Origin of the sequence: Guyparkeria sp. SB14A (assembly GCF_005096345.1) — a bacterium.
Taxonomy (GTDB): Bacteria; Pseudomonadota; Gammaproteobacteria; order Halothiobacillales; family Halothiobacillaceae; genus Guyparkeria; species Guyparkeria hydrothermalis.
This window is the reverse complement of the sequence record NZ_SWAW01000019.1, coordinates 1-41,481: the sequence shown is the minus strand read 5'-3', so window position 1 is coordinate 41,481 and position 41,481 is coordinate 1. Positions and strand designations below refer to the sequence as shown.

The window sequence follows — 41,481 nt, the reverse complement described above, 5'->3', positions numbered from 1 at the left end:
CCCTGCCCCGGCGGGTTGCCGGCCCCCTATCGCCACAACCCCGGCCGTCCGATACCCAACCCGCGCGCGGTCGCGTCGGCCTGTTCGTCGGCTGCACGGGTGCGGCGATGAACGCGAACGCCGTCGCCGCCGCCCGCACCGCGATCGCTGCCTTCGGTTACGAGGTGGTCGAGCCGGCCGGCCAGGGCTGCTGCGGGGCGATGCATGCCCACGGCGGTGAGCCGGCGGAGGCGAGACGCCGCCGCGAGGGGAACGCCGCCGTCTTCCAGACCGCGGGCGTCGAGGCGATCGTTGTCGTGGGTACGGCCTGCGCCGCCGAGCTGGGTCCGCTGACGGATTCGCACGAGATCACGGTGCGCGAGATCACCGACTGGCTGCTCGCGCGCGATCGAACCGAATGGCCGGACGTCGCGCGTCTCGATTACCGCGTCGCCGTGCACACGCCCTGCAGCCAGCGCAATCACCTGCGGCAACCCGAGGCGACCCGCCAGCTGCTCGCCGCCATTCCGGGCCTGGAACTGCTGGAGATCGACGGCAACGCGCGTTGCTGCGGTGCCGCCGGCATGCAGGTACTGCTCTACCCGGATCAGGCCGAACAGCTGCGCGAACCGAAGCTCGACTCGATCGAGCGCCTGGCGCCCGACGTGGTGGTCAGCGCCAACGTCGGCTGCGCCAGCCACCTGGCGGCGGGCGCGAAGCTCACGGTCAGGCAACCCGTGGAACTGCTGGCCGAGTCGATCGCCGCCGCCAGCCGCTGATTAATACCTAATCAACCGGAAGGCACGTCCGCGTCGGCCAGGTTCCGGCCGTAGAAGATCTCGAACATCTCCTTCTTCAGCGCCTTCTCGATGCGGTTGCAGACCTGCGGGCTGTAGTCGTCGGTGCCGTGACCGAACAGGTAGTTGTCCAGATCGAAGTCCTTCAGGAGCATCTTGGTGTGGAAGATGTTCTCCTGGTAGACGTTGACGTCGATCAGCTGGTAGCGCTCGCGGGTGTCCTCGGCGAGGTAGTTCTGGATCGAGTTGATCTCGTGATCGATGAAGTGCTTCTTGCCGTGCACGTCGCGGGTAAAGCCGCGCACGCGGTAGTCGAGCGTGACGATGTCCGAGTCGAAACTGTGGATCAGGTAATTCAGCGCGCGTAGCGGCGAGATCCGCCCACAGGTGGACACGTCGATATCGACCCGGAAGGTGGAGATGCCGTTTTCCGGGTGACTCTCCGGGTAGGTGTGGACCGTGATGTGGCTCTTGTCCAGATGCGCGACCACCGAGTCGCGCTCGAGCTCGCCGTCGCCCGGCAGCGGACCCGGCTCCTCGTGGTAGTCGATGCCCTCGGCGATCACCGGCTCCTCGGAAATGAGGATGGTGACCGAGGCGCCCTGCGGCTCGTAGTCCTGGCGGGCGACATTGAGGATGTTCGCCCCGATCATCTCGGTGACATCGGTGAGGATCTGGGTCAGCCGGTCGGCGTCGTAGACCTCGTCGATGTAGGCGATGTACTCGTTGACCTGTGCCCGGGTCTTGGCATAACAGATGTCGAAGATCGACATGCTCAGCGTCTTGCTGAGGTTGTTGAACCCGTGCAAGGTGACCGACGGCTCACCCATGACTACCCCCTGAAACAAAGCGCCCGACCTGCCGGCCGGGCGTATCGATGCGTCGAACGAAAACGACGCGCTGTAATTGCCGCAAAGTGTAAACCGGCGCCGGGAATCGTGTCACCAACCGCGCACGCCATCGGCCGTTGGCCGAGGCACTGCTGTCGCACCATTGCCACGACCGGGCCCACCACCGCGACACATTGATGGGGCGGGTGCCCCGGAGATCCGCTGTGCCCGCTACTCGGGCTCGCGAACCTCGAAATCGTGCGTCAGCTCGACCGAGTCGCGCAGCATCGCCGACACCGAGCAATACTTCTCCGCCGACAGGTCCACCGCGCGCTCGACCTTCTTCGGGTCCAGCCCGCGGCCGACCACCACGTAATGGGTGTGGATGGTGGTGAACACCTTGGGCGCCTTCACGTCCGCCCGCTCGGCGGACAGTTCGATCCAGCAGTCCTCGACCGGCTGGCGCTGCTTGCCCAGGATCATCATCACGTCGATGGCGGTGCAGCCACCCAGGCCCATCAGCACCATCTCCATCGGACGCGGCCCGGCATTGCGACCGCCGATTTCCGGCGCGCCGTCCATGACGATGGCGTGCCCGCTGTCGGCCTCGGCCATGAACGCCATGCCGTCGACCCATTTCACTCGTGCCTTCATCACGACTACCTTACGACTGGTTGAGTTCGAACAGTTCCGCCAGCGCCTCGCCCGGGTCCTCGGCGCGCATGAACGCCTCGCCCACCAGGAAGGCATGCACGTCGTGTTCGCGCATGCGGCGCACGTCCTCGACGCCGAGGATGCCGCTCTCGGTGACCACGATCCGGTCGTCCGGAATGTCGTGCAGCAATTCCAGCGTGACGTCGAGACTGACATCGAAGCTGCGGAGATCACGGTTGTTGATGCCGATCAGGCGGGTATCCAGTTGGAGCGCCCGCAGCAGCTCGTCGTGGTCGTGGACCTCGACCAGCACGTCCATGCCCCAGTGGCGGGCGCGGTCGTGCAAGGTGCGCATCGTCTCGTCGTCGAGCGCGGCGGCAATCAGCAGCACGCAGTCGGCGCCCATCGCGCGCGCCTCGTCGACCTGGTAGGGGTCGATCAGGAAGTCCTTGCGCAGCACCGGCAAGCGGCAAGCGGCGCGGGCGGCCTTGAGGTACTCGGCATCGCCCTGGAAGAAGTCGCGGTCGGTCAGCACCGACAGGCAGGCCGCCCCGCCCTTCTGGTAGCTCTTGGCGATGGCGACCGGGTCGAACGGCTCGCGCAGCACGCCGCGGCTGGGCGAGGCCTTCTTGATCTCGGCGATCACCGCCGGGCGCTTGTCGGCCACGCGCGTCTCGATGGCGCGCTCGAAGCCGCGCGGACGATCGGCGGCCAGCGCCTGGTCCTCCATCACGGACGGCGGGGTCACCTGCCGGGCGGCGGCGACCTCGAGGCGCTTGCGCGCGATGATCTTCTTCAGGATATCGGGGGTATCAGTCACGGCAGTCACGACCGGGAAGTGTAATGGGTGGGTGGACCGGGGACGCATCCATCCCCGGCCGGACAATTCGGGCCGGTATCAGGCCTGGCAGGCGCGGGTCATGGCGACCAGCTGCTCGAGCTTGTCCAGCGCGCGCCCTTCGGCCAGCAGGCGCTGGGCGGTGGCCACGCCGGCGACCAGGTCCTCGGCCAGGTCCGCGGCATAGATGGCCGCCCCGGCATTCAGCGCGATCATGTCGGCGACCGGGCCGGGCTCGCCGCCCAGGGCGGCGCGCACGCAGGCCACGCTCTGCTCGGGGCCATCGACGATCAGCCGATCAAGCGGCTGGCGCGTGATGCCGAAGTCCTCGGGCTCGACGCGGAAGCGGCGCACCGTATTGTCTTTCAGCTCGGCCACCTCGGTCGCCTCGGCCAGCGAGATCTCGTCGAGACCGTCGTGGCTGTGCACCACCAGCACGTGACGCGCGCCCAGGCGCTGCATCACCTCGGCCAGCGGCTCGAGCCAGTCGCTACTGTAGACGCCCAGCAGCATCGCCGGCGCACCGGCCGGGTTGGTAAGCGGCCCGAGGACATTGAACAAAGTGCGCACCCCCAGCTCCTTGCGCGGCACGGCGGCGTGGCGCATCGAGCCGTGGTGACGAGGGGCGAACATGAAGCCGATTCCCAGCTCGCGCACGCAGCGGGCGACGCAATCGCTGTCGACCTCCAGGTTCACGCCCGCCGTCTCGAGCATGTCGGCACTGCCCGAACGGCTCGTGACCGAGCGGTTGCCGTGCTTGGCCACGTGCCCGCCGGCCGCGGCGACCACGAAGCTCGAGGCGGTCGAGACATTGAACAGCGCGGAGCCGTCGCCACCGGTACCGACGATGTCGACCAGGTGCGGCACGTCCACCTGCACGCCCACCGCCAGCTCGCGCATTACCTCGGCGGCAGCCGTGATCTCGTCGATGGTCTCGCCCTTCATGCGCAGCGCGACCATCAGGCCGGCGACCTGCACCGGCGTGGCCTCGCCGGCCATGATCTGGTGCATGACCGCGTACATCTGTTCGCGGCTCAGGTCATGACGGTCGACGGTGCGGGCAATGGCTTCGCGAATGTCCATGGGGTGTTCGGGGTTCCGGCGTGGGTCAGGCGGGGAACGGTAGCACGGGTGGGGGATGGTGCGCAGCACAAGGCGGCGGGTTCGACGGATGCCGCCATGTCATGCTGCTGGGGGCCGAACCACGAAAAGCATGCAATTACACCCTAGACCAATGCTTCGCATCACCGGCAAAAGAAAACAGTAGCGAGGAACGAGCGCCGCTTTTTGTTGTTCGATTGCATGCGATTGTTAGGCATTTTTTGGTGAAACACCTTCAACCACTTCGACACCTAGCATGTTCCGCAGGGGAATAAGTGACTGAGGCAGTTTTGATTCCAAGACGAGTAATGCTAGTGCGTTTTGTGGGCGCGACTCCGTAAGCAATACAGCCTCCATGACCGCCCGGTATTTAACGCATTGGAAAAGACCTCGGACAATATCATCCTCGGCCGACACAGAGGATTTGACCTCTGCTGCCACCCAGATTTTGTTCCCGCTGAACGAGACGTCCAGACTGTCCCCGGACGGCAATAGATATTCGGTGGCGCCTCTCGGTGTATTCGCGCCAAGACCGACAACTCTTGGGTTTTGAGCGACATACTCTTTGAGAGCCTTGTGTTCTTGGCTCTCGCCGCCACCGAAACCGCCTCTGGCTTTGTTCACGAACGCCGTGAAATCGAACGTTGTTGGTTCAAGACCAAGAGCTTCAAGCACTTCATGCCATCGGGGGTACGAAAACACGTGCTGAAGCTCTGCTTCAACAATTGCTCTCTTCTGCCGAAGCGGAAGCGTTGCAAAATCCGCTTTCTTCACGAGAAACCAACCGATGCCTTCACCAGGCAACCCCGTGCTCTTGTTAACAACGAGACATTGAATTGGTGGGACCTTAGATTTCCATGCCTTTGAAAGGCGTTCCAGAGACTGCCCAATACTCCCAAGGACGTAGTTCAGGTTGCGCGGGTTGGACATACCCAACTCTTCGGCCAGATCGGAGTAGAAAAGCGGGGCGCTCGCTTCCGCTTGGCGCACAAGCAACGGGAGCGCAGCGCGAGCTCTCACCTGATATGCCTTGTCGCCCGAAATTGGTTCTGAAACTGTGGCAGTACTCATGATGGCCCCTGTTGGCTAACGCCCAAATATAAAGGTCAGCACCGTTTTCAAGACATCGGAAAAAATAGAAGAGGGTCAGAACCCTTTCCTCGTCTTTCAACCGGCGCGCTTTAGATCCTGCATGCCGCGGCTGTCCGTTTCGCCCGCCAATAAAAGTTAGCCAACCTTAGCGGACTCCACGCCCGGCGGGCGAGCCCCTTTTCTTGCTTGTCCAAGAAAAGGGGCGAAAAGAAGGACACCCTGCGCCCTGGTCCTGTGGACCCGGGAGCCTCGGGCCGAGGCTCCCGGCCTCACGAACGAAGGCCGGCTGATCGGGGCCGGTTCGACGCGACCTCCTGTCGCGGCGAACCTCGAAGCGACGTCCGTGTCGCTTCGCCCCGGCCGTCCTTCCCTCGTGAGGCAGGACGCCAAGGGGGCGCCCCTTCGATCTGTCTTGGCAAGAAGCAGCGAACTGGCCTCATTCCTTGCTACTGGCTGCCAGTTATCGACGAAGCCACCTGATCGTCAGCGGGCATCCTCTCTGGCAACCGCCTTGCCCGTGCAGAGCCACCGCCCATCGGTATACTATGGCCGCTTTGCGTTCGGCCCGTTTAGCCCGGATAGTTCATGAATCCGCGTGATGATCGCGCAGAATGTTGATCGCACACGGGTTTTTCTGACGGAGCGCCGTATCAGGGAATACGGTCGACGGAAGAAAAATCCGTGTGCGGTCAACAGGCTAGCGAGGGCGCGTGGACTTCATGAACTATCCGGGCGCGTGACCGCGTCCAGACACGATCTACACAAGAATTCTCATGAGTCAGCCTTCCATCGAAACGCGCTTCGACCTGTCGACCTTCCAGGGCCTGATCCTGGCCTTGCAGAGCTTCTGGGCCGAGCAGGGTTGCGCGGTCCTCCAGCCGTTGGATATCGAGGTGGGCGCCGGCACGTTCCACCCGGCCACCTTCCTGCACTCGATCGGCCCGGAGCCGTGGCGCGCGGCCTACGTGCAGCCGTCGCGCCGGCCGACCGACGGCCGCTACGGCGACAACCCCAACCGCCTGCAGCACTACTACCAGTTCCAGGTGCTGTTGAAGCCCTCGCCGGACAATATCCAGGACCTGTACCTGGAGTCGCTGACCCGGCTGGGCTTCGATCCGCTGACCCACGACATCCGCTTTGTCGAGGACAACTGGGAGTCGCCGACGCTGGGCGCCTGGGGCCTGGGCTGGGAGGTCTGGCTCAACGGCATGGAGGTGACCCAGTTCACCTACTTCCAGCAGGTCGGCGGGCTCAACTGCGATCCGGTCTCGGGCGAGATCACCTACGGTCTCGAGCGCCTGGCGATGTACCTGCAAGGGGTCGAGAACGTCTACGACCTGGTCTGGTCGCGCTCGGATGCCGGGGTGATTACCTACGGCGACGTCTACCACCAGAACGAGGTGGAGCAGTCGACCTACAACTTCGAGCAGGCCGACACCGCGTTCCTGTTCCAGCACTTCGACCACGCGGAAGGCGAGTGCCTGCGCCTGGTGAAGGCCGACCTGCCGTTGCCGGCCTACGAGCAGGTGCTCAAGGCCTCGCACGCCTTCAACCTGCTCGACGCGCGCCGCGCCATCTCTGTGACCGAGCGCCAGCGTTACATCCTGCGCGTGCGCACCATGGCCCGCGCCGTGGCCGAACGCTACTTTGCCGCCCGCGAGGCGCTGGGCTTCCCCATGGCGAACCCGACACAGGGCTGATCACGCACCGGGCGCACCCGGCCCATCGGGCCATGCCACGACGACCAAGCATTGCCAACAGGTACGGACTTTCATGACTGACACGGCGGACTTTCTTTTCGAACTGGGCACCGAGGAACTCCCGCCCAAGGCCCTGACCACCCTGCGCGACGCGCTCGAAGACGAGATCCGCGCCGGGCTGGACGAGGCGGGGCTGGCCCACGGCAAGCTCACGGCCTACGCCGCGCCGCGTCGACTGGCCCTGTTGGTCGACGACCTGGCCCGCGCCACCGAGCCCAAGCCGGTCGAGCGCCGCGGCCCGGCGGTCAAGGCCGCCTACGATGCCGACGGCAACCCGACCAAGGCCCTGACCGGCTTCGCCACCGGCTGCGGCGTGTCGCCCGACCAGCTCGAGACCATGACGACCGACAAGGGCGAGTGGCTGGTCCACCGCTACACCGAGCCGGGCCAGAGCGCCGCCGACCTGCTGCCCGCCATCGTCGAGCGCGCACTGGACAAGCTGCCCACCCCGAAGCGCATGCGCTGGGGCAGCTCGCGCGCCGAGTTCATCCGCCCGGTCCACTGGGTGCTCGCCCTGCACGGCGACCAGGTGGTCGACATGACCCTGTTCGGTCACGCCGCCGGCAACCAGACCTTTGGCCACCGCTTCCACCACCCGGAGGCGCTGACCGTTAGTGCCCCGGCCGACTACGCCGCCACCCTGCAGAAGCAGGGTTTCGTGCTGGCCGACTTCGCCGAGCGCCGGGCGCACATCGAGTCGCAAGTGAAGGCCAAGGCCGACGAGATCGGCGGGCGCGCCCATATCGATACCGACCTGCTCGACGAGGTGACCGCCCTGGTCGAGTGGCCGGTGGCCGTCGCCGGCGAGTTCGAGGCGCGTTTCCTCGACGTGCCGCACGAGGCACTGATGTACACCATGCAGGACGACCAGAAGTACTTCCCCGTCCTGGATGCGCACGGCGCGCTGATGCCGTGGTTCATCACCGTGGTGAACATCGAGAGCCGCGACATCGAGGCGGTGCGCCACGGCAACGAGCGTGTCATCCGCCCGCGCTTTTCCGATGCGATGTTCTTCTGGGAAGGCGATCTCAAGACCCCGCTGGAATCACACCTCGAGTCGCTCAAGCACCTGGTGTTCCAGAAGCGCCTGGGCAGCGTGTTCGACAAGGTGCTTCGCATCGAGCAACTGGCCGAGGCCATCGCCCGGCAGATCGAGGCCGACCCGCAGGCCGCCCGCCGGGCGGCGCGATTGAGCAAGTGCGACCTGCAGACCCAGATGGTAGGCGAGTTTGCCGGCCTGCAGGGCACCATCGGCCGCTACCTGGCGACGCACGAGGGCATGGACGAAGATGTCGCCATCGCCCTGGACGATCACTATCGCCCGCGCCGCGCCGGCGACGACCTGCCGCGTGGCGGGGTGGCCCAGGCCGTGGCCCTGGCCGATCGGCTCGACACGCTGATGGGCATCTTCGCCATCGGCCAGGCGCCCACCGGCGCCAAGGACCCGTTCGCCCTGCGTCGCGCGGCGCTGGGCGTGCTGCGCATCCTGGTCGAGCAGGAACTGGACCTCGACCTGGTCGAGCTGCTCGAGATGGCGGCCGCCGGTATCGCCGACAAGGTGCCGGAGGCCAATGATCACGTCATGGGCGTGTTCGAGTTCATCACCGAGCGCCAGCATCGTTACAGCCTCGATCGCGGCATCCGCAGCGACGTTTTCCAGGCCGTCTCGATGACCGGCACCCGCCGGCCGCTGGACTTCGAGCAGCGCATGCGGGCGGTCAACGCCTTTATCGAGCTGCCGGAGGCCGAGGCACTGGCCGCGGCCAACAAGCGCATCGGCAACATCCTCAAGAAGCATGACGGCCCGGTCCCGGAGTCGGTCATTGATGCCCGACTGGTCGAACCGGCCGAGCAGCGCCTGTGGGAGGCGGTCGACGCGATCGGCCCGCGCCTGGAGGGCCTGCTGGCCGAGGGCGACTACACCGAGGCCCTGACCGCGCTGGCCGCCCTGCGCGAGCCGGTGGACGCGTTCTTCGACTCGGTGATGGTGATGGCCGACGACACGGCCCTGCGCGACAACCGCTTGGCACTGCTGGCGCGGATCAACGCGCTATTCCTCGCCATTGCCGACGTCTCCCAGTTGCAGGCGTAAGGCGGCAATGCTCACCTGGCTACGGACGGCCCTGTTTGCCCTGGCAGCGACCCTCTCGCTGCTCGCGCATACGCCGATCCTGCTCGCCGGGCGCTTTCTGCCGTTCGAGCGACGCTATCGCCTGCTGTTCTCCTTCGGCCGCTCGATCCTGTGGCTGGCGCGCGTGATCACCGGCATTCGCCACGAAGTCGAGGGGCTCGAGCACCTCGATCCGACGGGGGGCAACCTGGTGCTGGCCAAGCACCAATCCACCTGGGAGACGATGTTCCTGCCCAGCACGCTGCGCTTTCCCGCCTTCGTGCTCAAGCGGGAACTGCTGCGCATCCCGGTGTTCGGCCAGGGGCTCAAGGCGATCGAGCCGATCGCGATCGACCGGGCGGCCGGGCGCAAGGCGCTGGCCGAGATCCTGCGTCAGGGGTCGGCGGCCCTTGCCGACGGCCGCGACGTGGTGATCTTTCCCGAGGGCACCCGCCGGCTCCCCGGCACGCCACCCAACTACCGCATCGGCGGGGCCATGCTCGCCGAGCGCAGCGGCGCCCGGGTAATCCCCATGGCCGTCGATTCCGGCTGCCTGTGGCCCAAGAAGGGCTTTCGCATGCGCCCGGGCACCATCCATGTCGTGTTCGGCCCGCCGATCGAGACCGAGGGCCGGACGGCCAACGAGATCAACGACGCCACCCAGGAGTGGATCGAGGCAACACAGGAGGCTCTCTACAACCGCCATGGCTGCCCCAACCACGTATCAGGCACTTCTTGACGACGCCCTCGCCCGCATCCAGCAAGGCGAGACCCCCGAAAACGCGCTGACCGCGCGGCTGGCCGAGGCCGGCTCGCTCGAGGTTGCCGATCAGCGCGGCATCGGTGGCGGCTGCATCGCCGATGCCACCCAGCTCGAGACCGATAGCGGCCCGCTGTTCCTCAAGACCCACCCGGACCGCAACGACGGCATGTTTCCCGCCGAAGGGCGCGGGCTCGAGGCACTGGGCACGCGCATCCGCACCCCGCAGGTGGCCGCCGCGGGCAGCGTCGACGGCACGGCCTACCTGCTGCTCGAATGGCTCGACCTGGCCCCGGTGAACGACGCCGCCCTGGGCGAGGCGATGGCCGAGCTGCACGCCGAGCCGCAATCGGGCTTCGGCTGGCCGGAGGACAACTTCATCGGCGCAATGCCCCAGCTGGGTGGCGAGGACGACGACTGGGCGCGCTTCTACGGGCAACGCCGCCTCGCCCCGCAGCTCGACTGGGCCGCCGAACGCGGCCTGTCGGGGCGCAGCATCGACGCGGGCCGCGAACTGATCGACGCCCTGCCCGCCTTCTTCAGCGACTACCGGCCCTACCCCGCGCTGATCCACGGCGACATGTGGGGCGCGAACCACGGCGCGCTCACCGACGGCACCCCGGTGCTGTTCGACCCGGCCACCTACCGCGCCGACCGCGAGGCCGAAATCGCCATGACCGAGCTGTTCGGCGGGTTCGCCCCCGGCTTCTACCAGGCCTACCAGGCCCACTTGCCGCTGGATGCCGGCTACCGCACGCGCAAGACGCTCTACAACCTCTACCACGTCCTCAACCACTTCAACCTGTTCGGTGGTGGCTATGGCAGTCGCGCCGACGGCATGATCCGGCAACTCCTGGCGGAATTGCGCTGAAGGGCATTGGGGTTCGGCGCCAGACCTGCAAGAATACCCCCACCATCACCACCGGCATTCCGACCCGTCATGGACGACCTGCATCCGTCGCTGTTCCAGGCCCTGCCCGATGCCGTCTACGTGATCGACCCGGCCACCTCCCGGATCGTCGACTGCAATCGCGCCGCCCACGAGGACCTGTTGCTCGCGCGCGATGACGTGCTCGAGCACTCGGTGCTCTCCCTGCAGACGCGCGTGCATGGCATGCCGGCCTGGTCGGCGATCGCCGAGGTGATCCGTCGGAACTCGCCCTACCGATTCATCGGCGGGCACCGGCGCGCGGACGGCAGCGAACTGCCGGTCGAGGTGGTCACGTCGGTGGCCACCCTCAACGGCGAGGAACGCTTCATCTCCGTCGCCCGGGACATCAGCCGCCGCCCCGGTGTCGCGGCACCGCCGGACGAGCGCGCGACCGGCTGGCAGATCCTGCACGACCTCGCCGACGGCGTCTGGGACTGGTACCCGGCACAGGAGCGACTGGTCTTCAGTCCCCGATTGCATAGCCTGCTGGGCTACGGGCCGGAGGAGATGCCCGAGGTGATCGAGACCTGGAAGGACAACGTCCACCCCGACGACCTGCCCGTGGTGATCACCACGTTGCAGGATCATCTGGCCGGCGAGCGCCACCAGTTCGAGGCGGTCTACCGGCTGCGCAACCGCAACGGCCACTACCTCTGGGTGCACGACCGGGGCTCGGTGGTCGACTGGGACGACGAGGGCCGGCCGCTGCGGGTCACTGGGCTGGTCCACGACGTCACGGATGCCAAGGCGGTCGAGGCCCGGCTGCAACGGGAAGCCGACCGCGACATGCTCACGGGGCTGCTCAACCGACGCAAGGGCATGGGCCGGCTGGAGGAACTGCTCGCCCGGGCGCAACGCTCGGGTCGCCGGCTCGCGCTGATCGCCCTGGACGTGGACCACTTCAAGCCGGTCAACGATCGCTACGGCCACCTGGTGGGCGACTCCGTGCTCGAAGCGCTGGGAAGGCTCATCGCCCAGCACGCCCCGCCGGATGCGGTCGCCATGCGTTGGGGTGGCGAGGAGTTCCTGATCGGCCTGCCGCTCGACGACGGCGCCTCGGGTTGCCGCCTCGCCACCACGCTGCTCACGGCGATCGAGGCGCGTGACTGGCCGGAACCGCTGCAGGACGAGACCATCACCGCCAGCGCTGGCGTGACCCGCAGCGACCCGAGAATCGAGTCGATCAACGACCTGATCGCGGCGGCCGACCGGGCGCTGTACCTGGCCAAGCGGGAGGGCCGCAATCGCGTCGCCCAGAGCGAATATCACCCACCCTGCCACGCCGAACGGCAGCCGGAGGCAACGCCATGACACAACCGAACGCCCTGGTCACCGGCAACAGCAGCGGACTCGGCCTCGGGCTGAGCCACGCCCTGCTCGAGCGCGACTACCGCGTCCACGGCTGCAGTCGCCGCGGCTGCGCCGCACTGGCCGACCGGGTGGTCGACGTGCCCTGCGATCTGTCCGATCTCGACGCGATCGGACCGGCGCTCGACCAGCTGCTCGCCGGGGTCGACCGGCTCGACCTGGTGGTGCTCAACGCGGGCATCCTGGGCGAGATCGAGGACATGAGCCGGGTGTCGGTCGAGCGGCTGCGCGAGCTCATGGACATCAACGTATGGGCCAACAAGGTGATCCTCGACTGGCTGCTGGCATCAAACATCGCCATCGACCAGATCGTGGCGATTTCCTCGGGCGCGGCGGTACTCGGCAACCGCGGCTGGGGCGGCTACGCGCTGTCCAAGGCGACACTCAACATGCTCTGCCGACTGTATGCGCACGAGTTCCCGGACACGCATGTCGCCGCGATCGCACCGGGCCTGATCGACACGCGCATCATCGACACGCTCTGCGAGATCGACGACACCTCGCGCTTCCCGGCGCTCGAACGCATCCACGCCGCGCGTGGCACCGAGACGCTGCTGTCACCGGGGGCGGCGGCCGAACGGATACTCCATGCCCTGCCGGGGCTCAGGGAATTCGAGAGCGGCAGTTTCGTCGACCTGCGCCAGATCCTCGCGCCGGAGGAATACGAAGCACTGATGGCGGTGCGAAATCGCCCAGGGAGATAAGGAAGGCCCACACGGCAAAAAGCCCCGCCAGGCACGCCCGGCGGGGCTTTTTCTTCGTATGGCGGAGAGAGAGGGATTCGAACCCTCGAAGGGGCTATAAACCCCTTACTCCCTTAGCAGGGGAGCGCCTTCAGCCACTCGGCCACCTCTCCAACAAGCGCCGCATGGTAGCGGCTTTGGCGGCAGGAATCAATGCCACCGGGAGGCCGTCGACCGCCCCGTCACACCCGCACGACCGCTCTGCCCGGACGCGTCCCGAGGGGCGCGGGCAGGAACGGACAACTCGGATGGACCGTGGGCGACCACGGCGAGGCGAACGATCGCGAGGGGGAGGCCTCAGGTCGAGGCGTCGCCCTCACCGTCCTGTTCCGTCTCGCTCTTGATGCGCTGATAGATTTCCTCGCGATGCACGGCGACATCCTTGGGCGCATCAATACCGATTCGGACCTGGTTTCCCTTGATGCCGAGCACCGTGATGGCGACGTCGTCGCCGATGCGCAGCACCTCACCAATGCGGCGAGTCAAAATCAACATATCGGGTCACTCTCTGTGTTTAGCGGCCCCGCCTGTCTTCCGTCGGGGGCCATGCCGGATATTAGTCGGTCAGCCGCGGATCAGCTCAGCGACACTTCCGGGGTATCGAGCTCGAAGGCATCGTGCAGGGCACGCACCGCCAGCTCAAGGTACTTGTCGTCGATCACGACCGAGATCTTGATCTCGGAGGTGGCGATCATGCGGATGTTGATCTTCTCTTCGGCCAGCACCCGGAACATCTTCGAGGCGATGCCGGCGTGCGAGCGCATGCCCACGCCCACCAGCGAGATCTTGACGATGTTGTGGTTGCCGGAGACCTCGCGCGCGCCGAGCTCGTCGGCGGTCTTGCGCATCAGGTCCAGCGCCTTGTCGAAGTCGTTACGATGAACCGTGAAGGTGAAATCGGTGGTGTCGTCCGCACCGATGTTCTGCAGGATCATGTCGACTTCGATGTTGGCCTCGCCGATCGGGCCGAGGATCTTATAGGCAATCCCGGGGCTGTCCGGCACGCCCTTGATGGTCAGCTGGGCCTCGTCCTTGTGGAACGCGATCCCGGAAATTACTGGTTCTTCCACGCCGTCTTCCTCCAGGGTAATCAGGGTGCCGGGGCCGTCCTGGAACGAGGACAGCACCCGCAGGGGGACGTTGTACTTGCCGGCGAACTCCACCGAGCGAATCTGCAGGACCTTCGAGCCCAGGCTGGCCATCTCCAGCATTTCCTCGAAGGTGATCCGGTCGAGGCGACGGGCCTTGGGCACGACGCGCGGATCGGTCGTGTAGACGCCGTCGACGTCGGTGTAGATCTGGCACTCGTCGGCCTTGAGCGCCGCGGCCAGGGCCACGGCCGAGGTGTCCGAGCCGCCACGGCCCAGCGTGGTGATCTGGCCGTGCTCGTCCACGCCCTGGAAGCCGGCGACCACGACCACGCGACCGGCATCGAGATCGCCGCGAATGGTGTCGGTATCGATCGACTGGATACGCGCCTTGGTATGGGTGCTGTCGGTGAGGATGCGCACCTGCGCGCCGGTATAGGAACGCGCGTCCTGACCGCGCGCTTGCAGGGCCATCGACAGCAGCGCGATGGTGACCTGCTCGCCGGTGGCGACCAGGGTGTCGAGTTCACGCGGGGTCGGCTCGGCCTGGATCTCTTTGGCCATCCCGATCAGGCGGTTGGTCTCGCCGCTCATGGCCGAGACCACGACGACCACCGAGTCGCCGTTGTTCACGGCACGCTGGACGCGCTCGGCCACCGCCTGGATGCGCTCGACGCTGCCGACCGAGGTACCGCCGTATTTCTGTACGATTAACGCCATGTTGTCGTTTCCTTGGCACCCTCCGCGGGGTGCCAGCTCCTTGTCGCTGACGTGAGAAAGTCAAAGCAGCCGGGCAGTATAAACCGCCGGCCGGACTTTTTCACCCGCCGGGCCCATGGCCCCGTGTCAGGCGGGGGCGCCGCCGGGTTCAGCCAAGCTGCTCGGCCACCCAGGCACGCGCCGCGCTCAGTGCCTCGGCCAGGCGCTCCGGCTGGCTGCCGCCGGCCTGGGCCATGTCGGGACGACCGCCGCCCTTGCCGCCCACCTCGGCGGCAGCAACGTTGACCCAGTCGCCTGCCTTGAAGGTCTTGGTCAGGTCCTTGGACAATCCCGCCACCAGGCGCACCTTGCCGTCGTCGACGGTCCCCAGCAGGATCGCGGCGGTGCCGAGCTTGTCGCGCAGCTTGTCCATGCTCTCGCGCAGCGCGCCGGCATCCGCCCCGGGGAGTTCGGCGACCAGCACCTTGGCCGGACCGATGGTCTCGGCGCTGTCGGCCAGCTCGTCGCCACTGGCGGAGGCGAGCTCGGCCTTGAGCTTGGCCAGTTCGCGCTCGAGCTGGCGCGAGCGCTCCAGCATCTGCGCGACCCGCTCGGCCGCTTCGGTCTTCGGTCCGCGCAGCAGCTCGGCGATCTCGCCCACCGTCTGGTCGGCGCGCTCGGCCTCGGCCAACGCGGCCGCGCCGGTCACCGCCTCGATGCGGCGCACGCCCGAGGCGACGCCCGACTCGGCCACGATCTTGAACAGCCCGATGTCGCCACCGCGGCGGGCGTGCGTGCCGCCGCAGAGTTCCATGGAGAAGGGCCCCATGGTCACCACCCGCACGACGTCGCCGTACTTCTCGCCGAACAGCGCCATCGCGCCGGCCGCGCGTGCCTCGTCGATCGCCATCTCGCGGGTCTCGACCGCGTGGTTCTCGCGCACCTGGGCGTTGACCAGCCGCTCGATCTCGCGCAACTCCTCGCGGGTGACCGGCTTGTCGTGGGAAAAGTCGAAGCGCAGCGACTCGGGACCGACGCGCGAGCCCTTTTGGTGGACGTGGTCGCCCAGCACCTCGCGCAACGCGGCGTGCAACAGGTGGGTGGCCGAATGGTTCAGGCGGATCTCGGCGCGGCGCTCGCCGTCGATGCGCGCCGTCACGGTATCGCCTTGGGCGAGGTGCCCGTCGGTCAGCGTGCCGTGGTGGAGGAAGACCCCGCCCTGCTTCTGGGTGTCGTGCACGACGAAGCGACCGTTGGCCGACTCGATCACGCCGGTGTCGCCCACCTGGCCGCCCGACTCGGCGTAGAAGGGCGTGCGATCGAGGGCGATCACGCCGTCCTGGCCGCGCTCGAGCGACTCGGCCTGGCTGCCCTCGCGGGCGACCGCGACCACGGTCGCCGCGAGCGAATCCTGCTGGTAACCCTCGAACACCGTGGGCTCGTCCGTGCCGATCTTGATGGTCTCGGCGGTGAAGTGGCTGGCCGCGCGCGACTGGGCACGCCGCTCGGCCATCTCGCGCTCGAAGCCTTCCTCGTCGACGACAAGGCCACGCTCGCGGGCGATATCGGCGGTCAGGTCCAGCGGGAAGCCGTGGGTGTCGTAGAGCTTGAAGGCGGTCTCGCCGTCGATGGTGCCACCCGCGGGGAGATTGGCCACCGCCTGCTCGAGCACCTGCATGCCCGAGGCGAGCGTCTGCAAGAAACGCTCCTCCTCGGCGAGCAGCACGCGCTCGACCTCGTCGACCGCCTTGGCCAGCTCCGGGTAGGCATCGCCCATTTCCTTGACCAGCGGGCCGACCAGCTTGTGGAAGAACGGCGCGTCCTGACCGAGCTTGTGGCCGTGACGGGCGGCGCGGCGGATGATGCGGCGCAGGACGTAGTCGCGACCCTCGTTGCCGGGGCGCACGCCATCGACGACCAGGAACGCGCAGGAGCGGATGTGGTCGGCGATGACCTTGAGCGAGGCCGACTCGCGGTCGGTCGCCCCCGTGGCCTCGACGGCCGCGTCGATCAGGTGCCGGAACAGGTCGATCTGGTAGTTCGAATGCACGCCCTGCATCACCGCGGCCAGGCGCTCGAGGCCCATGCCGGTGTCGACCGAGGGCTTGGGCAGGTTGCTGAGCGTGCCGTCGGCCGCCCGGTCGTACTGCATGAAGACGATGTTCCAGATCTCGATGAAGCGATCGCCGTCCTCGTCGGGCGAACCCGGCGGGCCGCCCGGGATCTCGGGGCCGTGGTCGTAGAAGATCTCGGAGCAGGGACCGCAGGGGCCGGTGTCGCCCATCTGCCAGAAGTTGTCCGAGCCGCCGCCCGGCTTGTCGCCGATGCGCAGGATGCGGTCCTCGGGCAGGCCGATGTCGTCGCGCCAGTGGGCGTAGGCCTCGTCGTCGCTCTCGTAGACGGTGACCAGCAGGCGCTCGGCCGGCAGACCGAGGGTCTCGGTCAGGAAGTCCCAGCCGTAGCGGATCGCGTCGCGCTTGAAGTAGTCGCCGAAGCTGAAGTTGCCCAGCATCTCGAAGAAGGTGTGGTGCCGGGCGGTGTAGCCAACGTTCTCGAGATCGTTGTGCTTGCCGCCGGCGCGCACGCAGCGCTGCACCGAGACCGCGCGCGGATTGGCGCGCTTCTCCTGACCGAGAAAGGCCTCCTTGAAGGGCACCATCCCGGCATTGGTGAACAGAAGCGTCGGGTCATTGGCCGGAATCAGCGACGAGGAGGGCACGACCTCGTGCCCCCGCTCGGCAAAGAAATCCAGGAAGGCTTGACGAATTTCGGCGCTGGTCTTCATGCACGAACCATCTCGGAAAACGGGGAGGACAAAGCGCGGATTGTAGCGCAGTCTGCCGCCTTTTCCGATGGATGGGCGGGCTACGGGAAATCGGGGCCGACGTCCTCGTCGGGCCACCAGCCGGCCAGCTCGTGGGAGAGGTCGGGGGGAAAGCCGCGGCGCACCAGGTGACGGTGGCGCCGCGCGCGGTCGGGGAAGTCGGCGGGGGGCTCGCGAAACCGCGCGAGCAACTGCTCCCGGGCCAGCTCGGCCCAGTCCTGCGGCTCGGCGGCGAATGCCTCGCTGGCCACCCCCTCGTCGACGCCCTGCTGGGCCAGTTCGTTCGCGATCCGGTCGGGCCCGTAGCGCCGCGCGGCACGGGCACGGATCAGGCTCTCGGCGTAGCGACGATCCGACTGCCAGCCCTCCTCGACCAGGCGGTCGAGCACCGGGTCGACCTCGTCGGCCGCAAAGCCCCGATCCGCGAGCTTGCGGGCCAGTTCCAGCCGACTGTGCTCGCGCCGGGCCAACAGCCCCACCGCACGCTTCTCACAGTCGAGCCGGCGCCGCTTCTCGTCGTCCACGGGACGTGGATGGCCTTAGGAGGTCTCGTCGACCGGCGTCTCGTCGACTTCGCTCTTCTCGGGGATCGGGGCCGGCTTGGGCATCATGATCTCGCGCACCTGCGCCTCGATCTCCTCGGCAATCTCCGGGTTCTCCGCCAGGAACTGGCGCGCGTTGTCCTTGCCCTGGCCGATGCGAGTGTCGCCGTAGGAGTACCACGCACCGGCCTTCTGGATGATGCCGTGCTTGGCGCCCAGGTCCACCAGCTCGAGCAGGTGCGAGATGCCCTCGCCGTAGAGGATGTCGCAGTCGACCACCTTGAACGGCGGCGCCATCTTGTTCTTGACCACCTTGATGCGGGTCTGGTTGCCGATGACCTCTTCGCCCTTCTTCACCGCGCCGACGCGACGGATGTCGAGTCGCACGGAGGAGTAGAACTTGAGCGCGTTGCCGCCGGTGGTGGTCTCCGGGCTGCCGTAGGTGACGCCGATCTTCATCCGGATCTGGTTGATGAACATCACCATGCAGTTGGTGCGCTTGATGTTGCCGGTCAGCTTGCGCAGCGCCTGGCTCATCAGGCGGGCCTGCAGGCCGACGTGGCTGTCACCCATCTCGCCCTCGATCTCGGCCTTGGGCACCAGGGCGGCGACCGAGTCGACCACCACGGCGTCCACCGCACCGGAGCGCACCAGCATGTCGGCGATCTCGAGTGCCTGCTCGCCGGTGTCCGGCTGGGAGACCAGCAGGTCGTCGACGTTCACGCCCAGCTTCTCGGCGTAGGTCGGGTCGAGCGCGTGCTCGGCATCGATGAACGCGCAGGTGCCGCCGGCCTTCTGCGCCTGGGCCAGCACCTGCAGGGTGAGCGTGGTCTTGCCCGAGGACTCCGGGCCGTAGATCTCGACCACGCGGCCGCGCGGCAGGCCGCCGATGCCGAGTGCGGCATCCAACGAGATCGAGCCGGTGCTGATGGCCGGGACATTCCGTCGTCCCTCGTCGTTCATGCGCATCACCGCCCCCTTGCCGAACTGGCGTTCGATCTGCGACAGGGCGGCGCTCAGGGCCTTCTTGCGGTTCTCATCCATCAATCAACTCCCAACCCTTCGGGCTTGAAATGCAGGCAGTGAAATACGACCAGCCTCCCTGCCGGCCGCCATAGAAAAAACGGTGTCGGTCAGGCCGCCGACAGGACCGCGCGGATCCGGTCGATGGCCTCGCGCAGCGCATCCAGGCTGGTCGCGTAACTCAGGCGGACGTGACCCGGGGCGCCGAAGGCCGACCCCGGCACCACGGCGACGCCGGCTTGTTCGAGCAGGTGCTCGGAGAAGGCGACGTCGTCCTCGACGCCCAGGGCCTTCATGGCCGCGGAGACGTCCGGGAAACTGTAGAAGGCGCCCTGCCCGGGCAGGCAGGACACGCCCGGCAACTCGTTGAGCGCATCGACGATGAAGTCGTGGCGCTCGCGGAAGGCGCTCACCATCGCGTCGATCTCCGACTGGTCGCCGGCGATCGCCTCGCAGGCCGCCTTCTGGGCAATCGAGCAGGCACCCGAGGTGCTCTGCGACTGGATCACCTTCATCGCCTTGATCAGGTCGGCCGGGCCCGCCGCGTAGCCGATCCGCCAGCCGGTCATGGCGTAGGCCTTGCTCACGCCGTTCAGGACCACGGTGCGCGGCAGGAGATCCGGCGCCACCATCGCGATGTTCGAGAACGGCTCGTCGGCCCAGAGGATCTTCTCGTACATGTCGTCGGTGGCGATCACGATCTCGGGGTGATCGCGCAGGACGTCCGCCAGCTGGGCCCAGTCCTCGCGGGTGTAAGCCACGCCGGTGGGGTTGGAGGGGCTGTTGAGCATCACCAGCCGGGTCTTGTCGGTGATCGAGGCGGCCAGCTGGCGCGGGCTCATCTTGAAGCCCTGGTCCTGGCCGGCGGAGACGATCACCGGCTCGCCACCCGCCAGGCGCACCATGTCGGGGTAGGAGACCCAGTAGGGGGCCGTGATGATCGCCTCGTCGCCCGGATTGAGCAGCGCCTGGCAGAGGTTGAAGATGCTCTGCTTGCCGCCGGTGGAGACGATGACCTGGTCGAGGCCGTATTCGAGCCCCTGGTCGTTCTTGAGCTTGTCGACGATGGCCTGACGCAGCTCGACGATGCCCTCGACCGCGGTGTAGCGCGTGAAGCCGTCGCGGATCGCCTGGATACCCGCCTCACCGATGTGCTTCGGGGTGTCGAAGTCCGGCTCGCCGGCACCGAGGCTGATGATGTCGCGGCCGGCGGCACGCAGCTCGGCGGCCTTGGCGGTGACGGCAAGTGTCGGTGAGGGACGGACCCGGCGGACCCGGTCGGAAAGGTTCATGGCGGCTGCTGACTCCCTGGTGGGCGTTCGTCGGCGTGGACGAGAACACCGGACCACATTGAAATGATTCGGCCGGCATTTTACCGGAAACGCGGGGCGGTTTCGAAGGCAGCGGCGAGCCGCCCGTCGCGACACGAATCCCGGCGGTCGTGTCAGCCGGCCGCCGCCAGTCGCTGGCGACGGAACTCGAACAGGCAGACGGCCGACGCCACCGAGACATTGAGGCTCTCGACACTCGGCGCCATCGGGATATGGATCAGCTGGTCGCAGCGCTCGCGGGTCAGGCGGCGCAGGCCACCGCCCTCGGCCCCCATCACCAGGGCGACCGGCTCGCAGGCGAAGTCGCTCTCGTAGAGGGAGACCGGCCCCTCGCCGGCGGCCCCGACGATCCAGACATCGCGCGCCTTTAGGTCGGCGAGCGTGCGGGCGAGGTTGGTCACCTGGATGAACGGCAGTCGCTCGGCGGAACCGGCCGAAGTCTTGCGGGCGGCGGGGGTCAGTCCGCAGGCCCGATCCTTGGGCGCGACCACCGCGAGCACCCCGGCGGCCTCGGCGGCCCGCAGGCAGGCGCCGAGGTTGTGCGGGTCGGTCACGCCATCGAGGACCAGCAGCAGCGGCGGCTCGTCGGCCGCATCGAGCAAGGCCGACAGGTCGTGCTCGTCGCCGGCCTGGCCCAGCGCGACCCGGGCGACCACGCCCTGGTGACGCAATGGCTTGCCGTCGCTGCGCAGCGTGTCGAACCAGGCCTCGTCGCGCGACTCCACGGGGACCCCGGCCCGCTCGGCCAGCGCCTGCAGACGACGGGCGCGGCGGTCGTCCCGCCCGGACAGGGCCACCCGCTCGACCCGCTCGGGTCGCTCACGCAGCGCGGCCTCGACGGCGTGAAAGCCGCCGATCCAGTCGATTGCATCCGGGCGAGCCATCGGACAGCGGCTCAGTCGGTCGGGGTAGCGGCGGAGTCGTCACCCTTGCCCGGACGCTTGTCACCGGACTCGCCGCCCGATTGACCCTCGCCCTGCTCGGCGTTGCCATCGCCCTTGGGCTTGCGACGACGCCGACGCGGGCGGCGCTTCTTGCCGCCACCGTTGCCCTCGTCGGTCGAGGCGCCATCATCCGACTCACCGGCGCCCTTCGGGGACTTGCCCTCGTCGCGACCCGATTCGTCGTCGCCCGTGCCTTCCTCGTCCTCGGGCAGCATGAAGTCGATCTTGCGCTCGTCGAGGTCGACCCGCGCGACGCGCACGCGGATGGTGTCGTTGAGCGAGTAGGTCTTGCCACTGCGCTCGCCCTTGAGCGAGACGCTGACCGGATCGAAGTGGTAGAAGTCCCGCTTGAGGGCGGTGATGTGCAACAGGCCCTCGACGAAGAAGTCCTTGAGCTCGACGAACAGACCGAAGCCCAGCACGGAGGCCACGCGGCCCTCGTAGACGTTGCCGACCTTGTCGAGCATGAACTCGCACTTGAGCCAGTCGGTGGCATCGCGCGTGGCCTCGTCGGCGCGGCGCTCGTTGTTCGAGCAGTGCTCGCCGATCAGGACCATCTCTTCCTGGCTGTACGGGAAGTTCTCCGCGGCCCCGGTGCGCAGCACGTGCCGGATGGCGCGGTGCACCATCAGGTCCGGGTAGCGACGGATCGGCGAGGTGAAGTGGGCGTAGTGCTCGTGGGCCAGGCCGAAGTGACCGAGGTTGTCCGGCGCGTAGACCGCCTGCTGCAGCGAGCGCAGCAGCAGGGTCTGGACGGTGGCGAAGTCCGGGCGACCCTTGGCCTCCTCGATCAGGGCGTTGAAGTCCGCCGGGGTCGGCTTCTCGCCGCCACCGAGGGTCAGGCCCTTTTCCTTGAGCGCGGCGCGCAGGTCGTCGATCTTCTCGGCGCCTGGGCGGTCGTGGACGCGGTAGAGCGACGGGATCTTGCGCCGGGCGAGGAAGCGACCGGCGGCCACGTTCGCCGCGATCATGCATTCCTCGATGATCTTGTGCGCGTCGTTGCGCTCGTAGGGCACGATCGCCTCGATCTTGCGGTTATCGCCGAAGACGATCTTGGTCTCGATGGTGTCGAAGTCGATCGCCCCGCGCGATTCGCGCTCGGCGCGCAGCACCTTGTAGAGGTCGTGCAGCGCCTCGACCGGCTTGATGACGTGGTTGTACTTCTCGCGCTCGGCCTGGTCGTTGTCGAGCAGCATGGCCGCGACGCTGTCGTAGGTCAGGCGCGCGTGGCTCCGCATGACGCCCTCGAAGAAGCGCGAGCGGATGATCTGGCCCTGGCCGTTGATCAGCATCTCGGCGCAGAGGCAGAGGCGATCGACGTCCGGGTTCACCGAGCACAGGCCGTTGGAGAGGATCTCCGGGAGCATCGGCACCACGCGTCCCGGGAAGTACACGGAGGTCGCGCGGCGGAAGCCTTCCTCGTCGAGCGCCGAGCCGATGCGCACGTAATGCGAGACGTCGGCGATCGCCACCAACAGGCGGAAGCCCTTCGGGGTCGGCTCGCAGAAGACCGCGTCGTCGAGATCCTTGGAATCCGAGCCGTCGATGGTGACCAGCGGCACGTCACGCAGGTCGACGCGGCCGATCTTGTCTGCCTCGGCGACCTGGTCGCTCATGCCCTCGACGTGGCGCTGAACCGGCTCGGGCCACTCGTGGGGGATGCCGTGGGCGCGGATGGCGACGTCGATCTCCATGCCCGGCGACATGTGGGCGCCCAGCACCTCGACGACCTTGCCGACCGGCTTGTGCCGCTGGGTGGGCTGCTCGACCAGCGCGACGCGGACGATCTGGCCGTCGGTCGCCCCACCCAGTGCCTCCATCGGGATCAGCACGTCCTGGGTCATGCGCTTGTTGTCGGGGATGACGAAGGCCACGCCGGCCTCGATCACCAGCCGACCGACGACCTCGGCGTTGGCCCGCTCGATCACCTCGACCAGCGCGCCCTCGGGGCGACCGCGACGGTCCTCGCCGACCACCTGCACCACGGCACGGTCGCCGTGCAGCAGGGCACGCATGACGCGCGGCGAGAGGAACACGTCGTTGCCGCCCTCGTCCGGCACCAGGAAGCCGAAGCCGTCGCGATGGCCGATCACCCGGCCGCGCACCAGCTCGGCCTTGGTCACCGGCACGTAGCCGCCGCGGCGGTTGCGGATGGCCTGGCCGTCGCGCTCCATGGCCCGCAGGCGACGGCGCAGGCCTTCGATGCGCTCCTCGTCACCGTCGTAGCCGAGCTCGCTGATCAGCTTGTTGAGCGTGATCGGCCCGTCCTGCTTGCCCAAGAGCTCGAGCAGGAACTCGCGGCTGGCGACGGGGTTGTCGTATTTCTCGGCCTCGCGCGGGGCGTTCGGGTCTTCGAGGTTTGAATCGGTCATGGATACCTGAAAAGTGCGTCTGGAAAGTCGCTCGCGAAACACGGACTTAATCTGACGTGTCGGCGAGTGATATAGCCGGCCATCATAAAGGAAACCCGGCACGAATAGCCAATGACTCTGGCTTCCCGACCGAAGCGCCACACGCCCCCCGATTCGAAGGCGGGGTGATTGCCCGGCGAGAATCGGCAACCCCGCGGGCGGACACGCCGGCAAGCCCGGCAGCGCCGGCCGCCCGGCGACAATCCGCCGCATCGCCGCAATCGCCCCTGACCCGCGCCGTCCGGGCCGGTTCACACCGGCCAGTTCGGCTTGCCGCGGCCCCGGTTGAACGCCTGCCGGCGAGGCCAGCCAACGGGCGGTGTACGCACGCAGCGCCCCGGTTTGCGCGGCGCCCTGTCGGCACATCGTCCGCTCGGTCTGGGTTCGTCGGGCCGCGCCGCCGGAAAGGCGTGGCTCCAACCTATATACTCCCACCCCATGTCAGAACACCGTTTCCAGATCGCGACAGACTACCAGCCGGCCGGCGACCAGCCCCGCGCCATCGAGACCCTCGTCGAGGGCCTCAACGACGGGCTGATGCACCAGACCCTGCTCGGGGTGACCGGCTCGGGCAAGACCTTCACGATGGCCAACGTGATCAACGAGGTGCAGCGCCCGGCGATGGTGCTCGCGCCCAACAAGACACTGGCCGCGCAGCTGTACGGCGAGCTGAAGGGCTTCTTCCCGCACAACGCGGTGGAGTATTTCGTCTCCTACTACGACTACTACCAGCCCGAGGCCTACGTGCCGGCCTCGGACACCTTCATCGAGAAGGACGCCTCGGTGAACGAGCACATCGAGCAGATGCGCCTGTCGGCCACCAAGGCGCTGTTCGAGCGCCGCGACGTGATCATCGTCGCCACCGTCTCGTCGATCTACGGCCTGGGCGATCCCGAGGCCTATCTCAAGATGATCCTGCACCTGGTGCGCGGCGATCACGTCACCCAGCGCCAGATCGTCCGCCGGCTGGCCGAGATGCAGTACACCCGCAACGACATGGAATTCCGCCGCGGCACCTACCGCGTGCGCGGCGACGTGATCGACATCCACCCGGCCGAGGCCGACGACGAGGGCGTGCGCATCGAGCTGTTCGACGACGAGATCGAGCAGATCACGCTGTTCGACCCGCTCACCGGCCAGGTGCGCCGCCGGGTGCCGCGCTACACGGTCTACCCCTCCTCGCACTACGTCACGCCGCGCGAGCGGCTGCTGCACGCGATCGAGCAAATCAAGATCGAGCTGGGCGAGCGCCTCGAGGACCTCGAATCGCAGAACAAGCTGGTCGAGGCGCAGCGGCTGGCCCAACGCACCCGCTTCGACATCGAGATGATCCAGGAGCTCGGCTACTGCAACGGCATCGAGAACTACTCGCGCTATCTCTCCGGGCGCCAGCCGGGCGAGCCGCCGCCGTGTCTCTACGACTACCTGCCGTCCGATGCGCTGCTGATCATCGACGAGTCCCACGTGACCGTCCCGCAACTGGGCGGCATGTACAAGGGCGACCGTTCGCGCAAGGAAACGCTGGTCAACTTCGGTTTCCGCCTGCCCTCGGCGCTGGACAACCGGCCGCTGAAGTTCGAGGAGTTCGAGCGACTGATGCCGCAGACCGTCTACGTCTCGGCCACGCCCGGCCCCTACGAGGAGGCGCACGCCGACCAGGTCGCCGAGCAGGTGGTCCGCCCCACCGGGCTGGTCGATCCGCAGATCGAGGTTCGCCCGGTCGCGAGCCAGGTCGACGACCTGCTCTCCGAGATCCGCCTGCGGGCCGAGAAGAACCAGCGGGTGCTGGTCACCGTGCTCACCAAGCGCATGGCCGAGGACCTGACCGACTACCTGATGGAGCACGACGTGCGCGTGCGCTACCTGCACTCGGACATCGACACGGTCGAACGCGTCGAGATCATCCAGGACCTGCGCCTGGGCGAATTCGACGTGCTGGTGGGCATCAACCTGCTGCGCGAGGGGCTCGACATCCCCGAGGTGTCGCTGATCGGCATCCTCGATGCCGACAAGCAGGGGTTCCTGCGCTCGGAACGCTCGCTGATCCAGACCATCGGCCGGGCCGCGCGCAACCTAGAGGGCAAGGCGATCCTGTACGGCGACACCATCACGGATGCCATGCGCAAGGCGATCGACGAGACCGAGCGCCGCCGCGAGAAACAGCTGGCACACAACGAGGCGATGGGCATCACGCCGCGCGGCATCGAGAAAAGCGTCCAGGATATCCTCGAGGCCGGCGAATCCCGGATCCCCGGCGCCCGCCCGGGGCGCAAGCGTCGCGGGGCGGACAAGGCGGCCGAGGCGCCGGCCGACTACGCCACCCTGTCACCCGACCAGGCGGCCAAGCGGATCAAGCAGCTCGAGTCCGACATGCATCGGCATGCCCGCGACCTGGAGTTCGAGGCGGCCGCCCAGGCCCGAGACGAACTTCAGAAGCTCAAGGAAGCCTTCTTCGGCGCCACCGAACCGGGCTACAGCGACGATTGAGCCGACCCACCCGAGACGCAGTGGCAAGACAATAAAAAAGCCGACCCCGCCAGGGATCGGCCCTTATCGCCTCGACGTGCGACGGACGATTAACCGCCCTGACGCATCTCCATGGCCTTTTCGCGCAGCTGCTGCATTTCCTCGGCCTGGCGTTCCATCTTCGCGAACAGGTCCTTGGCCTGCGGGTTGTTCTCCTTCATCACCTGCTCGACCTCACCACGCAGGTCCTGCGCCATGCTCTGGACTTCCTCGTCCTGGAAGGCCTGCTGCTGACGCTGCTGGAACTCCTGCTGCTGCTGGCGGAATGCCTTGACCTCCTCCTCGGACGGCTGCTGCTCGCCACCCTGGTACTTGGCCATGGTGGCCTTCATCTCTTCGAATTCCTTCTCGGCATCGTAACCGCTGCTGGACATCTTCTCGGCGATCTTGGCCTGAAGCGCCTCGCGCTTCTCACCCAGCTCCGGGTTGTTCTCGTAGGCCTGCTGTTCCATTTCGCTCAGTTTTGCCTGCGTCTGCTGGAGCTCCTGTTGAACCGAGCGCATCTCTTCCATCAGCTGGCGCTGCTCGTCGGTCATTTCAGGCATCTGGCCCTGTTGACCACCATGCGGGGCAGCCTGACCGCCCTGCTGAGCCACGGCCGCGCCGCTGAAGGCGAGCGCAGCGGAGACGCCGGCAGCCATCATGGATTTGCGCAACTTCTGGTTCCAAACGGACATGCAATTACTCCTCGTTTAAATGATTCGGCTTTGCACCGGGGAGTGCCGGGTGCCGATCCCCGATAGAAACATGCGACAGGCCGATCGACGGGAAAGTTCCACAATCATGGGGACCCCCGTATATCGGCCGCCACGAAACCTTTTGCATCCTAGGAGACCCGGTGGCCGTGCGCAACCGGACCACCCGAGGAAGGCCAACCGCGGTTTGCTAAGCTAGCCTCGACCAAACCCGAATCGGAGACAACGATCCATGATCGACGAACACAAGAGCCCGCACGATTTCGAGACCACCTGCCAGCGCCTACACGACGCGGTACCGGCGAACGGCTTCGGACTGCTGCACACCCACGACATCCACGGCACCCTCAACGCCAAGGGCGTGGACTTTGCGCCGCAATGCCGTGTCTTCGAAGTGTGCAACCCCAAGCGCGCGGCCGAGGTATTGGCCGTGCGCATGGATCTCGCGAATGCCCTGCCCTGTCGGATTGCGGTCTACGAGCGTGACGGCGACGTGATCGTCTCCATGATCCGTCCCACCGCCATGCTCGCGATGCTTAGCGACGACGCCAACCTCGCCAAGGTCGCCGCCGAGGTCGAGAAGACGATGAACAACATGCTGACAGAGACCGTGGGCAGCTGACGGATCGACGGCCACTGCATACAAAAAGCCCGCCGGATGGCGGGCTTTTTTCATTGCCAGGCCTCGACGGCCCGGCGGCGCGGGGCACACCGTGCCCTTACTCGGCGGCAGCCTCTTCGGCCACTTCGGCCGGCTCGGCGCTACGCTCGACCAGTTCGACGTAGGCCATCGGGGCGGCGTCCCCGGCGCGGTAGCCGCACTTGAGGATGCGCAGGTAGCCACCGTTGCGCTCTTTGAAGCGCGGACCGACGTCGGTGAACAGCTTGCCGACGGTGGCCTTGTTGCCGACCTTCGCGAAGGCCTGACGGCGTGCATGGACGCTGTCTTCCTTCGCCAGGGTGATCAGCGGCTCGGCGACGCGACGCAGCTCTTTGGCCTTGGGAACCGTGGTCTTGATGACCTCGTGCTCGATCAGGGCGTTGGTGAGCGAACGCATCAGCGCCTTGCGCTGCGAGGCGTTGCGACCCAACTGCCGACCGGATTGACGATGACGCATGTCAAATACTCCAAAAAATTTCGTTCAAATCTTGGATTCGCTCAGATTCTGGAGCTCGGCCGGCGGCCAGTTCTCCAGTTTCTGCCCCAGGGACAGGCCCTGCTTGGCGAGCACGTCCTTGATCTCCGTCAGGGACTTCTTGCCAAGGTTCGGGGTCTTGAGCAATTCCATTTCCGACCGCTGGATCAGGTCGCCGATGTAGTAGATGTTCTCCGCCTTGAGGCAGTTGGCCGAACGCACGGTCAGCTCCAGGTCGTCTACCGGGCGCAGCAGCACCGGATCGACCGACGGGGCCTGCTCCTCGACCGGCTCGGCCTTCTCGGCCTTGAGATCGACCAGAACGGACAGCTGGTCAACCAGGATGCCGGCCGCCTGGCGGATCGCGTCCTCGGCGGAGATCGAACCGTTGGTCTCGATGTCGAGCACCAGCGAGTCAAGGTCAGTGCGCTGCTCAACACGCGCCCGCTCGACCGAGTAGGCCACGCGACGCAGCGGCGAGAACGACGCGTCGATCAGCAGGCGACCGACGGTCGTCTCCTCGTCTTCACGACGGGCGCTGGCCGGGACATAGCCCATGCCACGCTCGACCTTGAAGGTCATGTTCAGCTCGGCGTCGTCGCGCAGGGTGGCGATGACGTGATCCGGATTCATGATCTCGACCGAGTGATCCGCCTTGATGTCGGCGGCGGTCACGGTTCCCGGCCCGGTCTTCTTGATGCTCAGTACCGCTTCGTCGCGGCCGTGCATCGTGATCGACAGGCCCTTGAGGTTGAGCAGGATCTCGAGCACGTCCTCCTGGACACCCTCGAGGGCACTGTACTCGTGCAGGATGCCTTCGATTTCCGCCTCAGTGACGGCCACGCCCGGGATGGACGAGAGCAGGATACGCCGCAACGCATTGCCCAGCGTGTAGCCAAACCCACGCTCCAACGGCTCCAGTACGACGCGCGCATGGGTGTCGTCGATCGTTTCCACGTCGACCAGGCGCGGCTTGAGAAGCTCTGTAGAACCCAGTTGCATTACGTACCCCCGAAAACCGTTTACTTCGAATACAGCTCGACAACGAGCGATTCGTTGATGTCCGCCGGCAGTTCATCCCGAGTCGGGACGGCCTTGAAGACGCCTTCCATCTTGCTGGAATCGACCGAGACCCACGGCACGATTTCGCGCTGGGCGGCCAGCTCGAGGGCATCCTTGACGCGCTGCTGCTTCTTCGCCTTTTCGCGAACGGAAACCACGTCGTCAGCGGCCACCTGGTAGGACGGGATGTTAACCACCTCGCCGTTGACCAGCAGGCCGCGATGCGAGACCAGCTGACGCGCCTCGGCGCGGGTCGCGCCGAAGCCCATGCGGTACGCGACGTTGTCCAGGCGGCACTCGAGGATCTGCAGAAGGTTCTCGCCGGTGGAGCCCTTCATCTGCGCAGCGCGCTTGTAGTAGTTGCGGAACTGGCGCTCGAGAACGCCGTAGATGCGGCGCAGCTTCTGCTTTTCGCGCAGCTGCAGACCGTAGTCCGACACCTTCTGGCGACGGCCGGAGCCGTGCTGACCAGGGGCGCGGTCGTGGTGGCACTTGTCTTCCAGTGCGCGGACGCCGGACTTGAGGAAAAGATCCGTGCCCTCGCGACGGGCGAGTTTACAAGTAGGACCGAGATAACGAGCCATAAGTCAAATACTCCTTACGAACGCACCGTCAAACGCGACGCTTTTTGGGCGGACGGCAACCATTGTGCGGGATGGGGGTAACGTCGGTGATCACGCCCACCTTGAAGCCCACGGCGTTCAGCGCGCGGATGGTCGACTCGCGACCCGGGCCGGGGCCCTTCACTTCAACGTCGACGTTCTTGACCCCATACACCTTGGCCGCCTCGCCGGCACGTTCGGCCGCCACCTGGGCGGCGAACGGGGTCGACTTGCGGGAACCGCGGAAACCCGAGCCTCCGGAAGTCGCCCAGCTGAGGGTGTTGCCCTGACGGTCGGTGATCGTCACGATCGTGTTGTTGAACGACGCATGGATATGCGCGATCGCATCGGTGACGACGCGTTTTACCTTTTTACGGGTAGTTTGACTTGCTTTAGCCATTAAAATCCTACTCTCGAAAGAATATTAAGCCTGATTAGCGCTTGACCAGGCGACGCGGACCCTTGCGAGTCCGTGCGTTCGTGCGTGTGCGCTGACCACGCAGCGGCAGACCACGGCGATGACGCAGACCACGATAGCAACCAAGGTCCATCAGACGCTTGATGTTCATGGAGACGTCGCGACGCAGGTCGCCTTCGACTACATACTTGCCGACTTCCGCACGCAGGGCCTCAACCTCTGCCTCGGACAGGTCGCGCACCTTGCGATCCTCGGCCACGCCGGTGGCTTCGCAGATCTGCTTGGCGCGGGTCCGACCGATTCCGTAGATGGAAGTCAGGCCAATGACCACATGTTTCTGAACGGGAATGTTGATCCCAGCAATACGTGCCATCGATATATCACCCCAAAAAAGAGCGCGAGAGCTTAACGCAACGCGCCGTCAATAGCAAACGGAAACGACGGGCCGTCGATTACAGCCCGTTCTTGAAATGTGCCTTGCGAACCAGGCTGTCGTACTGGTGCGAAACCAGGTGCGACTGGACCTGCGACATGAAGTCCATCAGCACGATCACGATGATCAGCAGGGAGGTGCCGCCGAAGTAGAACGGCACGTTCCAGTACAGGATCAGGAATTCCGGCAACAGGCAGACCGCGGTGATGTAGATCGCGCCCCAGAACGTCAGGCGGGTCAACACCTTGTCCACGTAGCGGGCGGTCTGCTCACCCGGGCGAATACCCGGCACGAACGCGCCCGAACGCTTCAGGTTGTCCGCGGTTTCGCGGGCATTAAACACCAACGCGGTGTAGAAGAAGCAGAAGAAGATGATCGCCGCGGCATAGAACAGCACATACAGCGGCTGACCCGGCGAGAGGGTGTTCGACAGGTCGGCGAGCCAACCCATGCCTTCCTGCTGACCGAACCAGTTACCCACCGTCGCCGGGAACAGGATGATGCTCGAGGCGAAGATCGGCGGGATGACCCCGGCCATGTTCAACTTCAACGGCAGGTGGGACGACTGCTGTCCGGCCATGCCGCGACCCTGCTGGCGCCGCGCGTAGTTCACCGTGATGCGGCGCTGGCCACGCTCGACAAAGACCACGAAGGCGGTCACCGCGAGGATCAGCACGCCCAGGATCAGCATGGTGAAGACATGCAACTCACCGGTGCGCACCAGCTCGGCCGTGCCGCCGATCGCGCTGGGCAGGCCGGCCACGATCCCGGCGAAGATGATCAGGGAGATGCCGTTGCCCACACCGCGCTCGGTAATCTGCTCACCTAGCCAGACCAGCAGCATGGTGCCGCTCACCAGCGTCAGGGTGGCAATGAACACGAAACCGATGCCCGGCGCGAACACCAGCGGCGACCCACCGACCGACTGACCCTGCAACGCGATCGATACGCCCAACGCCTGGACCAGGCCCAGGCCGAGCGTGCCGTAGCGGGTGTACTGAGTGATCTTGCGCCGACCGGCCTCGCCTTCCTTCTTCAGCTTCTCCAGCGAGGGCACCACCGCGGTGAGCAGTTGGACGATGATCGCCGCCGAGATGTACGGCATCACACCCAGGGCAAACAGGGACATGCGCGAGAGCGCCCCGCCGGAGAACATGTTCACCATGCCCAGGATCCCGCCGGAGTTCTGCTCGAACAGCGCCTTCATGACGTCCACGTCGATGCCCGGCAGCGGGATGAACGTCCCGATGCGGTACACCACGAGCACCATGATGACGAAGAAAATACGTTGCCGGAGCTCGGTCAACCGACCGGCCCCGGCAAGTGCGCCTATCCCTGAGTTTGCCTGTGCCACACCTTACTCCGCTGAACCACCGGCGGCTTCAATCGCCTGGCGGGCACCCTTGGTGATCGCCAGACCCTTGACCTGCAGCTTCTTCTCCACGTCACCCTGCAGGATGATCTTGACGCTCTTGACGTCGTTGCGGATCAGGTTCGCGGCCTTGAGGGACTCGAGCGTGACCTCGCCGTCGAGCCGGTTGAGTTCCGCGGTGCGGATCTCGGCGCGATACAGCGACTTGGCCGCCTTGAAGCCCATCTTCGGCAGGCGACGCTGCAGCGGCATCTGACCGCCTTCGAAGCCGGTCTTGTGGAAGCCGCCGGAGCGGGACTTCTGGCCCTTGTGACCACGACCGCCAGTCTTGCCCAGCCCGGAACCGATGCCGCGACCGACGCGGTTGGCGTCCTTGCGGCTACCCTCGGCGGGGGAAAGTTTGTTCAAACGCATTACTTCGCTTCCTGTACGTCGAGCATGTAGTGGACGCGATTGATCATGCCCCGGTTCTCCGGGGTATCGGCCACTTCCACCTCTTGGTGCATACGGCGGATGCCCAGCCCGCGAACGCAGGCCTTGTGGGATTCGAGCCGATTGTTCATCGACCGAACCAGGCGCACCCGGATCTTGCCATTAGCCTTCTGACTCATGCCTCATCCCCCAGGATTTCCTCGACGCGCTTGCCGCGCTTGGCGGCGACCGCTTCCGGCGACTGGATCTGGGAGAGACCGTTGATGGTCGCCCGAATCACGTTCATGTGATTGCGGGTCCCGATGCACTTGGCCAGAACGTTGCGCACACCGGCTGCCTCGAACACGGCGCGCATCGCGCCACCGGCGATGACACCGGTACCTTCGGAGGCCGGCTTCATGAATACTCGACCGGCGCCGTGACGACCCTTGGTCTGATAGTACAGGGTTCCGTCACGCAGGGGCACATCGATCATGCTGTTGCGAGCACGGTCCATGGCCTTCTGGATCGCAGCCGGGACTTCTTTGGCCTTGCCGTAGCCATAGCCAACCCGGCCTTCGCCGTCACCCACCACGGTCAGCGCGGTGAACGAGAACTGGCGACCACCCTTGACCACCTTGGACACGCGGTTGATCGTGACCAGCTTCTCGATCAGGCCTTCGTTCGAGACGTCGTTTGCATTACGGCTCATTGCTTACACCTCTTTAGAACTTCAGGCCGGCTTCGCGTGCCGCGTCGGCAACTGCCTTGACACGCCCGTGGTAAATGAAACCCGAGCGATCGAACGCCACGGACTCGATGCCCTTTTCCAGGGCGGCCTTGGCGATGGCCTCGCCCACCTTCTTGGCGGCGGCGACGTTGCCACCGTACTCGCCATCGGCGAGCACGCCCTTGCCGACCGTGGAGGCGGTCGCTACCACCTGGCCTTCCGGTGCGAAGACCTGGGCGTAGGTGTGGTTGCTGCTCCGGTGCACGCTCAGGCGATGCACGCCGAGCTGCTTGATCTTGGCCCGGGCGCGACGTGCGCGGCGCAGCCGCTGTTTGGTACTTTCGTTCATCGCGTCACCCTCGATTATTTCTTCTTGGCTTCCTTACGCAGGATGCGCTCATCCGCGTACTTCACGCCCTTACCCTTGTAAGGCTCCGGCGGACGCAGCGCCCGCACATTGGAAGCCACCTGGCCGACCTTCTGCTTGTCCGCGCCCTTGATGACGATTTCGGTCGCCGACGGGGTTTCCGCGGTGACACCGTCCGGCAGCGGGTAGTCGATCGGATGCGAGAAACCCAGCTGCAGATTCAGGGTACGGCCCTGGACCTGAGCGCGGTAACCGACGCCGACCAGTTGAAGCTTGATCTCGAACCCGTTGGCGACACCGTCAACGCTGCCCTGTGCCAGAGAGCGCATGGTACCCGCCATCGGGATGTTGTCTTCGCTGTTCGGAGTGAACCGGATCTGGTTGTCCTCGAAGGTCACGCCGACCGTCGGGTGTACGTTCAGGGTCAGCTCACCGTTCTTTCCCTTGAAGGACAGAACCTGGTCTTCGAGCTTGACCTCGACACCCTTGGGGACCGCGACCGGCTTTCGTGCTACTCGACTCATAAATCCCCCAACCGGTTACGATACAAAGCAGACGACTTCGCCACCGATGTTGCGGCGACGTGCTTCACGGTCCGGCATCACACCCTCGGAGGTGGAAACCACGGCAACGCCGAGGCCACCGATGACCTGCGGCAGGTTCTCGGCGCCGAAGAACTTGCGCGAACCCGGACGGGACACGCGGTTCAGCTTCTCGATGACCGGCTTGCCCTCGAAGTAACGCAGGCCGATGACCAGCGTCGGCTTCTTGTCGCCCTCGACGCGGACGTCGGCCACGTAGCCCTCGGCAAGCAGGGTCTCGGCAACCGCCTTCTTGAACTTGGAGGCCGGCATGCGGACCTCGGTCTTGCGCGCGGCCTGGCCGTTGCGGATGCGCGTCAGCATGTCCGCGATCGGATCGTTCATACTCATAACGCGTTCTCCTTACCAGCTCGACTTGCGCAGGCCCGGGATTTCCCCGGCCATTGCCAGTTGGCGCAGCTTGTTGCGACCCATGCCAAACTTCCGGTAGACGCCCTTCGGACGGCCGGTCAGCGCACAACGGCGCACCTGGCGGGTGTAAGAAGAATCACGCGGCAGCTTGGCCAGCGCGGCGGAGGCCGCCATCTTCTCGTCGAAATCCACCTCGGGATCGGCGACGATCGCGCGCAGCTTGGCGCGCTTGTCGGCGTACTGGCGAGCAAGCTTCTGGCGCTTGACCTCGCGAGCAATCATGCTTTTCTTAGCCATAGTCTCGTTTCGTCTCTGTTAACGACGGAAGGGGAAACCGAAGCCGTCGAGCAGTGCCCGGGCCTGGTCGTTGTCCTTCGCGGTCGTCGTGATCGTGATATCCATACCCCGGACCTGATCGACCTTGTCGAAATCAATTTCCGGGAAGATGATCTGTTCGCGAACCCCGAGGCTGTAGTTGCCACGGCCATCGAACGACTTCGGGGAAAGACCCCGGAAGTCGCGGATGCGGGGACTCGCCACATGGATCAACCGATCGAGGAATTCGTACATGGTACGTCCCCTGAGGGTGACCTTGACACCCAGCGGCATGCCTTCGCGAAGCTTGAAGCCCGCGATCGACTTGCGCGCATACGTCACCACCGGCTTTTGACCGGTGATCAGGCCGAGTTCTTCCACTGCGTTATCGATTACCTTCTTGTCACGAGCGGAATCACCCAGGCCCATGTTCAACGTAATCTTGGTCAGCTTCGGAACGGCCATTACGTTGTCGAGTTCGAGCTTCTTGGCGAGCTCGCCACGCAACGTCTTGGAGTAGTATTCCTGAAGTCGAGCCATTTCTCTGTTTCCTGTTAAGCGTCAACGACTTCGCCGTTGGATTTGAAATAACGAACCTTTCGACCGTCTTCAAGCGTCTTGAAGCCGACCCGGTCGCCTTTTTCGGAGGCCGGATTAAACAGCATCACGTTGGAGATATCAACTGGCTTCTCCATTTCGATGATGCCGCCAGTCCGACCGATCATCGGATTGGGCTTCTGGTGCTTCTTCACCATGTTGACCCCTTCGACGACCACTCGGGCTCCGTCTTCGACGACCCGCAGCACCGTGCCGCGACGCCCCTTGTCTTTACCGGTGACGACGACCACGTCGTCGCCTTGGCGAATCTTGCGCATCTCGACCCCCTCTTAAATCACTTCTGGCGCGAGCGAGACGATCTTCATGAACTTCTCGCCACGCAGCTCACGGGTGACCGGGCCAAAGATCCGGGTACCGATCGGCTGCAGCTGGGCGTTCAGAAGAACCGCCGCGTTGCCGTCGAACCGGATCAGCGACCCGTCCGGACGACGCACGCCCTTGGCCGTACGGACAACCACCGCGTTGTAGACCTCGCCCTTCTTGACGCGGCCACGCGGGATCGCGTCCTTCACGGACACCTTGATTACGTCGCCGATCTCGGCGTAACGACGATGCGAGCCACCCAGCACCTTGATGCACTGGACCTTGCGCGCGCCGCTGTTATCTGCCGAATTCAGCACTGTTTGCATCTGAATCATGACGAAACTCCTTACTCAGCAGAGCGTTCGACAACGCGGACCAGGGTCCAGCTCTTGTTTTTGGAGATCGGCCGCGTCTCGCGAACTTCAACGCGGTCGCCCTGGCGACAGGTGTTCTCTTCGTCGTGCACGCGCAGCTTGGTGGTGCGCGTCATGTACTTGCCGTACAGCGGGTGCTGCACGCGACGCTCGACCGCGACGGTGATGGACTTGTCGCCCTTGTCGCTGACCACCACACCTTCACGGGTGCGGACATTCTTTTCTTCGGATACCGTCGTCATCTCAGGCACGCTCCTTTTCCGCAATCACGGTCTTGATACGAGCAACGTTGCGACGCGCCTCGCGCGCCAGGTGAGTCTTCACTTCCTGGCCCGTGGCATGTTGCATGCGCAGGTTGAATTGCTCGCGCTTGACGGCCAGCAGCTCTTCGCGCAGCTCGTCGACGGATTTCTCACGCAATTCTGTTGCCTTCATCACATCACCAACCGTGTTACGAACGTGGTCTTCACGGGCAGCTTGGCGGAAGCGCGCTCGAAAGCCTCGCGCGCGACGTCCTCGCTGACCCCCTCGATTTCATACAGCATCTTGCCCGGCTGCACCTTGGCAACCCAGTGCTCGACGCTGCCCTTGCCCTTACCCATACGGACTTCCAGGGGCTTCTGGGTAATCGGGGTGTCCGGGAAGATCCGGATCCAGATCTTACCGCCCCGCTTCACGTGACGAGAGATGGCGCGACGGCCGGCCTCGATCTGACGGGAAGTAATGTTTCCGCGCTCAAGGGTCTTCAGGCCGAATTCGCCGAAGCTCACCTTGTTGCCGTTATTGGCAACGCCGCGATTCTTGCCCTTGAACTGCTTGCGGAATTTTGTACGTTTTGGCAGCAGCATTTTTCAAAGCTCCACTTCAATTCGTTGATCAGGCGGCCGACTTGCCGTCGTCGCTGCCCGGCACACCGAACACCTCGCCTTTGAAAATCCAGACCTTGACACCGATGATGCCGTAGGTGGTCTGGGCCTCTGCCATGCCGTAATCGATATCCGCACGCAGCGTGTGCAGCGGCACGCGGCCCTCGCGGTACCACTCGGTACGCGCGATCTCGGCGCCACCCAGGCGACCGGCCACGTTGACCTTCACGCCGCCCGCGCCGAGGCGCATGGTGGTCTGAACCGCGCGCTTCATCGCACGACGGAACATGACGCGACGCTCGAGCTGCTGAGCAATGGACTCGGCGACCAGTTGCGCGTCCAGCTCCGGCTTGCGGATCTCTTCGACCGAGACCTTCACCGCGCTGCGCTCCAGGCCCAGCATCGGGGCGATCTCGGTGCGCAGGCGCTCGATGTCCTCACCCTTGCGGCCGATGACGATGCCCGGGCGCGCGGTGTGGATGGTGACCGCGGCCGAACGGGCCGGGCGCTCGATCTGAACCCGCGAGACGGAAGCGTCCTTCAGGCGCTGACGAATGTACTTGCGCGTACGGACGTCCTGCTCGAGGTGCTCGGAAAAACTCTTGTTGTCGGCGTACCAGCGAGAGCTCCAGTCGGAGGAGATCCCAAGCCGGAAGCCTACCGGATGTACTTTGTGACCCATGACTGCTCCTTAGCGCTCGCTGACGACGACTTTGATGTGGCTGGTCCGCTTGAGGATCCGCACACCGCGGCCTTTCGCCCGCGCACGGAATCGCTTCAGGGTCGGGCCTTCGTCGACCATGATCTCGGAGATGCACAGACGGTCGACGTCCGCGCCCTCGTTGTTTTCGGCATTCGCGATCGCCGACTCGACGACCTTGCGAATGATCGCGGCACCCTTCTTGGTCGAGAACTGGAGCGACTCCAGTGCGTTGGCGACATTGACGCCACGCACCTGGTCGGCCACCAGGCGAGCCTTCTGCGGGGAGATCCGGGCAAACCGGTGTAGTGCTACTGCTTGCATCACGGAACCTCCTTAACGCTTGGCTTTCTTGTCGGCGGCATGACCACGGTAAGTGCGCGTGGGTGCGTACTCGCCGAGTTTCTGGCCAACCATGTTCTCGTTGATCAGCACCGGAACGTGCTGACGACCGTTGTGCACCGCGATGGTCAACCCGATCATGTCGGGAAGAATCATCGAGCGGCGCGACCAGGTCTTTATGGGCCGGCGGCTGTTGGCGGCCGCGGCCTCTTCCACTTTCTTCATCAGGTGATGGTCCACGAAGGGACCTTTCTTGAGTGAACGTGGCACCTTGAAGCCCTCTTATTGCGTTATTTCTTGTTACGACGGCGAACGATGTACTTGTCAGTACGCTTGTTCGTACGCGTCTTGTAACCCTTGGTCGGCACACCCCAGGGCGTGACCGGATGACGGCCGCCGGAGGTGCGACCTTCACCACCCCCGTGCGGGTGATCCACCGGGTTCATGACCACACCGCGAACGGTGGGACGAACCCCGCGCCAGCGCTTGGCGCCGGCCTTGCCGAGCTGGCGAAGGCTGTGCTCCTGGTTGGACACCTCGCCCACCGTCGCACGGCACTCGGAGAGCACCTTGCGCATCTCGCCGGAGCGCAGACGCAGGGTGGCGTAGTTGCCGTCACGAGCAACCAGCTGGACGGCGCCGCCGGCACTGCGTGCCAGCTGGGCGCCCTTGCCCGGCTTGAGCTCGATCGCGTGGATGGTGGTACCAACCGGGATCGAGTACAGCGGCAGGGCGTTGCCCGGACGGATCGGCGCGTCGACGCCGGAAACGATCGCCTGGCCCACCTCGACGCCACGCGGCGCGATGATGTAGCGACGCTCGCCGTCGGCGTACTTCAGCAGCGCGATGTGCGCCGAGCGGTTCGGATCGTGCTCGATGCGCTCAACCTGGGCGGGAACACCGTCCTTGTTGCGCTTGAAGTCGATCTTGCGGTAGTGCTGCTTGTGGCCACCGCCCACGTGACGGGTGGTGATGCGGCCGGCGTTGTTACGGCCGCCCGAACCATGCTTCTTCTCGAGCAGCGGCGCGTAGCCCTTGCCCTTGTAGAGCTTGGAACGATCTACCTCGACGACGCCACGGCGACCCGGAGAAGTCGGTTTTGCAACTTTCAAAGCCATGAGTTGAATCCCCTACTGTTTAGCCGGCCGCGCCGAAATCGATGGTCTGACCTTCGGCGAGCGTGACGTAGGCCTTCTTGGTGTCGGCGCGACGACCCGGCATGCCGCGGAAGCGGCGGGTCTTGCCCCGCTGGTTGACGACCTGAACGGCCTCGACGTTGACCTCGAACACCTTCTCGACGGCCGCCTTGATCTGCGGCTTGGAGGCGGAGGTCGCCACCTGGAAAACGTACTGGTTGAACTCGCCGGCGCGGGCGGTCTTTTCGGTGACCACCGGGGCGCGCAGCACGTCGTAAAGCATTTCCGAATTCATGACAGCCACTCCTCAACCATCTTCAGCGCGCCCTGGGTGATGACGACCTTGTCGGCGTCGACCAGGCTGACCGGGTCCAGCGTGCCGGCGGTGCGGTAACCCAGCTCGACCACGTTGCGGGAACCCAGCAGCAGTGCCTCGTCCATCGCCTCGGTGACGATCAGGCGCTTGCCCTTTTCCAGACCGAGATCGTTGAGTGCCTTGACGACCTGCTTGGTCTTCGGGGCATCCACGGTCAACGACTCGACCACGACCAGGCGATCCTGGCGCAGCAGCTCGGAGAAGATCGAACGCATTGCGGCGCGGTACGCCTTGCGGTTCATCTTCTGCGAAAAGTCACGCGGACGAGCGGCGAAGGTGACGCCACCGGTGCGCCAGATCGGCCCACGGGTGGTGCCCGCACGGGCGCGCCCGGTGCCCTTCTGACGCCACGGCTTGGTGTTGCCACCGGAAACTTCGGAGCGGCTCAGCTGCTTCTTGGTACCGGCGCGACCACCGGCGAGGAATGCGACAACGGCCTGGTGAACCAGCGCCTCGTTGTATTCCCGGCCGAAGACCTGCTCGGAGACGTTCAGCGCGGAACCGTTCTTGACTTGGATATCCATACCTGCCGACCTCACGCTTTGATCTTGACCGAGGGACGAACGAGCACGTCGCCACCGGTGGCGCCGGGAACGGCACCCTTGACCAGCAGCAGACCGTTCTCGACGTCAACGCGAACCACCTTGAGGTTCATCGCGGAGACGCGCTCGTCACCCATGTGACCGGCCATCTTCTTGCCCTTGAACACGCGACCCGGGGTCTGGTTCTGACCGATGGAACCCGGCACGCGGTGGGACAGCGAGTTACCGTGAGTGGCATCCTGCGTACGGAAGTTGTGACGCTTAACCGTACCCGCAAAGCCTTTACCCTTGCTGGTACCGGTGACGTCAACCGCCGGCACGTCGTTGAAGATCTCGACCGTGATTTCGTTGCCCGCCTCGTAGTTGGCAAGCACGTCCTCGTCCACGCGGAACTCGCGCACGGCACGACCGGCAGCGACGGACGCGTTGGCGAAGTGACCCGCCATCGGCTTAGTCACACGGCCCGGGCGGCGCTCGCCGACCGTTACCTGAAGCGCGGTGTACCCGTCGACATCATCAACCTTTTTCTGAGTCACACGGTTCGGCTCGACCTCGATGACGGTGACCGGCGTGGAAGCACCGGACTCGTCAAATACTCGGGTCATGCCGACCTTACGACCGACAACACCTAAAGCCATTGTTGTTTCCTCTTATGCACTTCGACGCCGATTTCGATTGACCGGATCGCCGGAAAAAACCAGCCCGACGCGGTTTGAGCACGCATCGGGCTGAACAAGAGCGCGGCACTATAACAGAAAACGCGCCGGGCCAAAAGGCTTTTGGCCGGCGCGTTTCGGGTGCCCTGGGGGCGGATCAGTTCAGACGGATCTGAACATCCACGCCTGCTGCCAGGTCAAGCTGCATCAACAGGTCGACCGTCTTGTCGGTCGGGTCGACGATGTCGAGTACGCGCTTGTGGGTGCGGATCTCGTACTGGTCACGCGCGTCCTTGTTGACGTGCGGCGAGGTCAGTACGGTGTACCGCTCCTTGCGGGTCGGCAGCGGGATCGGCCCCTTGATCCGCGCGCCACTGCGGCGCGCGGTCTCGACGATCTCCGCGGTCGAACGGTCGATCAGACGGTGATCGAAGCTCTTCAGCCGGATGCGAATCGTTTGTCCTGACATACTTAATTACTCGATGATCTTGGAAACGACGCCGGCGCCGACGGTGCGGCCGCCTTCGCGGACGGCAAAGCGCAGACCTTCTTCCATCGCGATCGGCGCGATCAGCGTAACGGTCATCGCCACGTTGTCACCCGGCATGACCATCTCGGTGCCTTCCGGCAGCTCGCAAGCGCCAGTCACGTCGGTGGTGCGGAAGTAGAACTGCGGGCGGTAGCCGTTGAAGAACGGGGTGTGACGACCACCCTCTTCCTTCG

50 protein-coding genes, 1 tRNA gene and 1 pseudogene are annotated in these 41,481 nt (G+C 65.6%); 9 read left to right on the top strand and 43 right to left on the bottom strand.

Going from position 1 to position 41,481, the window contains the following annotated elements:
- A partial coding sequence (locus FAZ79_RS08390; protein WP_136867526.1) for a (Fe-S)-binding protein occupies positions 1-758 on the top strand: 758 nt, incomplete at its 5' end.
- Positions 759-769: 11 nt separating this feature from the next.
- Here FAZ79_RS08390 and speD read toward each other — a convergent pair.
- From speD to FAZ79_RS08365, 5 genes are all read right to left on the bottom strand, one after another.
- Positions 770-1,606, bottom strand: coding sequence for an adenosylmethionine decarboxylase (gene speD, locus FAZ79_RS08385; RefSeq protein WP_136867525.1), 837 nt, complete (start codon positions 1,604-1,606; stop codon positions 770-772).
- A gap of 231 nt (positions 1,607-1,837) precedes the next feature.
- Positions 1,838-2,260 carry an OsmC family protein gene (locus FAZ79_RS08380; protein WP_136867524.1) on the bottom strand — a complete coding sequence of 141 codons (423 nt, stop codon included), beginning with the start codon at positions 2,258-2,260 and terminating at the stop codon, positions 1,838-1,840.
- Between the two features lie 10 nt (positions 2,261-2,270).
- Positions 2,271-3,080, bottom strand: a complete 810-nt coding sequence (gene trpC, locus FAZ79_RS08375; RefSeq protein WP_136867523.1) for an indole-3-glycerol phosphate synthase TrpC — start codon at positions 3,078-3,080, stop codon at positions 2,271-2,273.
- Positions 3,081-3,158: 78 nt separating this feature from the next.
- Complete coding sequence (gene trpD / locus FAZ79_RS08370) at positions 3,159-4,181, bottom strand: anthranilate phosphoribosyltransferase (RefSeq protein WP_136867522.1); 1,023 nt, start codon at positions 4,179-4,181, stop codon at positions 3,159-3,161.
- Between the two features lie 228 nt (positions 4,182-4,409).
- Positions 4,410-5,270 carry a hypothetical protein gene (locus tag FAZ79_RS08365; RefSeq protein WP_136867521.1) on the bottom strand — a complete coding sequence of 287 codons (861 nt, stop codon included), beginning with the start codon at positions 5,268-5,270 and terminating at the stop codon, positions 4,410-4,412.
- Between the two features lie 794 nt (positions 5,271-6,064).
- On the opposite strand from FAZ79_RS08365, the gene glyQ reads away from it, so the two are divergent.
- The 6 genes from glyQ (at position 6,065) to FAZ79_RS08335 (ending at position 12,924) form a co-directional block, all read left to right on the top strand.
- Positions 6,065-6,991, top strand: a complete 927-nt coding sequence (glyQ, locus tag FAZ79_RS08360; RefSeq protein WP_136867520.1) for a glycine--tRNA ligase subunit alpha — start codon at positions 6,065-6,067, stop codon at positions 6,989-6,991.
- A gap of 73 nt (positions 6,992-7,064) precedes the next feature.
- Positions 7,065-9,143, top strand: coding sequence for a glycine--tRNA ligase subunit beta (gene glyS / locus FAZ79_RS08355; protein WP_136867519.1), 2,079 nt, complete (start codon positions 7,065-7,067; stop codon positions 9,141-9,143).
- 7 nt (positions 9,144-9,150) lie between these two features.
- Complete coding sequence (locus tag FAZ79_RS08350) at positions 9,151-9,900, top strand: lysophospholipid acyltransferase family protein (protein ID WP_136867518.1); 750 nt, start codon at positions 9,151-9,153, stop codon at positions 9,898-9,900.
- Positions 9,866-10,792, top strand: coding sequence for a fructosamine kinase family protein (locus FAZ79_RS08345; protein WP_169303649.1), 927 nt, complete (start codon positions 9,866-9,868; stop codon positions 10,790-10,792). The genes FAZ79_RS08350 and FAZ79_RS08345 overlap by 35 nt, the downstream gene beginning before the upstream one ends.
- A gap of 69 nt (positions 10,793-10,861) precedes the next feature.
- On the top strand, positions 10,862-12,163 hold the full coding sequence (locus FAZ79_RS08340) for a diguanylate cyclase (protein ID WP_136867516.1): 1,302 nt from the start codon (positions 10,862-10,864) through the stop codon (positions 12,161-12,163).
- Complete coding sequence (locus FAZ79_RS08335; RefSeq protein ID WP_136867515.1) at positions 12,160-12,924, top strand: SDR family NAD(P)-dependent oxidoreductase; 765 nt, start codon at positions 12,160-12,162, stop codon at positions 12,922-12,924. Before FAZ79_RS08340 ends, FAZ79_RS08335 begins: the two co-directional genes overlap by 4 nt.
- Positions 12,925-12,983: 59 nt before the next feature.
- Here FAZ79_RS08335 and FAZ79_RS08330 read toward each other — a convergent pair.
- The 9 genes from FAZ79_RS08330 to rnr form a co-directional block, all read right to left on the bottom strand.
- A tRNA-Ser gene (locus tag FAZ79_RS08330) sits at positions 12,984-13,076 on the bottom strand.
- Between the two features lie 184 nt (positions 13,077-13,260).
- Positions 13,261-13,458: a carbon storage regulator CsrA gene (gene csrA, locus FAZ79_RS08325; RefSeq protein ID WP_136867514.1), complete on the bottom strand. Its 198-nt coding sequence runs from the start codon at positions 13,456-13,458 to the stop codon at positions 13,261-13,263.
- Between the two features lie 80 nt (positions 13,459-13,538).
- Positions 13,539-14,771: an aspartate kinase gene (locus FAZ79_RS08320; protein ID WP_136867513.1), complete on the bottom strand. Its 1,233-nt coding sequence runs from the start codon at positions 14,769-14,771 to the stop codon at positions 13,539-13,541.
- A gap of 148 nt (positions 14,772-14,919) precedes the next feature.
- Positions 14,920-17,535, bottom strand: a complete 2,616-nt coding sequence (gene alaS / locus FAZ79_RS08315; RefSeq protein WP_136867512.1) for an alanine--tRNA ligase — start codon at positions 17,533-17,535, stop codon at positions 14,920-14,922.
- An 80-nt stretch (positions 17,536-17,615) separates the two neighbouring features.
- On the bottom strand, positions 17,616-18,098 hold the full coding sequence (locus FAZ79_RS08310) for a regulatory protein RecX (protein ID WP_136867511.1): 483 nt from the start codon (positions 18,096-18,098) through the stop codon (positions 17,616-17,618).
- A gap of 15 nt (positions 18,099-18,113) precedes the next feature.
- Entirely contained in the window at positions 18,114-19,160 is a 1,047-nt protein-coding gene (recA, locus tag FAZ79_RS08305) for a recombinase RecA (RefSeq protein ID WP_136867510.1), read from the bottom strand.
- A gap of 89 nt (positions 19,161-19,249) precedes the next feature.
- Positions 19,250-20,431 carry a pyridoxal phosphate-dependent aminotransferase gene (locus FAZ79_RS08300; RefSeq protein ID WP_136867509.1) on the bottom strand — a complete coding sequence of 394 codons (1,182 nt, stop codon included), beginning with the start codon at positions 20,429-20,431 and terminating at the stop codon, positions 19,250-19,252.
- Positions 20,432-20,583: 152 nt separating this feature from the next.
- Positions 20,584-21,354, bottom strand: coding sequence for a 23S rRNA (guanosine(2251)-2'-O)-methyltransferase RlmB (rlmB, locus tag FAZ79_RS08295; protein WP_136867508.1), 771 nt, complete (start codon positions 21,352-21,354; stop codon positions 20,584-20,586).
- Between the two features lie 11 nt (positions 21,355-21,365).
- Positions 21,366-23,786 (bottom strand): ribonuclease R, encoded by a 2,421-nt coding sequence (gene rnr, locus FAZ79_RS08290; RefSeq protein ID WP_136867507.1) that lies wholly within the window; start codon positions 23,784-23,786, stop codon positions 21,366-21,368.
- Positions 23,787-24,263: 477 nt separating this feature from the next.
- Between rnr and uvrB the strand changes: the two genes are divergently transcribed.
- Positions 24,264-26,312 (top strand): excinuclease ABC subunit UvrB, encoded by a 2,049-nt coding sequence (gene uvrB, locus FAZ79_RS08285; protein WP_136867506.1) that lies wholly within the window; start codon positions 24,264-24,266, stop codon positions 26,310-26,312.
- Between the two features lie 89 nt (positions 26,313-26,401).
- Here uvrB and FAZ79_RS08280 read toward each other — a convergent pair whose 3' ends face one another.
- Positions 26,402-27,028: a hypothetical protein gene (locus tag FAZ79_RS08280; protein ID WP_136867505.1), complete on the bottom strand. Its 627-nt coding sequence runs from the start codon at positions 27,026-27,028 to the stop codon at positions 26,402-26,404.
- Positions 27,029-27,278: 250 nt separating this feature from the next.
- Here FAZ79_RS08280 and FAZ79_RS08275 point away from each other — a divergent pair, with 250 nt between their 5' ends.
- Complete coding sequence (locus FAZ79_RS08275; RefSeq protein ID WP_136867504.1) at positions 27,279-27,668, top strand: DUF302 domain-containing protein; 390 nt, start codon at positions 27,279-27,281, stop codon at positions 27,666-27,668.
- A 97-nt stretch (positions 27,669-27,765) separates the two neighbouring features.
- Here the strand turns inward: FAZ79_RS08275 and rplQ are convergent, their stop codons facing one another.
- The 28 genes and pseudogenes from rplQ to tuf form a co-directional block, all read right to left on the bottom strand.
- A complete protein-coding gene (rplQ, locus tag FAZ79_RS08270) occupies positions 27,766-28,164 on the bottom strand; it encodes a 50S ribosomal protein L17 (RefSeq protein WP_136867503.1) in 399 nt (132 codons plus the stop codon).
- Positions 28,165-28,188: 24 nt separating this feature from the next.
- Entirely contained in the window at positions 28,189-29,184 is a 996-nt protein-coding gene (gene rpoA, locus FAZ79_RS08265) for a DNA-directed RNA polymerase subunit alpha (RefSeq protein ID WP_136867502.1), read from the bottom strand.
- Positions 29,185-29,204: 20 nt separating this feature from the next.
- The gene (rpsD, locus tag FAZ79_RS08260; protein ID WP_136867501.1) at positions 29,205-29,828 is read right to left on the bottom strand and encodes a 30S ribosomal protein S4; all 624 of its coding nucleotides are present in this window, start codon (positions 29,826-29,828) and stop codon (positions 29,205-29,207) included.
- Between the two features lie 28 nt (positions 29,829-29,856).
- Positions 29,857-30,246, bottom strand: coding sequence for a 30S ribosomal protein S11 (gene rpsK, locus FAZ79_RS08255; RefSeq protein WP_136867500.1), 390 nt, complete (start codon positions 30,244-30,246; stop codon positions 29,857-29,859).
- 34 nt (positions 30,247-30,280) lie between these two features.
- Entirely contained in the window at positions 30,281-30,637 is a 357-nt protein-coding gene (gene rpsM, locus FAZ79_RS08250; RefSeq protein ID WP_136867499.1) for a 30S ribosomal protein S13, read from the bottom strand.
- A 79-nt stretch (positions 30,638-30,716) separates the two neighbouring features.
- Positions 30,717-32,051, bottom strand: coding sequence for a preprotein translocase subunit SecY (gene secY, locus FAZ79_RS08245; protein ID WP_136867498.1), 1,335 nt, complete (start codon positions 32,049-32,051; stop codon positions 30,717-30,719).
- Positions 32,052-32,054: 3 nt separating this feature from the next.
- Positions 32,055-32,483, bottom strand: a complete 429-nt coding sequence (gene rplO, locus FAZ79_RS08240) for a 50S ribosomal protein L15 (RefSeq protein ID WP_136867497.1) — start codon at positions 32,481-32,483, stop codon at positions 32,055-32,057.
- Positions 32,483-32,680: a 50S ribosomal protein L30 gene (gene rpmD, locus FAZ79_RS08235; protein WP_136867496.1), complete on the bottom strand. Its 198-nt coding sequence runs from the start codon at positions 32,678-32,680 to the stop codon at positions 32,483-32,485. Before rpmD ends, rplO begins: the two co-directional genes overlap by 1 nt.
- Positions 32,677-33,192 (bottom strand): 30S ribosomal protein S5, encoded by a 516-nt coding sequence (rpsE, locus tag FAZ79_RS08230; RefSeq protein ID WP_136867495.1) that lies wholly within the window; start codon positions 33,190-33,192, stop codon positions 32,677-32,679. The genes rpmD and rpsE overlap by 4 nt, the downstream gene beginning before the upstream one ends.
- A gap of 13 nt (positions 33,193-33,205) precedes the next feature.
- Positions 33,206-33,559: a 50S ribosomal protein L18 gene (gene rplR / locus FAZ79_RS08225; RefSeq protein ID WP_136867494.1), complete on the bottom strand. Its 354-nt coding sequence runs from the start codon at positions 33,557-33,559 to the stop codon at positions 33,206-33,208.
- 14 nt (positions 33,560-33,573) lie between these two features.
- On the bottom strand, positions 33,574-34,101 hold the full coding sequence (gene rplF / locus FAZ79_RS08220; protein ID WP_136867493.1) for a 50S ribosomal protein L6: 528 nt from the start codon (positions 34,099-34,101) through the stop codon (positions 33,574-33,576).
- Between the two features lie 15 nt (positions 34,102-34,116).
- The gene (gene rpsH, locus FAZ79_RS08215; RefSeq protein ID WP_136867492.1) at positions 34,117-34,509 is read right to left on the bottom strand and encodes a 30S ribosomal protein S8; all 393 of its coding nucleotides are present in this window, start codon (positions 34,507-34,509) and stop codon (positions 34,117-34,119) included.
- A gap of 12 nt (positions 34,510-34,521) precedes the next feature.
- Positions 34,522-34,827 (bottom strand): 30S ribosomal protein S14, encoded by a 306-nt coding sequence (gene rpsN / locus FAZ79_RS08210; RefSeq protein ID WP_136867491.1) that lies wholly within the window; start codon positions 34,825-34,827, stop codon positions 34,522-34,524.
- 18 nt (positions 34,828-34,845) lie between these two features.
- Positions 34,846-35,385 (bottom strand): 50S ribosomal protein L5, encoded by a 540-nt coding sequence (gene rplE, locus FAZ79_RS08205; protein ID WP_136867490.1) that lies wholly within the window; start codon positions 35,383-35,385, stop codon positions 34,846-34,848.
- A 14-nt stretch (positions 35,386-35,399) separates the two neighbouring features.
- Positions 35,400-35,720 (bottom strand): 50S ribosomal protein L24, encoded by a 321-nt coding sequence (gene rplX / locus FAZ79_RS08200; RefSeq protein WP_136867489.1) that lies wholly within the window; start codon positions 35,718-35,720, stop codon positions 35,400-35,402.
- A 12-nt stretch (positions 35,721-35,732) separates the two neighbouring features.
- Entirely contained in the window at positions 35,733-36,101 is a 369-nt protein-coding gene (rplN, locus tag FAZ79_RS08195) for a 50S ribosomal protein L14 (protein ID WP_058574709.1), read from the bottom strand.
- 11 nt (positions 36,102-36,112) lie between these two features.
- A complete protein-coding gene (gene rpsQ, locus FAZ79_RS08190; protein WP_136867488.1) occupies positions 36,113-36,382 on the bottom strand; it encodes a 30S ribosomal protein S17 in 270 nt (89 codons plus the stop codon).
- Between the two features lies 1 nt (position 36,383).
- Positions 36,384-36,575 carry a 50S ribosomal protein L29 gene (gene rpmC / locus FAZ79_RS08185; protein ID WP_136867487.1) on the bottom strand — a complete coding sequence of 64 codons (192 nt, stop codon included), beginning with the start codon at positions 36,573-36,575 and terminating at the stop codon, positions 36,384-36,386.
- A complete protein-coding gene (rplP, locus tag FAZ79_RS08180; protein ID WP_125199279.1) occupies positions 36,575-36,988 on the bottom strand; it encodes a 50S ribosomal protein L16 in 414 nt (137 codons plus the stop codon). Before rplP ends, rpmC begins: the two co-directional genes overlap by 1 nt.
- Positions 36,989-37,016: 28 nt before the next feature.
- Entirely contained in the window at positions 37,017-37,688 is a 672-nt protein-coding gene (gene rpsC, locus FAZ79_RS08175) for a 30S ribosomal protein S3 (RefSeq protein WP_136867486.1), read from the bottom strand.
- A 9-nt stretch (positions 37,689-37,697) separates the two neighbouring features.
- Positions 37,698-38,030, bottom strand: coding sequence for a 50S ribosomal protein L22 (rplV, locus tag FAZ79_RS08170; RefSeq protein WP_136867485.1), 333 nt, complete (start codon positions 38,028-38,030; stop codon positions 37,698-37,700).
- Positions 38,031-38,042: 12 nt separating this feature from the next.
- Positions 38,043-38,318 carry a 30S ribosomal protein S19 gene (gene rpsS / locus FAZ79_RS08165; RefSeq protein WP_136867484.1) on the bottom strand — a complete coding sequence of 92 codons (276 nt, stop codon included), beginning with the start codon at positions 38,316-38,318 and terminating at the stop codon, positions 38,043-38,045.
- A 20-nt stretch (positions 38,319-38,338) separates the two neighbouring features.
- A complete protein-coding gene (rplB, locus tag FAZ79_RS08160; protein WP_136867483.1) occupies positions 38,339-39,166 on the bottom strand; it encodes a 50S ribosomal protein L2 in 828 nt (275 codons plus the stop codon).
- Positions 39,167-39,185: 19 nt separating this feature from the next.
- Complete coding sequence (locus FAZ79_RS08155; RefSeq protein ID WP_136867482.1) at positions 39,186-39,479, bottom strand: 50S ribosomal protein L23; 294 nt, start codon at positions 39,477-39,479, stop codon at positions 39,186-39,188.
- Positions 39,476-40,084, bottom strand: a complete 609-nt coding sequence (gene rplD, locus FAZ79_RS08150) for a 50S ribosomal protein L4 (protein ID WP_136867481.1) — start codon at positions 40,082-40,084, stop codon at positions 39,476-39,478. The genes FAZ79_RS08155 and rplD overlap by 4 nt, the downstream gene beginning before the upstream one ends.
- 11 nt (positions 40,085-40,095) lie before the next feature.
- Positions 40,096-40,740: a 50S ribosomal protein L3 gene (rplC, locus tag FAZ79_RS08145; protein ID WP_136867480.1), complete on the bottom strand. Its 645-nt coding sequence runs from the start codon at positions 40,738-40,740 to the stop codon at positions 40,096-40,098.
- A 175-nt stretch (positions 40,741-40,915) separates the two neighbouring features.
- Positions 40,916-41,227 (bottom strand): 30S ribosomal protein S10, encoded by a 312-nt coding sequence (rpsJ, locus tag FAZ79_RS08140; RefSeq protein ID WP_125199271.1) that lies wholly within the window; start codon positions 41,225-41,227, stop codon positions 40,916-40,918.
- Positions 41,228-41,233: 6 nt separating this feature from the next.
- Positions 41,234-41,481: pseudogene (gene tuf / locus FAZ79_RS08135) on the bottom strand (elongation factor Tu); the annotation flags it as partial.

What these genes read in the sequence shown, in the direction of transcription:
- speD (WP_136867525.1), bottom strand. Translation starts at nt 1,606, where the DNA reads ATGGGTGAGCCGTCGGTCACCTTGCACGGGTTCAACAACCTCAGCAAG.
- FAZ79_RS08380 (WP_136867524.1), bottom strand. Translation starts at nt 2,260, where the DNA reads ATGAAGGCACGAGTGAAATGGGTCGACGGCATGGCGTTCATGGCCGAG.
- trpD (WP_136867522.1), bottom strand. Translation starts at nt 4,181, where the DNA reads ATGGACATTCGCGAAGCCATTGCCCGCACCGTCGACCGTCATGACCTG.
- FAZ79_RS08365 (WP_136867521.1), bottom strand. Translation starts at nt 5,270, where the DNA reads ATGAGTACTGCCACAGTTTCAGAACCAATTTCGGGCGACAAGGCATAT.
- glyQ (WP_136867520.1), top strand. Translation starts at nt 6,065, where the DNA reads ATGAGTCAGCCTTCCATCGAAACGCGCTTCGACCTGTCGACCTTCCAG.
- glyS (WP_136867519.1), top strand. Translation starts at nt 7,065, where the DNA reads ATGACTGACACGGCGGACTTTCTTTTCGAACTGGGCACCGAGGAACTC.
- FAZ79_RS08350 (WP_136867518.1), top strand. Translation starts at nt 9,151, where the DNA reads ATGCTCACCTGGCTACGGACGGCCCTGTTTGCCCTGGCAGCGACCCTC.
- FAZ79_RS08345 (WP_169303649.1), top strand. Translation starts at nt 9,866, where the DNA reads ATGGCTGCCCCAACCACGTATCAGGCACTTCTTGACGACGCCCTCGCC.
- FAZ79_RS08340 (WP_136867516.1), top strand. Translation starts at nt 10,862, where the DNA reads ATGGACGACCTGCATCCGTCGCTGTTCCAGGCCCTGCCCGATGCCGTC.
- FAZ79_RS08335 (WP_136867515.1), top strand. Translation starts at nt 12,160, where the DNA reads ATGACACAACCGAACGCCCTGGTCACCGGCAACAGCAGCGGACTCGGC.
- csrA (WP_136867514.1), bottom strand. Translation starts at nt 13,458, where the DNA reads ATGTTGATTTTGACTCGCCGCATTGGTGAGGTGCTGCGCATCGGCGAC.
- FAZ79_RS08320 (WP_136867513.1), bottom strand. Translation starts at nt 14,771, where the DNA reads ATGGCGTTAATCGTACAGAAATACGGCGGTACCTCGGTCGGCAGCGTC.
- alaS (WP_136867512.1), bottom strand. Translation starts at nt 17,535, where the DNA reads ATGAAGACCAGCGCCGAAATTCGTCAAGCCTTCCTGGATTTCTTTGCC.
- recA (WP_136867510.1), bottom strand. Translation starts at nt 19,160, where the DNA reads ATGGATGAGAACCGCAAGAAGGCCCTGAGCGCCGCCCTGTCGCAGATC.
- FAZ79_RS08300 (WP_136867509.1), bottom strand. Translation starts at nt 20,431, where the DNA reads ATGAACCTTTCCGACCGGGTCCGCCGGGTCCGTCCCTCACCGACACTT.
- rlmB (WP_136867508.1), bottom strand. Translation starts at nt 21,354, where the DNA reads ATGGCTCGCCCGGATGCAATCGACTGGATCGGCGGCTTTCACGCCGTC.
- rnr (WP_136867507.1), bottom strand. Translation starts at nt 23,786, where the DNA reads ATGACCGATTCAAACCTCGAAGACCCGAACGCCCCGCGCGAGGCCGAG.
- uvrB (WP_136867506.1), top strand. Translation starts at nt 24,264, where the DNA reads ATGTCAGAACACCGTTTCCAGATCGCGACAGACTACCAGCCGGCCGGC.
- FAZ79_RS08280 (WP_136867505.1), bottom strand. Translation starts at nt 27,028, where the DNA reads ATGTCCGTTTGGAACCAGAAGTTGCGCAAATCCATGATGGCTGCCGGC.
- FAZ79_RS08275 (WP_136867504.1), top strand. Translation starts at nt 27,279, where the DNA reads ATGATCGACGAACACAAGAGCCCGCACGATTTCGAGACCACCTGCCAG.
- rplQ (WP_136867503.1), bottom strand. Translation starts at nt 28,164, where the DNA reads ATGCGTCATCGTCAATCCGGTCGGCAGTTGGGTCGCAACGCCTCGCAG.
- rpoA (WP_136867502.1), bottom strand. Translation starts at nt 29,184, where the DNA reads ATGCAACTGGGTTCTACAGAGCTTCTCAAGCCGCGCCTGGTCGACGTG.
- rpsD (WP_136867501.1), bottom strand. Translation starts at nt 29,828, where the DNA reads ATGGCTCGTTATCTCGGTCCTACTTGTAAACTCGCCCGTCGCGAGGGC.
- rpsK (WP_136867500.1), bottom strand. Translation starts at nt 30,246, where the DNA reads ATGGCTAAAGCAAGTCAAACTACCCGTAAAAAGGTAAAACGCGTCGTC.
- rpsM (WP_136867499.1), bottom strand. Translation starts at nt 30,637, where the DNA reads ATGGCACGTATTGCTGGGATCAACATTCCCGTTCAGAAACATGTGGTC.
- rplO (WP_136867497.1), bottom strand. Translation starts at nt 32,483, where the DNA reads ATGCGTTTGAACAAACTTTCCCCCGCCGAGGGTAGCCGCAAGGACGCC.
- rpmD (WP_136867496.1), bottom strand. Translation starts at nt 32,680, where the DNA reads ATGAGTCAGAAGGCTAATGGCAAGATCCGGGTGCGCCTGGTTCGGTCG.
- rpsE (WP_136867495.1), bottom strand. Translation starts at nt 33,192, where the DNA reads ATGAGCCGTAATGCAAACGACGTCTCGAACGAAGGCCTGATCGAGAAG.
- rplR (WP_136867494.1), bottom strand. Translation starts at nt 33,559, where the DNA reads ATGAACGAAAGTACCAAACAGCGGCTGCGCCGCGCACGTCGCGCCCGG.
- rplF (WP_136867493.1), bottom strand. Translation starts at nt 34,101, where the DNA reads ATGAGTCGAGTAGCACGAAAGCCGGTCGCGGTCCCCAAGGGTGTCGAG.
- rpsH (WP_136867492.1), bottom strand. Translation starts at nt 34,509, where the DNA reads ATGAGTATGAACGATCCGATCGCGGACATGCTGACGCGCATCCGCAAC.
- rpsN (WP_136867491.1), bottom strand. Translation starts at nt 34,827, where the DNA reads ATGGCTAAGAAAAGCATGATTGCTCGCGAGGTCAAGCGCCAGAAGCTT.
- rplE (WP_136867490.1), bottom strand. Translation starts at nt 35,385, where the DNA reads ATGGCTCGACTTCAGGAATACTACTCCAAGACGTTGCGTGGCGAGCTC.
- rplX (WP_136867489.1), bottom strand. Translation starts at nt 35,720, where the DNA reads ATGCGCAAGATTCGCCAAGGCGACGACGTGGTCGTCGTCACCGGTAAA.
- rplN (WP_058574709.1), bottom strand. Translation starts at nt 36,101, where the DNA reads ATGATTCAGATGCAAACAGTGCTGAATTCGGCAGATAACAGCGGCGCG.
- rpsQ (WP_136867488.1), bottom strand. Translation starts at nt 36,382, where the DNA reads ATGACGACGGTATCCGAAGAAAAGAATGTCCGCACCCGTGAAGGTGTG.
- rpmC (WP_136867487.1), bottom strand. Translation starts at nt 36,575, where the DNA reads ATGAAGGCAACAGAATTGCGTGAGAAATCCGTCGACGAGCTGCGCGAA.
- rplP (WP_125199279.1), bottom strand. Translation starts at nt 36,988, where the DNA reads ATGCTGCTGCCAAAACGTACAAAATTCCGCAAGCAGTTCAAGGGCAAG.
- rpsC (WP_136867486.1), bottom strand. Translation starts at nt 37,688, where the DNA reads ATGGGTCACAAAGTACATCCGGTAGGCTTCCGGCTTGGGATCTCCTCC.
- rplV (WP_136867485.1), bottom strand. Translation starts at nt 38,030, where the DNA reads ATGCAAGCAGTAGCACTACACCGGTTTGCCCGGATCTCCCCGCAGAAG.
- rplB (WP_136867483.1), bottom strand. Translation starts at nt 39,166, where the DNA reads ATGGCTTTGAAAGTTGCAAAACCGACTTCTCCGGGTCGCCGTGGCGTC.
- FAZ79_RS08155 (WP_136867482.1), bottom strand. Translation starts at nt 39,479, where the DNA reads ATGAATTCGGAAATGCTTTACGACGTGCTGCGCGCCCCGGTGGTCACC.
- rplD (WP_136867481.1), bottom strand. Translation starts at nt 40,084, where the DNA reads ATGGATATCCAAGTCAAGAACGGTTCCGCGCTGAACGTCTCCGAGCAG.
- rplC (WP_136867480.1), bottom strand. Translation starts at nt 40,740, where the DNA reads ATGGCTTTAGGTGTTGTCGGTCGTAAGGTCGGCATGACCCGAGTATTT.
- rpsJ (WP_125199271.1), bottom strand. Translation starts at nt 41,227, where the DNA reads ATGTCAGGACAAACGATTCGCATCCGGCTGAAGAGCTTCGATCACCGT.